Origin of the sequence: Streptosporangium sp. NPDC049046, from assembly GCF_040649155.1 — a bacterium.
GTDB lineage: Bacteria > Actinomycetota > Actinomycetes > Streptosporangiales > Streptosporangiaceae > Streptosporangium.
The window spans coordinates 57,672-113,076 of record NZ_JBEZEZ010000007.1 but is presented as its reverse complement, the minus strand read 5'-3'; the positions used below and the strand labels follow the sequence as shown (position 1 = coordinate 113,076).

Below are 55,405 nucleotides of genomic sequence, written 5' to 3'. Positions count from 1 at the left end.
TCCTCTTCATGATCTTCAACGTGATCTGGACGATGCTCCTCTTCCGCGGCGCGGCGGCGAACACCGGCAACCTGCCGTACGCCTCGGGAGCGTTCGCCTCCGAGGCGACCGCCGCCCTGCTGCGCCCGCTGGGCCCTTCGGCCAACGAGACGCTCGAACACGTCGGGCTGCTCCTGCACATCGGCGTGATGCTGGTCTTCCTCGTGATCGTGGTGAACTCCAAGCACCTGCACATCTTCACCGCGCCGCTGAACGTGGCGTTCTCCCGGCGTCCCGACGGCAACGGCCCCGCCCAGCCGATGCGGATCGACGGCAAGCTCGTCGACTTCGAGGACGAGGAGCTCGACGGCGACCGGCTCGGCCGCGGCAAGATCGAGGACACCACCTGGAAGGGCTTCCTCGACTTCTACACCTGCACCGAGTGCGGACGCTGCCAGGACCAGTGCCCGGCCTGGAACACCGACAAGCCGCTCTCGCCGAAGATGCTCATCCTTGAGCAGCGCGACCACGCCTTCAAGGTCGCCCCGTACCTGATGGCCACCGGGGAGCAGCGCGCGGGCCTGCACGAGGACGTGCTGGCCCTGCTGGACAAGCCGCTGGTGGGCGAGGAAGGCGTGATCCACCCCGACGTGCTGTGGTCCTGCACCAACTGCGGCGCCTGCGTCGAGCAGTGCCCGGTCGACATCGAGCACATCGACCACATCCTCGACATGCGCCGCTACCAGGCGATGGTGGAGTCCAACTTCCCCTCCGAGGCCGGCGTCATGGTCAAGAACCTGGAGAACAAGGGCAACCCGTGGGGGATGTCCGAGATGAAGCGGGCCGACTGGGTCGAGGAGCTGGCGAGCCGCGAGGTCGACCCCATCGAGATCACGCTCATCGATGACAAAATGGGCGAAGATGTCGAATACCTCTTCTGGGTCGGCTGTGCCGGAGCGCTGGAGGACCGGGCGAAGAAGACCACCAAGGCGGTCGCGGAACTGCTGCACGTCGCCGGGGTGAAGTTCGCGGTGCTCGGCCCGATGGAGGCGTGCACCGGCGACCCGGCGCGCCGCCTGGGCATGGAGTATCTGTTCGACATGCTGGCCAAGCAGAACATCGAGACGCTGAACGAGGCGGGGGTCAAGAAGATCGTCGCGACCTGCCCGCACTGCTTCAACACCCTCGCCAACGAATATCCCCAGCTCGGCGGCACCTACGAGGTGGTGCACCACACCCAGCTGCTCGCCAAGCTGGTGGACGAGGGCAGGCTGGTCCCGATCACGCCGATCGAGGAGAAGATCACCTACCACGACCCGTGCTTCCTGGGCCGCCACAACAAGGTCTACTCCCAGCCCCGCGACATCATGGCCAAGGTGCCCGGCGTGAAGACCCAGGAGATGCACCGCCACAAGGACCGCGGCTTCTGCTGCGGCGCCGGCGGCGCGCGGATGTGGATGGAGGAGCGGCTCGGCAAGCGCATCAACACCGAGCGGGTGGACGAGGCGCTCACCACCGAGCCGGACACCATCTCCACGGCGTGCCCGTTCTGCCTGGTCATGCTCGGCGACTCGATCAACGAGAAGAAGAACGCGGGCGAGGCCAAGGAGACGCTGGAGGTCGTCGACGTCTCCCAGCTGCTGATCAAATCGATCAAAGGCCGGCCGGTAGAGGCGCCCTGACAGCGGGTGTGTCATCCGTCAGAGGGGACATTTTCCCGATGTTCCCTCTGACATAGGGTCAAGTCATCGTGAAAAGGATGTAAGGTCCGAAAACCTTTCTCCACATAACGGGAAAATCACGGTAACCTCAACGTCGCGTAGCTCATTCAACGGGGAGGGGGCTTGACGATGCCAGCCGTCGTCAGCGATGCCGAGGTTACCCTGGCCGATGTTCTCTCACTTCGGCTGGCCGTCGACGAACCCTTGGCCGACGGCACCGAACTGGTCCTGCGTAACCGGGCCACCTCGGTCGAGAGCCGGGTGCCGCTGGGCACTCCGGACGCACGGATGCGCAAGGCGGAGCTGGCGGTCTCGCTCGCCCCGCTCGCCCTCGGTCCCGGCCGCTGGGACACCTACCTGCAACAGGGCAAGGCGCGCACGCGGCTGCGCAGCGTCGACCCCGGATTCTCCCTCGACCATCTCGAGGCGTACGCGCTGAGCCGCCGCACGCTGGCCTACCGCGCCTACCGGACCCGCAACGGCTTCCTCGCCCTGAAGATCGACGACGCCCGGCCGACGGCGGAGGTCCGTTCCGTCTGGTTCAGGGAGGGGCGCTTCGAGGTCACCGGGCTGCTCGCCTTCACCGGCCTCGACGACGACGAGGCGAGGCACGAGGCGAAGCTCGCCCTGCGCCGCAGCCGGCCCGACGCCGAGCTGACCTCCATTGCAACGGTCCAGGGCGTGCGCTTCCACGCGGCGCTCTCGCTGTGCGACGTGCTCGCCGCCGCCCCCGACCAGACCGGCACCTGGGAGCCCTCCCTGGAGGTACGCGGCGTGGCCACACCGCTGCGGCTGGGCTCCCGGCTGGACGACGTCGACGGCAAGCGCCGCCGCCTGCACTACCCCGCCGCGCAGATCGACGGGGTGCCGATCCGTCCCTGCTACACGGCGGACGACGAGCTCAGGATCGAGGTCGGCGGGTGAGGATCTGCCTGCTCACCCCATCCGTCTACGGCATGCGCGGTGACGTACGCTCGATCGTCAACCTCGCGGGAGAGCTGGCAGAACGTCACGAGGTCGAGATCATCAGCGTCCGCCGCCAGCGGGAGAAACCGTTCTTCCCCGTGGCGTCCGGTGTGAAGCTCTCCTGGGTGGTCGACGCCCAGCCGGGAGGCAGATCCCTGCTTCCCCGAGGCCAGATGCGCACCGAGGTCGCCCTCTGGCGGCGGCTGCGCGGGCTGCGGGCCGACGTGCTCGTCAGCACACGGCCGGTGCTGAGCGTCCAGGTGGCCAGGCACGCGCCGCGCGACATCACGCGGATCGCCCGGGAGTGGGGCCGGCCGCCCGTACCGGGGCCGATCAGGAAGTTCTACCCGCGCCTGGACGCGGTCGCCACCGCCACCGAGACGAGCCGGCAGGAGTGGGACCACCTCCTGGGCGGGAACGTGCCGGTCAACGTGATCCCCGACGCGCTGCCCGCGGGGCCGTGGCCGCGCTCGCGGATGGACAACCGCATCGTCGCCGCCGGAGGGCGTCTGGTGCCGGCGAAGGCACACGACCGGCTGATCCGCGCGTTCGCCGTCGTCGCGGGCAAACGCCCCGACTGGCGGCTGCGCCTGTACGGCGGGGGCCCGGAGGAGAAGCGCCTGCGCGCCCTCGTCGGTGACCTCGACCTGCACAACCACGTCTACTTCATGGGAACGACCTCCGACCTCACCGGCGAGTTCGCCAAGGCGTCGATCGTGGCGAGCACCTCCAGGACGGAGGTGCTCGGCATGGCCGTGATCGAGGCGATGGCGAGCGGGGTACCGGTGATCGCGTTCGGCGGCCCCCGTGGGCCGGGCGAGCTCGTGGCCGACGGCAGGAACGGAGTGCTGGTCGCCGAGGGGGAGGACGAGATCGAGGCGTACGCGTCCGCGATGCTCGCGCTCATCGACGACGAGCGGCGGCGCAGGGAGCTGGCCGCGGGGGCGCTGGAGGTCGCGGCGGGCCACGGCGCGTCCTCGGTGGCCGACCGCTGGGAGAAACTGATCGCGGCGACATCCCGCCGCGCCTGACACCGGTACCGTTGGGACATGCATGGGTACAGCGGTGACAAACAGGCTTATCTGACCCGGTTGCGGCGTGTCGAGGGGCAGATCAGGGGCCTGCAGCGGATGGTCGAAGAGGATGCCTACTGCATCGACGTGCTGACCCAGGTCTCGGCCGCCACGCGGGCGCTCCAGGCGGTGGCGCTCGGCCTGCTGGAGGACCACATCGGGCACTGTGTCGCCGACGCCATCAGCGCCGGGGGGCCGGAGGCGGAGGAGAAGGTCAAGGAGGCGTCGGCCGCGATCGCCCGTCTCGTCCGTTCGTGACTAGTCACATGACTATCTTTTCCGACCACGTCCCGGACCCCGTCGAAGGGTCCGGGACAAGGTCTTGGAAACGGTTCTTCCCGAGGCCTCAGCAAACAGCCGAAGCGCTCAATCCGAGCGCGTTGTCGAGCTCCACCGAGGTGAGGGGCCGTTCGCTCATCGCGACGGCGGACAGCACCTCGGCATAGAGCGCGATCTCGTCCAACGCGACACGGTCGTGGACCCTAGAGTCCAGGTCGTCGTGCCCCACCGCGTCGTCCTTCCTTCCGCAGCCCACACCCACTTCGAGGTTACGGCGGGCGGTCATCGGTGCCCATGGCCCATCGGGACCATTCCTCGCCCCGCCCGACACGTCCTCACGGAGGATCATTTCCCGTTTAGGAGATCACAATTCAGCTAATTGTCCGATGCGCAGGGGGCTAGAAGGATATAGGGGGAGTAAGGATGAAATAACTGAATTTGTGGTTTAAGCATACTGATGTGGGTCAGAAGTGGCGGGGGTAAGTCCCTGACACAGGAGGGACCGGATCGTCGCGCTCGTGCGTCAGCCGGTGCACCACCGCCGAGGCCGTCGCGAATCCCCGCTCCGGTATCTCGGTCCCGGTGAGGCGGCACCACGCGAGCCCCGTGGCGTAGGCGGCACCGAGCAGAGCCGCGGCGGCGTTACGGTCCGGCGGGTGCAGCGCGGAAGGCAGCTCGCCCGAGCGCGGCCAGCATCCCCTCAGCGGATGCGAGGCGTCGGTGAGCACCACGTGGAGGATGTGCCGCAGCTCGGGATCCAGCCACGGGTAGAGACGGTCGGCCGCCCTGGGCGCGACACCCGACAGGTCGGCGGCGAGCAGTGAGGCGGCCACCGCCCGCGGGTCGGCGCCCATCGGGGCGAGGAACCCCAGCGACTGGACCAGGTCGTAGAGCGCGTGCTGGAAGTGCTCGCCCGGCGAGTCGTCGGGCAGCGTCATGTGGGGCGGGCAGCGGGAAAGCCACGCGTTCCGCACCGCGTCGTCGCCCTGGTGCGCGATGGCGGGATCCTGGCAGGCCCGGCGGAGCAACGGCTCGATCATGGACAGCAGGGCGTCGGCCTTCGGCCTGAACCTCGGATCCGCACGCACCACGGCGGCGGTGTCGGCCATCAGCGCGACCAGCCGCAGGCCCGCCTCGGGGTGCCCGGCCCTGACCCGCTCGCCGTAGAGCGCGACCAGGTCGTCCAGCGAGGTGGGCGGCAGCCAGCGGACCCACTCGTCGCCGGGCAGCGGGCGGGCCAGGAACTCCCCGAACATCGACAGCAACACCTCGTTGCCGTCGAAGGCCGGGGCGTAGGCGCACCACATGAGCGTGCCCCAGATCGCGGCGACGGGACTGGCCACCTCCCCGGCGAAGAGTCCGGCGAACGGCCCGGTGACGGGGAAGTCCTCCCTGCGCCTGCCGCGTTGGGCGATCACCAGCTCGCGGACCCTCTCGGTGATCTCGTACGGCACGTCGGGGCCGACGAACCCCTGGACCGACCCCCGGTCGACGGCGAAGTCGGCGCCGGTCGGTATGAGGTGCTGCATGATCATCGAGGTGACGTTGACCACGTGCGCCGCGGCGCGGAAGTCCCGGTCGGCGGGGGGAGCGGTGAGGTGCCAGCGGCCGTCGGCGGGATCCTGGCGGTACCAGCGGGCGTGGGCGCCGAACAGCCAGCGCCCGCCGTCCGGGGTGGACAGCGTGCGCTGGGCGATGGCCTGGGCGCGTGCGAGCGGCGGCAGCGCCGTCCACCGTGGGTCGGTGACCATGGTCCGCACGTCGTTCTCGACGGCGTCGAACCCATCCCACTGCCACATGCCGGTCATCGGCATTCCGGGGCGAGTACCCACAGCCTGGTGCCATGGGCGGGACGCCCCTGCCTCCCTTCGGTCAAGCGGTCAAGGTCGTTGCCAGGCCCCGCGATCCCCCGATCGGGCCTCGCACGATCGTAAGGCTCTCCCCGCCACCGTGTCGGGGAGCGTGCGCCACGACCCGGGGCGGGAGTCAGGCCGGTGGCACGGGGGTCGCGGCCCGGTGGCGGGCCGCCTTGGCGACGTAGCCGGCCGGAGTACCGGCGAACAGGGCGCGGTCGTCGTCGGTGAGCTCACGGACGATCTTTCCGGGGACACCCGAGACGAGCACCCCGGCGGGGATCCGCTTCCCCGGCGCCACCAGGGCACCCGCCGCGATCAGCGATCCCGCGCCGACCCTGGCGCCGCCCAGCACGATCGCGCCGATGCCCACGAGCGCACCGGTCTCCACATGGGCTCCGTGCACCATGGCCTTGTGCCCGAGGCTCACCCGGGGCTCCAGTACGGCGGGCTGACCGGGATCGGCGTGCAGGCAGCACAGGTCCTGGATGTTGCACTCCTCCCCGACCTCGACGTCCTCGTCGTCGCCGCGCAGGACCGAGCCGTACCAGACGTTCGCGGCACGGCCCAGCCGTACCCTCCCGACGACCACCGCTCCGGGGGCGATGTAGGCGTCCGGATGGATCTGCGGGATCGCGTCGCCGTCGAGGGCCGCGATGTAGGGCGTGACGTTCATGTGAACGATGTTACGAGGAGTCGATCTGTCCGGTATTTCCGCAAGCACGTCGGGCGTTCCGGTTGCAGACTTGGGCAGTAAGCAGGAAAGTCGTCTCCTGACGTCTCCTTTTCCGCCACACAACCTCCACGGGTAGTGCTATGACAAACCAGCACGAGAGCTTTCCCGACCTGATGCATGAGGACTCGTTCGAGGTCGTCATGCGCGGCTACAGCCGTCGTCAGGTTCACGACTATATGGACCGCCACCGCCACCAGATCCGCGACCTGGAGGAGCGGCTCGGGCGCGCGATCGACCAGGCCGAACAGAGCCGGATCGAGCTGGCCGAGGCCCGCAAGAGGCTTTCCGACGCCCCGCAGGACTACGACGAGCTCGGCCAGCGGCTCAGCCAGATACTGAAACTCGGGGAGGAGGAGGCCACCTCCAAGAAGCAGGTCGCCGAGGCCGAGGCGCTCAAGCTCCGCGACGACGCGGCGATGGAGGCCGAGCGGCTGATCACCTCCGCGCAGGATCGGGCCGAGGGCATCCTGAACGCCGCGCAGCAGGAGGCCGAGCGCCGGGTGGCCGAGGCCACCGCGGCCGCCGAGCAGATGCTGTCCCAGGCGGGCAACGACGCCGAGGAGACGCTCAACGCGGCCCGCGCCGAGTCCGAGGACACCCTGCGCAGCGCCCGCACCGAGGCCGACCGGATGGTCACCTCGGCGCGGAACGAGGCCGAGCGGACGGTCCAGGAGGCCCGCGCCGAGGCCGACTCCACGCTGAGCGCCGCCCGCGCCGAGGCGGAGGCGACCGTGCTCGCCGCCAACAACGACGCGCACTCCACCCTGTCGGCGGCACAGCAGCGCGCCGCCGCCCTGGACGAGACCACCGGCCGCCGGGTCGTCTACCTCACCGACACCCACCACGAGGTCATGCGCCGTCTGCACGAGATGGGCACCGTCCTAGGCGACCTGCTCCACCGTGAGAGTTCGGCGGGACCTCTGATCGACGAGAGCTCCGTGCTGCCCCCGGCCCGCGTCCAGCCGGCGCTGGCCGCCCCCGCCACGGGGCCTGACGCCGTCTCCGGGGCCGCCTCCGAGGAGACGCCCGACGACGTCCACGGCACACCCGGCGCGGCGGACGCCGTCGCGTCCTCCGACGCGGAGGCGTCGCCGGGACAGGCCGGGCCCACCGGATCCGGGGACGCGTCCATGAGCGGGCGGAACGCCGGGTTCGACTCACCCGACCTGGAGTCCGTACGCGTGATCGTGGACGACGACACCGTCGGGGGCGCGGACGAGCGGCGTGGCAAGGACGAGGACCGTGCCGAGGAGACGCGCGTCGAGGTGTACGACGACACCGACCTCGCCGGCGACACCGACCTCGGTCCGGCCGCGGAGAAGGCCGGCAAGGACGAGGACAAGTACGCCACCCCCAGAAGAAAGTAAGAGCCCTCGCCCTCGGAGGCATGAGGGAACCCGCACGGCCGTGGAGACGTCGGCCCCGAAGACCATGAGGGGCTCGCACGGCCGTGCAGACGGGTGAGGAGACTCGCGGAAGCCTCCGTCCCGACGGGGGTGAGGATCAAGCGGAAGCCCCCGCCCCCGATCGGGTCGGGGACTTCCGCGATTGGGGGCCCGGCGCCGGGACCGCATCGGATCCGCTCATCCCGGCACCGGGCGGTCTTCAGGGGTCCGTCTCCGGCTCGGTGTCGCCGGAACGTTCCCGTTGGTCGAGTAGCTGCTCACGCAGCCCTTCCGGATCGTCCGCGTCGATGGTCATCGCGCAGCCGACATCACGCTGGGCGGAGGTCAGCGGGTGGTGGCGGGTTGCCCACCACCGACCCGCGTCGCTCCGCCAGATCGTCCAGTCGGGAAACTCCCGGGCGATCTCAGCGAGATGTCGGTCGAGAGACATCTGTGCACCTTCCCCGCGCCCAGGCCCGTCTGTGCGACGCTCCACCTCTGACGGTGAGGCACTTCTCTAGAGAAATCAATGATCGCGGGGGACAGGTCAACCTATCGGTTGACGGATGGTCTTGATCTATGAGTCGAAGTCGTATTGAAGTACGTAAGAGGCGGCGTCGAGAGTCATCTCGTTCACCTCGACGGCGACGCCGTCCACGGTGCGGGCGACCCGGGCGATCACGATGACCGGGGTGCCCGCGGGCAGGTCGAGCTGGACGGTCTCGTGGGGATGGGGCATGCGGGCCCTGATCTCCTCGGTGAAGTGCGCCGGGGCGTGGCCGAGCTCGCCGAGGCGCGCGTAGACGCCTCCGGGGCCCGTGTCCTCTCTCGTGATTGCGGTTCCGTCCACCAGGAGGGCGGGGAAGTGGGAGACCGACAGTTGCACCGGCCGCTCGTCCACCGAGTAGCGTCGCCTGCGGACCCACACCTCGGAGCTGCCCAGCACTCTGGCCACGGCGTCCTCGGCGGTCTCCCGGTCGATGTCCACCTGGTCCACGGTGTAGGGGCGCCCCCTGGTGTCGGAGTCCCAGATCGCCTCACCGCGCTCCCAATGGTCACGGGAGAGCCGCCGGGAGCCGTGCCGCCTGATGGGGCGGAACTGCCTGACGTACACCCCTGAGCCGCGCTTGGGGACGGCGAGGCCTTCGTTGATTAGTACGGACAGGGCCTGCCTGGCGGTGGCACGGGCTATGCCGTGACTGGCCATCAGGGCGTTCTCGCCCGGAAGCCGATCCCCGTCTCGGAGATCGCCGGACAGGATCGCTTCGCGAAGCCCGTCGGCGATGCGCCGATAGATCGGGGGCTCGGGAGGTACCGGGGAATGCTGCACGTTCGATCACCCTCTGTCACCAACCGGGTTTGGCGTCTCCAGAGAACTTGCCCCGCCTTGTCCACGATCGCACAGATACGGAGGTTGGTATCGTGCTTCTTTTGGGAGGATCGTGCCCGTGTGGCGATCTTAAAGAGTTTTCCCGGTCCGTTACCGTGGAACGGTCCTGACCGGTATTCGTACGGCCCACCATCGGCGCGTGACGGCCGCGGCCAGCACGGCCCCCGCCGCGTTGAGGATCACGTCGTCGACGGAGCTGACCCGCCCCAGGCGCAGGGCGTACTGGAGGACCTCCACGGTGAGCGACGCCCCGGCCGCCACGGTCGCGATCCGGGTGAGCGAGGCGAACCGCGCCGAACGGACGGGAAGCATCGCCCCGAGCGCGGCGAAGACCATGAGGTTCCCACCGACCTGCACGAACGCCGTCTGCCCCGGTCCGTGAAGTGTCGCCCACAGATCCGAGAACGGAACAAGGCTGACGCCGGAGATCCCTGCCCCGGGGGTGAGGATCATCCAGATCCAGGGCGCGGTCCCCGCCACCGCGACCACGTCGGCCAGGGCGGTGCGCGCCGGGAAGGGGTGGCCGGAGCGGGTGCGGCGGAGGGTGAGCAGGCGGACGGCGACGACGACCGCGGGAACCGCGAGCAAGGCCGCCAGAACGACATTCCCCCACTGCTGCCACGCCTGGTGCACAAGACAAATGATGGGGTGCGCGGAGTCCCCTCGGGCGGCCTTCGAGGTTACGAGAAGGTGACCTCCAGGCAAGGGGCGTTCTCATCCCCGTGAGCGGCTCCCCGAACGGCGAAAGGGTGCCCGGGCGCGAGGAGAGGTCGTCGGCGCGTTCGCGCGTACGTAGGCCCCGAGCCGAGGAGGCACCCCGGGGAAGGGAGGCCGGGGCGGCATGTGCCCGGGTGATGCGCCTCAGGGGAGGGGGCTCCCCGCGCGGTATGCGCCTCAAGGAAGGGCGGGCAACGGGAGGTTGCGTCCGAGGAAGTGCACGGCTTGGTCCCAGGCGGCCCGCGCGGCCTCCTGGTCGTAGAACTGGGGGGCCTCGTGGTTGTGGAAGGCGTGCCCGGCCTCCTCGGCGACGTACACCCTGACGTTCGGCCGGCCGGACGCGGCCTCCTCCATCACGGCGACCCGCTCCCGAGGGATGTAGGGGTCGGAACCGCCGAAGACGAGCAGCAGCGGGCAGGTGATCTTCTCCAGCATGCCCGAGGCGTCGGGGACGGCGGACCCGTAGAACGACAGGACCGCGTCCACCTCGACCGTGGCCGCGAGCAGGTAGCCGATGGAACCCCCGAGGCAGAACCCGACCACCCCGGCCCCGCCCTCGGCCTCGGGCAGTTCCCGCAGGTGCGTCAGGGCGACGGCGGAGTCGGCCACCCCCTGGGGGACGTCGAACGTGGAGACCATCTCGACCGACAGGGCCGTTCCCGCGTCGTCGTGGCCGGACACCCAGTTGGGCCGGATCCGCCAGAACAGGTCCGGCGCGCCGACGACGTAGCCGAGCGCGGCCAGGTCCTCGGCGACCTTCCTGATGTACGGTCCCACCCCGTAGATCTCCTGGACCAGCAGGATGACCGGGCCCCGGCCGCTCGGGGGAAGCCACAGGTGCAGGTCGAACGAGCCGTCGGCGACGGTGACCGTCTCGGTGCGAACTTCCACGGGATCCTCCTGCTGGCGTGTCGACCGCCGGCGTTCCGGCGTATGACGGACGAACGGTCGGCGAACCGTATACCCGCCGAACGCGGACAGATGTGCGGTATCGAATCGGCCCCTTTGCCGGAGAACGGATGGTTGGTCGCGCAGGCCCGGAAAACCCGCCGAGTATGGACGTGTTCCGCCGATAAGGTGCGCCTGTGGACACCCTGGAAAGCCTCGTCATCACCAGGCGGCTTCGAGTTCCCGTCGACGCTCCCGCCGCCTCCACCCCGGGCTGGGGAGAGGTGGCCGCACGCCAACTCGACGCCGCTCTGCTGAGCGTCGGCTTCACGTGTTCGCCGGCCCTGCTCGAACGCCTGGCCCGCCTGCCCGGGGAGACGGTGGTCGATCTCGGCGTGCGGGTCCTGGCGGCGGTACGACACCTGGTGGGCGACCATGTCCGGCACAACGCGTACTTCATCGACTTCCCGAAGAACGTGCCCGACACCGTGGAGTTCTGGGCCGGGCTGCTGCGTCAGGCCATGCTCGACCCGGTCGCCGACGCCTCCGTCCAGCACTCGCCGGCGCTCAACCTGCTCACCCTGCCCGGTTACGGCGGCTACCGGCACACCTACGCCGACCTGCTGGGCGCGCACGCCGAGCTCGTCGCGTCGGCCGGCGACCGGGTGACCGTGCTGGAGTTGGGCGCGAGCCTGGAGTCGGAGGCGCGCGAGTGGTACTTCTCGCTGGCGGGCGCGGAGGTGCCGCCGGCGGAGGAGGACCTGGCGGCGCTGCGGTCGCTGGCCGAGTTCTGCGCCGAGGAACCCGACCGTATCCCGGTGCGGGAGAACCGCGCCGTCATCAACCAGGCGCGTCTGGTCGCGGGTCGCCCGCTGCTCGTCGACACGGTGACCGACGTGCTGCGGCTCGCCTGCGGACTCTTCGGCGGCGACGTCACGCTGGCCACCCCCACCAGGTTCCTCTCGTTCCCGCGGGCTCGGCGCAGGGCTCTCCTGCAGGCCCTGGACGCGGTCGCCACCCCGGCCAGGCTCGGCGACGTCTCAAGGCACCGGGAGCAGTGGAAGCGGCTCGGCGAACGACTTCACCCCGGCGAGTATCCGCGGTTCCCGCGCGCCGCACACGTCTTCGAGGTGGCCCGAGGCGTACGCGAGGCGCCCGGTCTCGACAGCCGGGTGGAGGCGGCGCTGTCGGCAGGCCGTACCGGAGAGGCGGTCGAGCTTCTGGAGAGGGCGCCCGGCGCGTTGCTGCGCCGTCTGGACCACCTGCTGCGGTCCGGCACCTCGGTCTCGGCCGTGCTGGACGCCGCGGAAAAGGCCGTGGCGGGCGCTTCCGGCCGGGTCCTGCTGTCGTTGCGCGAACACCTGCAGAACCGGCTCGCCTCCGCGGCCGGGCGGGTCTTCGTCAACCGGAACGGCAGGGCGTGGGCGGCGTCCGACGCCCGCGCTCCGATCGAGGAGACCGTCGTGTCGCGGGCGGTGGCCATCCTGGACGAGGAGATCACCCGGCGGCTTCCCGACCTCGGCGAGCTGGTCGTCGATCCCGAGGTGCTCGACGTCGCCCTGCCGCTGTCGGGTAAGGCCGTCGCGCCCGGGCTGGGCATGTTGCCGCGGGGCTCGCTGTCGGCGGTGGACGGGGAGCTGCTGCGGTTCTTCGTCCACTGGCGGCAGGCCGAGCGGTCCACCGACTACGACCTGTCGGCCCTGATGCTGGACGCCTCCTACGGCGACGCCGAGCACATCTCGTGGACGGAGTACCGCAACAGTTTCGCCGTTTACTCCGGCGACATCACCGACGCCTCCGACGGCGCGAGCGAGTTCATCGACATCCGTCTCGCCGAGGCGAAGCGGTCGATCATCATTCCGCAGGTGAACATCTACGACGGAGAGGCGTTCGACGAGGCCGCGGAGGCGTTCTTCGGCTACATGAGCCGGGATGCCGAGCAGGAGGGCAGGCCGTTCGAGCCGCGTACCGTGCGCATGAAGTCCGACCTGCGGGGCGCGGGGCGGGTCGCGCTGCCGCTCGTCTTCCTGCGCGGCGACGACGGCGCCTGGCGGGTGAAGTGGCTGCACCTCTATCTGAGGGGGCGCGCCGGCTTCAACCAGGTCGAGGGCAACCGCGTCACGACCTCCCTGCTGGTGCGCTCGATCGTCGAACGTGACTACCTGCGCGTCCGCCATCTGGTCGACCTGCTGCGGCGGAAGGGGACGTCGGGTGGGCACACCACGTACATCGGTTTGCAGGCGCCGGCCGATCTCCCCGAGGGGTCGCGGGTGATCACGCCCGGGACGCTGCACGAGCTGATCCCCGCCTGATACGGTGGCGGTCGCGAGGCCATGGGAGGGCTTCCTTCTCACCTTATGGACAAGTCTAGTCTTCCCGCCTTCCTCGCATTCCGGGCGTGAGGCCGTTCGAGGGCTTCCTCGGCGCGGCCGACCGCCTGTCAGATGGTCCTGGCCAGGGCGCGGGAGATGCCCAGGGCGGCGGCCTTGACGGCCGGGGCGAGCCGGGTGGGCTGGAAGCGGGCCAGCGGCACCGAGACCGAGAGCGCGGCCACGGCCACGCCGTCGCCGAACACCGGGGCCGCGATGCAGGCGCCGCCCAGCTGGGCCTCCTCCCGCTCGTAGGCGAGCCCCGCCGCCTGGATCTCGCCGATCGCCTCCTCCAGGCGCCGGGGGTCGACGATCGAGTGCGGGGTCAACCGGCGCAGCGGGCGGCCGAGGACCTCGTCGATCAGGTCGGGCCCCGAGTAGGCGAGCAGGGCCTTGCCGATCCCGGTGCACGTCAGCGGGAGGCGCCCGCCGACGCGCGAGGGCAGGGCGAAGGTCTCCTGGCCGCGGATCTTCTCGACGTAGACGACGTCGAGGCCGTCGCGCACACCGAGGTGGACGGTCTCGTGGGTCGCCTCGTAAAGGTCGTGCATGAAGGGGAGCGCCGCGTGTCTCAGGTCGCGCTCCAGGGGCACGATGCTCCCGAGCTCGAAGAGGCGGCGGCCGAGATAGTAGCCGTCGGGGCGGCGGGTGATCGCGCCGATCGCGGTCAGTTCGGTGAGCAGCCGGAAGGCGGTGGTCTTGGGCAGGTGGCAGCGCTCGGCGACGTCGGCCAGCCGCAGCGGTCCTCCCGTGGGGCGGAACGCGTCGAGTACGAGCCAGGATTTCTCCAGCAGAGACAGACGGTCGGGGTTCCGTTTCACGGAACCCATTCTTGCCTACGGCCGTTTGCGGCCCTATACCCGTACGTAGTGACCTGAAGGAGTACCTTCCCGAGGAGCAGACTTGTCTGACCAGGTGAACCACTTCATCGGTGGGGTGCCGGTCGCCGAGGGCGCGACGTTCGCCACCCATGACCCGGTGACCGGCCAGCCGGTGCGCGAGGTCCGCGAGGCGGACCGGGACGTCGTCGACAGGGCGGTCGCCGCGGCCCGCGAGGCCCTGCCCGGATGGGCCGCGCTGCCGGTGGCGGAGCGCGCCACCTGGATGCGCCGCCTCGCCGACGCGATCGAGGAGCGGTTCGAGGACCTGGTGGCGGCGGAGATCGCCGACACGGGGAAGTCGATCACCCAGACCCGCACCCTGGACATCCCGCGCGGAGCCGCGAACTTCCGGTCGTTCGCCGAGATCGCGGCCCAGCACCCGGAGGACGCGTTCCACCTCACGGACGTGCTGAGCTACACCGTGCGCAAGCCACTCGGCGTGGTCGCGGTGATCGTGCCGTGGAACCTGCCGTTCCTGCTGGCGACCTGGAAGCTCGGTCCCGCGCTCGTCGCGGGCAACACCGTCGTGGTCAAGCCCTCGGAGCACACGCCGGGCTCGGTCGCGGTGCTCGCGGAGATCGCCGCCTCGATCGGTCTGCCGCCCGGTGTCCTCAACGTCGTGAACGGCTTCGGCGGTGGTTCCACCGGCCAGTTCCTGGTGGAGCATCCCGGCGTGGACGCGGTCACCTTCACCGGCGAGAGCCGTACCGGATCGACGATCATGAAGGCGGTCGCGGACCGGGTCAAGCCCGTCTCGTTCGAGCTGGGCGGCAAGAACGCCGGGCTGGTCTTCGCCGACGCCGACCTGGACGCGGCCGTCGAGGGAAGCGTGCGGTCGGTCTTCACCAACGGCGGCCAGGTCTGCCTGTGCACCGAGCGGCTCTACGTGGAGCGGCCCGTCTTCGAGGAGTTCACCGCACGGCTGGCCAGGCGCGCCGGTGACCTGCGGTTCGGCCGCCCCTCCGACGAGGACGCCACGATGATGCCGATGATCTCCGCCGAGCACCGGGACAAGGTGCTCTCCTACTACGAGCTGGCCAAGCACGAGGGCGCCGAGATCCGCGCGGGTGGCGGGGTGCCGAGTTTCGGCGACGACCGCGACGGCGGCTACTACGTCGAACCGACCGTGCTGACCGGCCTGCCGCCGGACTCCCGGGTGAACCGGGAGGAGATCTTCGGCCCCGTCTGCCACATCGCCCCGTTCGACACCGAGGCCGAGGCGGTCGGGCTCGCCAACGACAGCGAGTACGGCCTGGCGGCGACCGTCTGGACCTCCAACCTGAGCCGGGCCCACCGGGTCGCCAGGTCGCTGGAGGCCGGGCTGGTCTGGGTCAACACCTGGTACCTGCGCGACCTGCGCACCCCCTTCGGCGGGGTGAAGCTGTCCGGCATCGGCCGCGAGGGCGGCACGCGCTCGCTGGACTTCTACTCCGAGCCCACCACGATCACCATCAAGCTGGAGCCTGGACATGACTGAGTGGAGCGAGGCCACCGACGTGCGGGTGGAGGCGGCCGACCGGTTGCTCGACGCGGCCAGGAGCGGCAAGCCGTGCGCCCCGGTGCGCGAGATGCTGCCGAGCGGGAGCGCCGAGACCGGCTACGCCGTACAGGAGATCAACACCAGGCGGGCGCTGGACGAGGGCAGGAGGCTGGTCGGCAGGAAGATCGGGCTCACCTCCGCCGCGGTCCAGCGCCAGCTCGGCGTGGACCAGCCGGACTTCGGGATGCTCTTCGCCGACATGGCCTATCTCGACGGCCTGCCCGTGCCGACCGGCCGTTTCCTGCAGCCCAAGGTCGAGGCGGAGGTCGCGCTCGTCCTCGGGAGCGACCTGGAGGGTGGCCCGTTCACGGTCGCCGACGTCATCCGGGCGGTCGACTTCGCGCTGCCCGCGATCGAGATCGTCGACAGCCGCGTCGCGGGATGGGACATCGCCCTCGTCGACACGATCGCCGACAACGCCTCCAGCGGCGCGTTCGTCCTCGGCAACACCCCGGTGAGCCTGCGCGGCCTGGACCTGCGCCTCGCCGGGATGACCATGAACCGGCACGGCGAGGAGGTCTCCACCGGGGTGGGCGCGGCCTGCCTGGGGCATCCGCTCAACGCCGCGGTCTGGCTCGCCGACGCGCTGGGCGGTACGGACTTCCCGTTGCGCGCCGGGGACGTCGTGCTCACCGGCGCGCTCGGCCCGATGGTCGGCGTCGAGCCGGGCGACGTGTTCGAGGCCCACATCGAGGGCCTCGGCTCGGTCAGGACGGTCTTCTCGTGAGAGCCCACGAACCTCTCGTGAGAGCCCACGAACCTCTCGTGAGAGCCCACGAACCTCGCCCTCAGCCGGGAGTCGGCCGCCACCCCGCCGCCCACGACCTTCTCGCGAGAGCCCACGAACCGGACCGGCTCGTGAAGCCCGGGGAGCCCGGCAAGTCCTGGGGAGTCGGCAATCCCGGAGAGCTCGGGGAGTCCGGCAAGCCCTGGGAGTTCGGGGAGTTCGGAGAGCTCGAAGGACCAGGGGAACTCGTACGACGTGTGAAAGCAGGCCTGTTGTGAAGATCGCCATCATCGGTTCGGGGAACATCGGCACCGACCTGATGTTCAAGGCACTGCTGTCGAAGAAGGTCGAGGTCGTCGCGATGGCGGGCATCGACCCCGACTCCGACGGACTGGCCCGCGCCCGCCGCCGCGGGGTCGCCACCACCCACGAGGGTGTCGAAGGACTGGTCGCGCTGCCCGGGTTCGCCGAGGTGGACGTCGTTCTCGACGCGACCTCGGCCGGGGCGCACCGGCACAACGACCGGGTGCTCAGGGCGCACGGCAAGCGCGTCATCGACCTCACCCCCGCCGCGATCGGCCCCTACGTGGTGCCTCCGGTCAACCTGGAGGACCACCTCACCGAACCGAACCTCAACATGGTCACCTGCGGCGGGCAGGCCACCATCCCGATCGTCGCGGCGGTCGCCTCGCGGGTGCCCGTCCGGTACGCGGAGATCGTCGCCTCCATCTCCTCCCGGTCGGCGGGGCCCGGCACGCGGGCCAACATCGACGAGTTCACCGAGACGACCTCCCGGGCGATCGAGCGGGTCGGCGGGGCGGCGAGGGGCAAGGCGATCATCATCCTCAACCCGGCGGAGCCGCCGCTGATCATGCGGGACACGGTCTACTGCCTGGTGGACGAGTGCGACGAGGCGACCGTGGCGGAGGTGAAGGACGCCGTGCTGGAGATGGTGGCGCGGGTCAACGACTACGTGCCGGGCTACCGCCTCAAACAGGACATACAGCTTGAGACGATCCCGGCTGGGGAGCCGCTCCCCGACGGCACCCGCGACGGCGGCGTGAAGGTGACCGTCTTCCTGGAGGTGGAGGGCGCCGCCCACTACCTGCCCGCCTACGCCGGCAACCTCGACATCATGACCTCCGCCGCGCTGCGCACCGCCGAGCGGCTCGCCGAGGTGACGGAGCGGGCCGCGGACGCGGGCCGCACGCAAGACCGGGACCGCACGGACCTGGCCGCTCGTACGGACGCGGAGGTGGGCGCGTGAAGCTCTACGTGCAGGACGTGACACTGCGGGACGGCATGCACGCCATCCGGCACCGCTACACCGTCGCCCAGGCCGCCGAGATCGCCGCGGCCCTCGACGCCGCCGGGGTGGCGGCGATCGAGATCGCGCACGGTGACGGCCTCTCCGGGGGCAGTTTCAACTACGGCGCGGGCGCGCACACCGACGACGAGTGGATCGAGGCGGTCGCCGGTGCCGTACGGCGGGCGAAGCTGACCACCCTGCTGCTGCCCGGCATCGGCACCATCGACGACCTCAGGCGCGCGCACGCCCTCGGTGTCACCTCGGTCAGGGTCGCCACCCACTGCACCGAGGCCGACATCTCCGCCCAGCACATCTCCACCGCGCGTGAGCTCGGGATGGACGTGGCCGGGTTCCTGATGATGTCCCACATGACCTCCGCCGACGAACTGGCGCGGCAGGCGGCGCTCATGGAGTCGTACGGCGCCCACTGCGTCTACGTGACCGACTCCGGCGGCCGGTTGACCATGGACGGGGTGCGGGAGCGGGTCAGGGCCTACCGCTCGGTGCTCGACGAGGGTACGGAGATCGGCATCCACGCCCACCACAACCTGGGCCTCGGCGTGGCCAACTCGGTCGTCGCGGTGGAGAACGGCACCTACCGGGTGGACGCCTCCCTGGCGGGGATGGGCGCGGGGGCGGGCAACTGCCCGATCGAGGTGTTCGTCGCGGTGGCCGACCTGATGGGCTGGGAGCACGGCTGTGACCTGCACGCCCTGATGGACGCGGCCGACGATCTGGTCAGGCCGCTGCAGGACCGGCCGGTCCGGGTGGACAGGGAGACGCTGACGCTCGGCTACGCGGGGGTCTACTCCAGCTTCCTGCGGCACGCGGAGGCGGCCTCGGCGCGCTACGGGGTCGACACCCGGACCATCCTCACCGAGGTGGGCCGCCGCCGGATGGTGGGCGGCCAGGAGGACATGATCGTGGACATCGCGCTGGACCTGGCACGGACCGGGGAGCCGTCGTGACACGGGCGGTCCCCCGGCTCTCCCCGGCTCCCGCCGAGCCTTTTCGTCGAGCGTCGTAGTGGTGTCACCGTCCTCGGGCTCCCGCCGGGCCCTTTCACCGAGCGCTGTAGCGATGTCACCGTCTCGCGGCTCCCGCCGAGTCCCTTCACCGAGCGCCGCAGTGGCGGCCGCGAGAAAGATGGTGTCCCAGTGACCGACCTGCACAAGCTCGCCGCCGTCCTGGACGAGGCCGCCCGCACCGGTCGCGCGGTGCCGAGGCCCGAGCAGGACTACGGCGTGGCCGACGCCTACCGGGTCCAGGAGGAGCTGATCCGGCTCCGCCTGGAGCGCGGGGACCGGCTCGCCGGGGTGAAGCTGGGCTTCACCAGCGAGGGTAAGCGCCGCCAGATGGGGGTGCACGACGTCATCTTCGGCCGGGTGCCGGAGTCGTCGGCCATCCTCGACGGCTCGTACGCGGATATTTCTGGATTCATCCATCCGAGGGTGGAGCCGGAGGTCGTCTACCTCATCGGCCGGCGCATCGCGTCGCCGGGCGACGCGCTCGCGCCGGGCGCCGTCGCAGCCGTCGCGGCCGGTATCGAGGTGATCGACTCGCGCTACGAGGACTTCAGGTTCTCGCTGCCCGACGTGATCGCCGACAACACCTCGGCCGCCGGATACGTCGTCGGCCCCTGGCAGCCGTACGACCCGTCGCGCTGGAACCTGGGCGTCGTCCTGGAGATCGACGGGCGCGTGGTCCAGACCGGATCGACCGGCGCGATCCTGGGCGACCCGCGCAGGGCACTCGCCGAGGCCGTGCGCCTCGCCCTCCAGGCGGGGATGGTCCTGGAGCCGGGCTGGGTCCTGCTCGCCGGTGCCGCCACGCCCGCCGAGCCGCTGGTGCCCGGTGCGCGGGTGCGGGCCGAGATCCAGCACCTGGGCTCGGTCTCGTTCACCGCCTCCGTGTCGGAATCCGCCTCCGCCTCCGCCTCCGCCTCCGCCTCCGCGTCCGAATCCGCCTCCGCACCCGGTCCGACGACGCCGGGGGCCTCGGCGGAGACGCCGGGGGTTTCCGGGGTACAGGGGGCTTCGGAGAGACCGGGCACTTCTGGGGAGGAATCATGAGCGAAGGGCTCGTCGTCGAGGGAAAGGCGACGCCGCGAGGAAGGTTTCCGCACGTCAAGCGTGCGGGAGACCTCCTGTACGTGTCCGGGACCAGCTCACGCAGGCCCGACAACACGATCGTGGGAGCCGAGGTCGACGAGTTCGGCACGGTGAAGCTCGACATCGCCGAGCAGACCAGGGCGGTGATAGAGAACATCGGAGACATCCTCAAGGCGGCGGGAGCCGACCTGAGCGATCTCGTGCAGATCACCACCTACCTGGTGAACATCAATGACTTCGGCGGATACAACGCGGTCTACGCGGAGTACTTCGACGAGACCGGCCCGGCACGCACCACCGTGGCCGTCCACCAACTGCCCCACCCGCACCTGCTCATCGAGATTCAGGCCGTGGCCCATCGACCGGAGGTTCGCCCATGACCGCCCCCATCGACCTCACCAAGTGGATCGACGAGCACGCCCACCTGCTCAAGCCGCCGGTGGGCAACAAGATGGTCTTCGAGAACACCGGCGACTTCATCGTCATGGTCGTCGGAGGGCCGAACGCGCGGACCGATTTCCACATCGACCCGTACGAGGAGCTCTTCTACCAGATCCGCGGGAACATGCACGTCAACATCATGACCCCCGAGGGGCCGGAGACCGTGCACGTGCGCGAGGGCCAGATGTGGCTGCTCCCGGGGAACACGCCGCACTCGCCGCAGCGCCCCGAGGAGGGGTCGATCGGCCTGGTGGTGGAGCGGATCAGGCCGGAGGGCGTGCTGGAGAAGTTCCTCTGGTACTGCCCGCAATGCAGCGGTGTGGTCCACGAGGTGGAACTCCAGGTCCGTGACATCGTGACCGACCTGCCGCCGATCTTCCAGGCGTTCTACGACGACGAGAAGGCGCGTACCTGCGGGAACTGCGGCACCGTCCACCCCGGCAAGGGATAGTCGTTGATCATCGACGTTCACACGCACCACGTCCCCAAGGGCTGGCCCGATCTCGGCTGGCCGGGGGCGCCCCGGCTCAGGGTCGACTCCGAGCGGGAGGCCGTGATCCTGCTCGGGGATCGGGAGTTCCGCCGGATCGCCGACGACTGCTGGAGTCCCTCGGTCCGCCTGGAACGGATGGACGCCGACGGGGTGGACGTCCAGGTCGTCTCCCCGACGCCGGTCTTCTTCTCCTACGAGCGCCCGGCGGCCGAGGCCGTACGGGTCGCGAGGGTGTTCAACGACCTGGCGCTGGAGATCTGCGCGTCCGAGCGGCTGGTGCCGTTCTGCCAGGTGCCGCTCCAGGATCCCGACCTGGCCTGCGCCGAGCTGGACCGGTGCCTCGCCGCTGGTCACGCGGGCGTCGAGATCGGCAACCACGTTGGCGACCGCGACCTCGACGACGAGGGAATCGTCCAGTTCCTCCAGCACTGCGCCTCGGTGGGGGCACCTGTCTTCGTCCACCCCTGGGACATGGGGGGTGGTCCCCGGCTGGAGCGCTGGATGGCGCAGTGGCTGGTCGGCATGCCCGCCGAGACGCACCTGTCGGTGCTCGCCCTGATCCTGGGCGGCGTCCTCGACCGGGTGCCGAAGACGCTGCGCCTGTGCTTCGCGCACGGCGGCGGCTCGTTCGCCTTCTGGCTCGGCCGCTTCGAGAACGCCTGGCACCGTCGCAACGACCTGGTCGGGGTCTCGGAGTTTCCTCCGTCGCACTATCTCGACCGGTTCAGCGTGGACTCGGTCGTGTTCGACGAGCGGGCGCTGCGGCTGCTGGTCGACACGATGGGAGAGGACGGGGTGATGCTCGGCTCCGACTTCCCCTACCCGCTGGGCGAGTCACCGGTGGGCTCGCTGATCCGCCAGGCGGGGTTTCTCTCCGACACCGCCCGCGCCAAGCTGCTCGGCGGCAACGCCACCCGGTTTCTCGGACGCTGAGCGGGACCGGTCGCCGGGCCGAAGTCCGGAAGGAACGCGCCGCCGGGGGACCGGGAGGCTCAGCGCCTGCTCAGGCGGCGTCCCTTGTACATCGGGTGGTTGGTCTCCCAGTATTTCCAGCCCTCCACCCGCGCGGGGACGTTGGCCACTCCGGCGGCGATCTTGCGCACCCGGCAGGTGTAGATCTGGCGCCACGCGGAGAATCCCACCCGGTAGCCGAAAACGCGATACCACATGTTTCCGTACTTGCCGGCGGTGATCTCCTGCGAGTATTGGTGCCCGGTCTCGACGATGTATTCCTCGGCGAGCAGCGGACTGACCATGTTTCTTAACTGGCGGATCAACTCGCCCCTGTCGATCTCGCTGAGTTTTTCCCTTTCCAGCTCCATCTCGGCGTAGACACGGTGCTGCCGGGTGACGGAAACCGTCATCGTGCCGCCGGGGCCGTCGATGAAGCGCGTGCGGGGAACGAAGAAATTCCTCGGCCTGAAGGAGTGGAACCTGAAGAAGGACCTCGGCCTGCATTTCTTGCGCGCCTGATCCAGAAGCGTGTGGCGGGGACCGTCGGTGTCGTTTCCGGTTTCCGTGCCCGTCGCGGTGTTGCCGGTTCCGGTGCCGACCCCGTTGTCGGTGTCTCTGTCTCTGGAGGAGGGGGAGGCGCTGGTGGAGGTGCTGGTCGACGTGATGGACGAGTCGGAGCCGGGTGACGGGTCGCCGAGCGCGGACGAGTCGGAGGACGGGTCGCCGAGCGCGGACGAATTGGAGTCGGGTGACGGGTCGCCGAGCGTGGACGCGGCGGCGGGTGCGGGGAGGGCGGAGGGCACGGTGACCGTGAGGGCCAGACAGAGGAATCCGGTGAGGGCCGGCATCGCCGACCCTTTCTTCGGCCAGTACCCTTTCCGTCGTTTACGTATGGTTGCGGCGCTTTTTTGAGGGTGGGGAGTGAGCATGGAGACACCATTCCCTTCGAGACACGGTCTGTGGTCGCGATCAATCCACTGACCGGAATGCGGTTTTTACCGGTGCGCCGAGCCGCTTCATCGTGACAGTGACGATGCTTACAGCCTCACGTGAGGGCCATGTGATGACACGCCGAGACCAAGTCCACTGGAAAAGGAAAGGGTGCACGGAAGGGAACTACAGTGATCGATCGTCCACGGGCGACGGTTCGTCGCCGATCTGTGAGGGCGCGTCGAGCGTGGCGACGAGCCTCTTGGGAGCGACGGCGCGGTAGCTCTCCTCGACCCAGTCGAGGAGTATCTCGGTCTCCAGGAGCGCGCTCGCGTTCATCAGGGAGATCGAGACCCATCCCGTTTTGGCCAGTCCGTAGCCGGATGGTTTGACGCCGTCGAACGCCAACGCGTGGCCGCTCGACTCCGGCAGCTTCATCCCGACTCTCGGTCTCCATTTCTCGGTCGGCTCTTCGACGCCGAGGAAGAGAAAGATCTTCTTGTTGACTTTGACGACCGTGTCGTCCCAGGGGTGGTCCTCGTAGGTCTCCGGCAGGCGCAACGCGAACTCGCGCAGCGTCTCGCGGACCTCACGCCAGTTGTCCATGGCGCCCATTCTGAACCTCTGCGCCGACGATTCCACCCCGAGCCGGTGTGGATCCACCGGGATCGTCCCGGGTCGGCCAGGCTTCGGCCTCGCCTCGGGCCGGTTTCGGGTCGGTCCGGATCTCAAAACGATCGTGACCGGACGGCCGGACCCGTCGGTTTCGTCTCGGAACGATGGTGGCCGGATGTCCCGACCCGTCGGTTTCATGGACGGGGGATGTTGCGCAGGTTCGCCTTCGCCATGTCGATCATGCGTCCCACCCCGCCGTTGAGCACGATCTTGCTCGCGGCGAGGGCGAACCCCTTCACCTGCGCTCCGCTGACGCTCGGCGGCATGGCGAGCACGTCCGGGTCGGTGACCACATCCAGCAGGAAGGGGCCGGGGGTCGAGAAGGCCGTGGCGAGGGCCTCCCGTACGTCCGAGGGATTCTCCACCCGCAACGCCCCGATCCCGGCCGCGCCGGCGATCGCCGCGTAGTCGACGGGGGCGTGGTCGGTGCCGAAGTCGGGCATCCCCTCCACCATCATCTCCAGCTTCACCATGCCGAGCGAGGAGTTGTTGAACACCACCGTCTTCACCGGCAGATCGTGCTGCCGGACGGTGAGAAGCTCCCCGAGGAGCATGGCGAGCCCGCCGTCCCCGGAGAGCGAGACGACCTGGCGGCGCCGGTCCGCGAACTGGGCGCCGACGGCCTGCGGGAGCGCGTTGGCCATGCTCCCGTGCACGAACGAGCCGATCACGCGGCGGCGCCCGTTGGGGCTGAGGTAACGGGCGGCCCAGACGCAGCACATCCCGGTGTCCACGGTGAACACGGCGTCGTCCGCGGCCAGTTCGTCGATCAGGTTCGCGACGCACTCGGGGTGGATCGGCAGGTGGTGCTCGATGTCGTGGGTGTACGCCTCCACGACGTTCTCCAGCACCTTCAGGTGCTTGCGCAGCGTCTTGTCGAGATGGCGGCGGTCCGTCTTCTGGGTGACATGGGGCAGCACCGCGCGGATCGTCGCGCCGACGTCGCCGTGCACGGCCAGCTCCAGCGGGGTCCTGCGGCCCAGCCGCCCCGCGTCGTGGTCGATCTGGATCGTCCGCGCGCCCGGCAGGAAGTCGTCGTACGGGAAGTCGGTCCCGGCCAGCACCACCAGATCGGCGTCGTGCATCGCCTCGTGGCAGGCGCCGTACCCGAGCAGCCCGCTCATCCCCACGTCGTACGGGTTGTCGTACTGGATCCACTCCTTGCCGCGCAGCGCGTGCCCGACCGGTGCCAGGACGCGCCCGGCCAGCGCCATGACCTCGTCGCGGGCGTGACGTGTCCCCGCGCCGCAGAACAGCATCACCTTCTCGGCGCGGTTCAGCGCCGCCGCCAGCTCGGCCACCTGGTCGGCGGGGGGTACGACCGTGCCGGTCGTGGTCAGGAAGTCGTGCTCGCCGGTGGGGTGGGCGGCGGACAGTTCCGCCACGTCACCGGGAAGCACTACGACGGAGACGCCACCGAGGCCGAGCGCCTGCTGTACGGCGGTGCGCAGCACCCGGGGCATCTGCTCGGGTGTGCTGATCATGTCGCAGAAGTGGCTGCACTCCACGAACAGTCGTCCGGGGTGGGTCTCCTGGAAGAAGCCCGTGCCGATCTGCGCGGAGGGGATGTGCGAGGCGATCGCGAGCACCGGGGCACCGCTGCGGTGGGCGTCGTAGAGGCCCTGGAGCAGATGGGTGTTGCCGGGCCCGCAACTGCCCGCGCAGACCGCGAGGCGCCCGGTGACCTGTGCTTCGGCCGAGGCGGCGAACGCCCCGGCCTCCTCGTTCTGCACGTGGATCCACTCGATGTCACCGGCCTTCCTGATGGCGTCGACCACCGGGTTGAGGCTGTCGCCCACCACCCCGTAGATCCGTTCCACCCCGGCCTGGCGGAGAACCTCGATGAACTGCTCGGCGACGGTCGCCATGGTGCCCCCTCATGTCCGGCGTCACCGGGGTACCTCACCGTATTTCGCCGGATCACTCGGGATCGCCCGGGAAGAGTCAGGACGGCGCGTGTCGGGGGGACTTGTGTCTCACGACCCATCATCGTTCATATATCGAACAAAAGTTCTTTATGCGTACAGAGTGTAGCCGGAGGGATAGGTTCTCCAGAGAAGACGGCCAGGTCCGGCCGGATGCCTGTCACTTTCCGTGTCAACCTACTTACCATGCGGACGAGGTGACCGCTCTCGGAAGGGGCCAGATGACCGGGCAGAACTCGGCGATCGCGTCCGACTACGTCTTCGACAACGACGGGGACCACTCGTCCGACCAGCACCACTACCTCGCCCGGCTTCTCGACCCGCTCACGTTCGAGCGTCTCGCCCTGACCGGTGTCGGGCCCGGCTGGAGGTGCCTGGAGGTCGGGGCGGGCGGTGGCAGCGTGGCCCTCTGGCTGGCCGAACGGGTGACGCCGGGTGGACACGTGCTGGCGACCGACATCAAGCCCGGCCTGATCCCGTCCAGACCGGGGCTGACCGTGGCCCGCCACGACATCGTCGTCGACCCGCTGCCACAGGACGCGTTCGACCTGATCCACGCCCGGCTCGTGCTCAGCCACCTGCCGCAGCGTCGCCAGGTCCTGAGGCGCCTGCGCGCCGCGCTGCGGCCCGGCGGCCGGCTGCAGCTCGACGAGATCGACATCACCCGCTGGGTGGCGCCCCCAGCCTCCGGCGGGCGCGAAGGGGAGGTGTACGGGATCTACGTCACGGCCATGGCCCGGGTCCTGGGCGCGGCGGGTAGCGATCCGACCTGGGGGAGTGTGGCCGCGCGGGACATCGCGGCGGCGGGCCTGGTCGACATCGACCAGGTGCGCTGGACCGAGGTGTGGGAGCGCGGGTCCGCCGGGCTCGGCCTCCTGATCAGCAACAGCCACCATCTGGAGGAGCACCTGATGGCGGCGGGGATGACCTCGGGGCAGCTCAGGGAGGTCCGGGAGGTCATGTCGGCTCCGGGCTTCAGCGCCCCCTCCTTCGAGATCCACTCGATCCTCGCCCGCAGGGCCGACGACTGAGCACTCCGCGAGGGAGCGGAAGGGCGCCGGCACCGCCCCGGGAGACGACGGATCCGGTGCCGGGCGCTCCGCGAGGGTCGGCTCAGACCCGGGAGACGACGGATCCGCCGTCGCCACTGCGCGAGGGAGTGGAGGGGCCCGGCGCCTGACCGGCGGTCCGTCGGCGGATGGTGACGAAACCGTCTCGATCAGTGGTGACGGCGGAGAGTGCTCACTCGCGGTCCGCACCCGGTGTGAGCTGGGCGATCGCCAGAAACCCACTTTTTATTGATAAAAAACCGCCCTACCCACCCGGAACATTGATATTCAATCTTCGCTCTGGTGACTTGAAGCGTGATAAGTCCCATGGGCATAGTGTGTCGAATCACACACGCACCAGTCGCGGCGTGCGACCGCGGGGCCCGTTCGGCCTGCGGGCGCCGGCCAGGCGCAGGAACCGCGGATTGGAAAGTCCGAATGAGCAACCCCCCTCCGATTCGCTCGAAGATCCTCGCGATCCTGCTCCTTCCCATCCTCTCGTTGATCGTCCTGTGGGGATTCGTCGCCTACTCGACCGTCGCGCAGGTCGCCGGCATCGCCCAGACCCAGAGCCGCTGGCAGGTGATCGGAGAACCGATCCGGCAGCTGATCTTCGAGATCCAGCGGGAGCGTCAGATCTCCGCCGAGTCGGCCGGCGCCACCGCCCAGAACGAGACACTCTCCAAGCAACGGCGGGTCACGAACGTCCAACTGGACCGGGTACGCCAGGCGGTCGCGTCCGCCGAGGCATACGAGCCCGACAACGCCCCGACGGACATCCGGGCGTTGATCGCGGCGATGGAAGGGCTCAGCCAGGTCCGTACCCTCACCGACCGCGGTGCGCTCAGCCCCGTCCAGGTGACCGACGGCTACAACGAGTTCGTCGGAGCCGCCAACCGGCAGATCGGTGACGCCACCGCGATCGCGGACCTGGAGGCATTCCGTAACGTCCGCGGCATGGGCGCCTACAGCACCACCGCCGAGTTCGCGAGCAGGGAGCACGCCGTCCTCACCGCGGCGCTGAAGCGCGGCGCGATGACGCCCGCGGAACACGCGGCCTTCGTCTCGGCGATGACCAGCCGGAGAAACTACCTGGTCTACGCGGAGCGGGACATGAGCCCGGACCTGAAAGCGGATCACGAGGCCTTCCTGCAGAGCCCCGCCTACCAGCGGTTCACCGCGGGCGAGGACAGGATCTTCTCGTGGAACCTCGCCGGTAAGCCCCCGCTGGACGCCGCCGAGTGGAAGCGTGACGCCGAGGCCGTTCTGGTCGCCGTCAACAAGCAGAGCGTGCGGGAGTTCGCCCGCTCGGCGACCAGGGGCGAGGCGCTCAGGAACGACACCTACCTGCGGATCGGGCTGATCCTGGGACTGGGCCTGCTCGCGATCGTCGTCTCGATCCTCGCCTCCTACCGGTTCGGCCGCTCCCTGGTCGCCGAGCTGAAGCGGCTCCAGGCGTCCGCCGTGGAACTGGCCGAGGAGCGGTTGCCCCGGCTGGTGGAGCGGCTGCGCAGGGGCGACGACGTGAACCCGGCGATCGAGGCCCCCGAGCTCGCCCCCGCGAGGACCGCCGAGGTCGACCGCGTCGTGCACGCGTTCTCCGCCGTGCGACGCACCGCGGTGGAGGCCGCGGTCGGCCAGGCGACGCTCCGCAAGGGCGTCGGCCTGGTCTTCCTGAACCTCGCCTGGCGCAACCAGGCGCTGCTGCACCGCCAGCTCACGCTCCTCGACACGATGGAGCGTCGCGTCGAAGAACCGGAGATCCTGGAGGATCTCTTCAAGCTCGACCACCTGACCACCCGCATGCGGCGGCACGCGGAGAACCTGATCATCCTGTCCGACGCGGCTCCGTCCCGCAGGTGGCGTGACCCGGTGCCCATCTTCGACGTGGTGCGCAGCGCCATCCTGGAGGTCGAGGACTACACCCGCGTCACCGTGCTCCCCATGCCGCACGCGCCGCTGCTGGTCGGCGCCGCGGTCACCGACGTGATCCACCTGATCGCCGAGCTGGTGGAGAACGCCACCACCTTCTCGCCGCCGAACACCGCGGTCCACGTGCGGAGCATGGTCGCGGCGAACGGCTTCGCGCTGGAAGTCGAGGACCGCGGCCTGGGACTGAGCCAGGCCAACCTCGACGAGCTCAACGCCAAGCTCGCCGACCCGCCGGAGTTCGACCTGGCGGACAGCGACAGGCTCGGCCTGTTCGTCGTGGCCAGGCTCGCCGCCCGGCACGGGATCAAGGTCGTACTGCGCCCCTCGCCGTACGACGGCACCACCGCGATCGTGTTGCTGCCGCAGAGCCTGCTCGCCACCTGCGAGTCGCTCGCCGCCGAGACCATGCCGAACCGGGCGCGTCAGGACGGCGCGCACCCGGGCGGACCGGCACGGGCGCTGAGCGCGGCAGCGGAAGACTGGCCCAGGGCGCTCTCCGGCGCCCAGGACCACGGGACGACCCACACTCCCGAGACCACGTCGAGCTGGTTCCCCACCCAGGAGCGGCGCGAGGCTCCCGATGTCCCCGCCTCGATACCGGTGCGGCGGGCCGTCTTCATCCCGGACACCGACGACGACCTGGACGGGCTGCCGATGCGGGTACGGCAGGCTAATCTGGCCCCCCAGCTCCGCCAGACACGCTCCCCCGAAGCGCGCGACACCACCGCGCGAACCCCCGAGGAGCTCTCACACCTCATGTCCTCCATGCAGCGAGGCTGGCAGCAGGGCCGCAGCCATGCGGAGCAGGAAACGGACATGTGGAAGCGAAAGGACGGCCACTCCGATGCCCGACCCCAGATCTGAACTGAGCTGGTTGCTCGACGACCTGACCCAGCGGGTCACCGGTATCCGGCACGCCATCGTGCTGTCCGCCGACGGCCTGGCGATGGGCGGCTCCCGAGGGCTGACCCGGGAGGACGCCGAACACCTGTCCGCCATCTCGGCGGGAAGCCACAGCCTCGCGCTGGGTGCGGGGCGGCACTTCGGCCTCGGCGGCGTACGGCAGACCATCATCGAGATGGAGGGGGGTTTCCTGTTCGTCACCGCGGCGGGACAGGGAGCCAGGCTGGCCGTACTCGCCGCGGGCGACGCCGAACTGGGCATGGTGACCTACGAGATGGCGCTGCTGGTCAAGCGCGTCGGCGAGCACCTGTCCGCGCAGCCGAGGGGAGCCGCCCCAGCGCCCGCTTGGAACGGTACGAGGACGTGATGGGGGAGGATCCCGGGCCTCTGGTCAGGCTCTTCGGGGTGACCGGAGGCAGGGCGCGCCCGGTCGGGGAGAGCTTCGACCTGGTGGCCATCGTCACGACCGTCGAGATGCCCTTCGAGCCGGTCGGGCTGATGCCCGAACACCTCAACGTGCTGCACGCGTGCCGTCGGCCCACCACCGTGGCCGACGTCGCCGCGCATCTCAAGCTGCCACTCAACATCACCCGCGTACTCCTCAGCGAGCTGCGACGCGAGGGCCTGGTCACCATCGACAAGCCCCGGCCGATGGGGAAGACGATCGACGAACGCATCTACAGGGAAGTGCTGCATGGAATACGCGGCCTCTGAGCCGGGCATGCCCCCGGGCGACACCCCCGCGATGGCCATCAAGATCCTTGTCGCCGGTGGTTTCGGGGTCGGCAAGACGACCATGGTCGGCACGATCAGCGAGATCAGGCCTCTGCACACCGAGGAACTGCTGAGCGAGCGCGGCATCCACGTGGACGACACCGCGGGCGTGGAGTCAAAGATCACCACGACCGTCGCGCTGGACTTCGGCCGGATCACCATCCGCGACGGGCTCTGGCTCTACCTGTTCGGCACCCCGGGCCAGGACAGGTTCTGGTTCATGTGGGACGAGCTGTCCGTCGGCGCCCTCGGCGCGGTCGTCCTCGCCGACACCCGCCGCCTGCAGGACTGTTTCCCCGCCGTGGACTACTTCGAGCAGCGCGGGCTCCCGTTCGTCGTCGCGGTCAACTGCTTCGACGGCGCGCGCCGGCACGACCCGATCAAGGTGCGGCGGGCACTGGGCCTGGACGGCGTGGCACCGATCATCCTCTGTGACGTGCGCAGACGCGACTCGGTCAAGGAGGTGCTGACCACGCTGGTCACCTACGCGGCGGGAGGCGCCTTCCAGGCGGCCCACGCGGGCGCCTGAGCCCCGTCGCACCCGCGTGAACCTCCCCTGACCGTGTCGCCGAGCGTACGATCGCGGCGTACCGGAGTACGGGTTCGACCAACGCCGCCATCGGAGGGCCGCCCCTGTGAACACGGAGAACACGATCGTGGAGGTCGCGGGGACGGGGACGGGGGGCCCGGAGAAGGCGGGCGCGGGTGCGAAGGTCGGCCTCACCGGGGGCGGGCTGCTCAGTGGGCTGGGAACGGGGAGCCAGGTGAGCCCGGCGGAGGCGTTCAACGTGGTCCGCGCCGACGAGCTGGAGGGCAGGGTCGCCCTCGTCACCGGCGGCGGCAACGGCATCGGCGCGGGAGTGGCCCGGCGGCTGGCCGAGGGCGGTGCCCGCGTCGTCCTCGCCGACATCGACGACGTCGCGGGCGGCAGGCTCGCGGACGAGCTGGGAGCGACGTACGTCCACTGCGACGTGTCCCGGCTGGAGGACAACGAGACGGCGGTGGCGACCGCGGTCGAGCGGTACGGCAGGCTCGACCTCGCCTTCCTCAACGCGGGCATCGCCTCGGGCTGCGGCCTGGGGGAGGACTTCGACATCCGGCGCTACCGCCTCGCGATGGGTGTGAACCTCGACGGCGTCGTCTTCGGGGCGCACGCCGCGATCCCCGCCCTGCGGGCGTCGGGCGGCGGCACGATCGTGGCGACCGCGAGCATGGCGGGCATCGTCGGCATCCCCTCCGACCCCGTCTACGCCGCCAACAAGCACGCCGTCGTCGGACTCGTCCGCTCGCTCGGCGAGGACCTCCGGCCGCACGGCATCAGGGTGCAGGCGCTCTGCCCGTCCTTCGCCGACACCGCGATCCTCGGTGAGAGCAAGGCGGTGCTGGAGGGACTCGGCTTCCCGATCCTCGACGTCTCGTCCGTCGTCGACACCTTCTTCCGGCTGCTCGACGGCGACGGCACCGGCGAGTGCTGGTTCGTCGTCCCCGGCCGTGAGAGCCAGCCCTTCGCCTTCCGCCGAGCCCCGGGACCGCGTACCTGATCCGAACGGTCAGGGGCGGCGGGTCGCGTAGCCGGGCCGAGTGGGCCGGACCGACGACGCGCCTGTCGGCGGCGTGGATACGGCGTTCCTGTCGGCGGCGCAGCGGAGGGTGGACGGGGCGACCGGCCTCGCCCGCCGGGCCGCGACACGCTCACCGGCCACGGCGATCTCCCTTACGTCTGCGATTACCGAACGTAAGATCGCGAACGTGAAGAGTAGCCGCGGGGTGATCTCGGGCTGGGCGGCGGCATCCGGCGGGCTTCGTCGCGTCCTGCTGCTGGCCGGGCAGTTGAGAGTCGGCGGCACCGAGAAGCAGATCTTCCTCCTGGCCACGGGCCTGGCCCGCGACGGCGTGAAGGTCGACGTGGTCACCCTGCACTCGGGAGGTCCGTACGGTGACGCGCTCGAACGCGCCGGCGTCCCCGTGCACAACGCCGGGTTCACGGCGTTGTCGACGGGAATCACCGCCCTTCCCCGCAACCTGCTCGCGGCGGTACGCCTCGTCAGGTTGGTACGGCGGCTCAGGCCGGACGTGCTCCACGCCTTCCTGTACCACGCCTATGTGATCGGCACGCCGATCGCCTGGCTCGCCCGGGTCCCCGTCATCGTGGCGGGACGACGCAGCCTGAGCCTCTTCAAGAGGCTCCCGTACGGGGTCCACGCGCTGGAGCGCCTCGCCGTCCGGCTGACGCGGCACGTGGTGGCCAACGCCGTGGCCGTGGCGGAGGACGCCAGGAGGGTGGAGGGTCTCGCCCCGGAGAAGATCAGCGTGATCTACAACGGGCTCCCCGAGTCGGCCTTCCTGCCCGTCACGCCCGCGTCGGTCGCGACCGACCTGCCGGTCGTGTGCTGCGTCGCCAACCTGCTGACGTACAAGGGCCACCGCTACCTCGTCGAGGCGATGGCGCTGCTGGCGGCCCGGGGTACGCCGTGCACGTTGGTGCTCGCGGGAGAGGGACCTGAGCGCGACGCCCTGACACCGCAGGCGGAGAGCCTGGGGGTGGACCTGCGCCTCCTGGGCCTTCGCAGGGACGTCCAGGCCCTGGTGCGCCGGGCGTCGGTGGTGGTGCTCGCCTCGCTCCAGGAGGGGATGAGCAACGCGGTCATGGAGGCGATGGCGGCGGGCAGGCCGATCGTCGCCACCGCGGTGGGCGGCACCCGCGAGCTGCTGAACGGGCGCGGGCTGCTGGTCCCCCCGCAGGATCCCCGGGCACTGGCCGACGCCCTGGAGCGCGTGCTGCGCGACCCTCGCCTGGGAGCGTCCCTCGGCGCCGCCGCCCGCGCCTGGGCACTGGACAACCTCCGCGTGGACTCCATGATCGACCGACATCTGACGCTGTACCGGCGCCTTCTGGAGGAGCGATGTGCGCGATAGCCGGTGCCGTCTGCCCAGACGGGGTGGACCCGGACACGGTCCGCGACATGTGCGAGACACTCGTGCACCGCGGTCCCGACGGCAGCGGCATGCACGTGGAGCACTCGGCCGTGCTCGGGACGCGCCGTCTCGCCGTCGTCGACGTGGCCGGTGGCGACCAGCCCGTCTACAGCGAGGACGGCCACGTCGTCGCGGTGTTCAACGGCGAGATCTACAACTTCGCCGAGCTACGGGCCGAGTTGCTGGCCAAGGGACACCGCCTCGCCGCGAACGGCGACTCCGAGTGCCTGGTCCACCTGTACGAGGAACACGGCGACGCCCTCGTTCACCGCCTGCGCGGCATGTTCGCCTTCGCCCTGTGGGACGGGCGCAGGCGAAGGTTGCTGCTCGCCCGCGACCGGGTCGGCAAGAAGCCGCTCTACTGGGAGACGAGGTCGGGCTCGCTGCGTTTCGCCTCCGAGCTGAAGGCACTGGTCCGCGACCCGAGCCGGCGCGGCGAGATCGATCCGGTCGCCCTGCACCACTATCTGACGTTCCAGTACGTGCCCGCCCCCTGGTCGATCTTCGAGGGGATCGGCAAGCTCCCGCCGGGCTCGACCCTGGTGTGGCAGGAAGGCCGAGTGCGCGTCGACCGCTACTGGCGGCTGGACGCCACTCCCCGCCCGGTGGCGGCCGTCGAGGAGGAGGCCGAACGGCTCCGCGAGCTGCTGCTGGAGGCGACCCGGCTGCGGATGACCGGCGAGCGCCCGATCGGAGCCTTCCTGTCGGGGGGCGTCGACTCCTCCGCGGTCGTCGCGGCGATGGCACGGCAGTCCTCGCGGCCGGTCCGCACCTTCTGTGTCGGCTTCGAGGAGGCCGCCTTCGACGAGCGCGCGCACGCCGGGGAGGTGTCCGCCCTCTACGGCACCGACCACTCCGAGCTTGTCCTCTCCGACGCCCCGCTGGACGTGTTCCCCACCCTGGCCTGGCACTTCGACGAGCCGTTCGCCGACTCCTCGGCGATTCCCAGCCTCCTCGTCGCCCGGCTGAGCGGCCGGGAGGTGACGGTGGTGCTCAACGGGGACGGCGGGGACGAGTCCTTCGGCGGCTACCGCCGTTACACGCTGCTGCGGTGGATCTCCCGGCTGCGGATGCCGTCGGCGGCGTCACCGCTGCTGGGTGCGGCGGGCAGGAGCGTGCAGGCCCTGTCGCGCCCGGGATCGATGCTCCGCAAGGCGGGGTGGGGCATGGAACTGGCCGGACTGCCGACGGCAGGCGGATACACACGCCTGATGTCCTACTTCACCGAGGAACAGAAGCGGCAGGTCTACACCCCGTGGCAGCGTGGCCTGGTGGCGGGCGTCCACAGCGGCGACATCATCGAGCGGGCCTTCGAGGAGTCCTCGGCGGGCTGTGACCTCACCCGGGCCATGGACGTCGACGTCAACACCTACCTGCCCGGCGACCTGCTGGTGAAGACCGACATCAGCACGATGGCCTACTCGCTTGAGGCGCGTTCCCCCTTCCTGGACCACGTCCTGATGGAATGGGCCGCGGGCCTGCCGGGGGAGCTGAAGGTCCGTGGCGGTACGACGAAGTACCTCCTCAAGCACGCCCTCGCCGGCTGGTTGCCCGCCCACCTGCTGAGGCGCCCGAAAATGGGGTTCGGGGTGCCGCTCGCCTCCTGGCTCAGGAGCGGGCTGCGTCCCCTCGCCCACGACCTGCTCACCGACGCCACCGCCCGGGACCGGGGGATCTTCGATCCGAAGGTCGTCGCCCGCCTGCTCGCCGAGCACGCCGCAGGGCGGGACCACTCGAAGCGCATCTGGGCCCTGCTGCAGTTCGAGCTCTGGCACCGAACCCACCTGCCGGAACAACCCGCCGTACAACCGGTCGCACGATCGATCGAACAGTCCGTCGCGCGACCTGCCGCACGGTCGGCCGGGCAGCCGGTCGTGAGACCCGCTGTACAACCGGCCTCACGATCGACCGAACAGCCCGCCGTACCGTCAGCCGCACGATCGGCTGTGCAACCGGCCGTGCGGCCCGCCGTACAACCCACTGCACAACCGGCCGAGGACCGTCATCGGCGACCGCGGCTCACGTGAGTGCCACGGTCGCGACGGGGCGCGGCGGAGACGCGACCGCCACCCGCCTGGCCCACCTGCTCCTCACCCACCTCACGCTCACCGTCGCCGGAGGACTCACCAGCGTGATCGTGGCCCGCGCCCTGGGGCCGGGGGACCGTGGCGCCTACTGGGTGATCGTCACCATCGCGACCACGGCGGCGGCGATGGGAAACCTGTCGGTGGAGAAGTCACAGACGGCGCTGTGGACGCGGGAGGAGAATCGGCCCGCGATCGCGGCGAACTGCCCGTGGCTGGGGCTCGCCGTGGGGGCGGTGGTGGCGGGGATCGCCTTCCTCACGGTCGCGCCCCTGCCGGGCGTCGGCGCCGACCGTTCCACGCTGGTCTGGGGGCTGGCCGCGGTACCCGTCATGACGACGATCGTCTACGTCAACAACGTGCACGTCCTGCGCGCCCGCACAGGGGTCGTCAACCGGGGCTCGCTGGCCGGAGCCGCCCTGCAGTGCTTCGCCCTGGCGGCCCTGGGATTTCCCGGATGGCTCACCGTGGAGGGAGTAGTGATCGTCTGGGCCCTCTCCTTCGTGGTGAACCTGCTGCTCCTGCTGCCGCCCCTGCCCGTACGCCGCCCGCGCGAGGGGCGGCTGGCCGCCCGTACGCTGTCGTGCGGGCTGCGCTACCACCCGGGGTACGTCTGTCATTTCCTGCTGCTGCGGCTCGACGTCCTCATCCTGAACGCGATGAGCACGCCCGCCTCGGTGGGGATCTACTCCATGGCAGTGACACCGGCCGAACTCCTGCGGGCGATGACCGGCGCGGTGGTTCAGGTCGCCCTGCCCCGGCAGATGGAGTCGAGCCGGGAGGCGTCCGCCGCGTACACGGCGCGGACGATCCGGATCACCGCCGTCCTCGCCGCCTCGTCACTCGTCCTCCTCTGCCTGACGGGGCCGTTCCTGGTGGTCGCCGCGGCCGGTCCGGCCTTCGCCGGGTGCGTCGTCCCGATGCTGGTGCTCGCACCGGGCGTGGCCGTCGCCGCGGTCGCGGCCCCGGCGGCGGCCTACCTGCTCCGCCTCGACCTGCCGCTCGCCACCTCGCTGATGTACGGCGCGGCGCTGTCGGCGAACCTCGTGCTGAACGTCCTGCTCGTCCCCGAAGCGGGTGTCGCCGGGTGCGCCCTGGCGTCCACGATCGCCTACACGGCCCTCGCCGCGACCCAACTGGTCTGGTTCGCGCGATCGGCGGGAGTGCCCCTGCGGAGGTTGAGCCCGGGTGCCGCCGAGGTGCGCGAGATCGCCCACCGGGTCCGCGGACTCCTGCGCGTCGGCTGATCCGCCCGATCGGGGGCGACCCGCCTGATCAGGCTGATTCGGCTCACACGGCTGACACGGCTGATCGCGCTGGTTCGGCCGGTCGCTTGAGCAGGTACTCGTTGCAGCCGAGCCCGCCCGCGCACGTCTTGAGGAGCAGGAGACTGAGATCGTGCGCGCGGGCACGGGCGAGAACCTGCTCGGGCCTGGAGACCTCGAACGGGTACCCGCCCACCCAGTCGAGCATGTCGTGCCGGCGCGACATGCCCCGCGGCTGGGGGGCCGTGGGATCGGCCCGGCCACGGAGCAGCCGCGCGACCTTGATCAGGGGCCAGGCCCGGTAGATGTACGCCGCGCTCCCGGCGACCAGGGCGCAGCGGGTCACCGGCCCCGACCGGTTGTAGCGCCGCTTCACGGCGGTCCAGACCCGGCTCTGCCTGCCCTGGTCGTTGTAGAGCGAGACGAACAGCAGCCCGCCGGGGGCGACGAGCCCGACGGTGGCGTCGAAGGCCCGCCACATGGCCCCGGTGTGGTGCAGGACTCCCCAGACGTACACCACGTCGAAGGTCCCCAGCCCCGCGAGGTAACCGCCGTCCAGAATCGACCCCCGCTCGATCGTCCAGGAGGCATCTCTTTCCTCGGCCGTCTGGGAGGCGTCGGCCGCTTCCCGTTCGGTCATCCGCGGGGCGTCGGTCGCTCCCCCTTCAACGGCCCCGGAGCCGTCGGGAGCGAAGGCGTGCCGTAGCCGCACGGCGGACTCCACCGCCTCGGCGTCGGAGTCGAAGGAGTGCACGCGGGCACCGAGGCGATGTGCGGCGAGTGAGAACAGGCCACTGCCGCAGCCCACGTCGAGGAAGGTGCGCCCGGCGAGATCCTCGACCTCCAGGGTCGCCCGCAGCGAGTCGATCGCGCGTTGGACGCGACTCTCGTCGACAAGATCGACGAAGGCCTTCCAGTTGCGGCCGAAGGCGAATCTTTCACCCCGGCTGACCTGCAGAAGGGTCTCGTCCACCATCGTCTCCTGCCACATGCCGCACGAGGACTTCCCGAACGATGATCCGTAACCTACCGCATCCGATCGATCACAATAGGAAGACATTCCGGGGCGGCGACAGTGACGCCACGTCATACGTTCACCCGATAAATGTCATGACAAGCTCATGACGTGGTCGCACTGCCCGATGAGCGCGGCGGCTGGTGAGATCGACGCATGTCCTCGACACCGGTTATCGACGTTGAACGTCTGAATCTCGCCTACGGCGACTTCCACGCCGTGAAGGACCTCTCCCTCCAGGTACGGCAGGGAGAGCTCTACGCGCTGCTCGGCACGAACGGGGCGGGGAAGACCTCGACCCTGGAGACCGTCGAAGGCCACCGCAGGGCCACCTCGGGCACCGTGCGGGTCTTTGGGCAGAGCCCGAGCGACAGGAACGCCGTACGGCCCAGGATGGGCATCATGCTGCAGGAAAGCGGCTTCTCCCCGGACCTGACGGTGCGGGAGTCGATCCGGCTGATCGGAAAACTCACCCGGCGCACGGACACGGTCGAACGCGTCCTCGGCGTCGTGAACCTCACCCGCAAGGCCGGCACCAAGGTGGCCCAGCTCTCCGGCGGTGAGAAGCGACGCCTGGACTTCGCCACCGCCGTGTACGGAACGCCTGAGCTGATCTTCCTGGACGAGCCCACCACCGGCCTGGACATCCAGTCCAGGGACGACCTGTGGAAGACCGTCGGCCGGCTGCGCGAAGACGGCGCCACCATCGTTCTCACCACACACTACCTGGAAGAGGCGCAGCAGTACGCGGACCGCATCGGCCTCATGCACCAGGGCACCCTTCAGCGGGAGGGGACCGTCTCCGAACTGACGCGTACCCTCCCCTCCACCATCCGCTTCTCCCTGCCGGGCACCCTCCCCGAGGCGCCGCTCCCGCTGCAGGCCGCCCGCGACGCCGAAGGCACGTTCCTGATCGAGACCTTCGGCCTGCAGAAGGACCTGCACACCCTGCTCCGCTGGGCGCAGGACCACTCGGTGGAACTGCGGGACCTCCAGGCCGGCTCGACCCGGCTCGACGACGTCTTCCGCGCCCTCGGCAGCGAGTAGACCTCCGTCCCCTCAAGCGCGTGGACACCCGAGCCCTCAGCAAACCCCCGAACCTTCAAAGGAAAGAAGCTTCGCCATGCTCTCGATCGCTCGCAGCGAGCTGATCCAGATCTTCAGGAACCGGCTGGTCCTGGTCACCAGTCTCGTCATGCCCATGGTGGTCAGCGGGTTCTTCATCTACCAGCACGAGGGCTTCGCCGCCATCGGCAGCCTCGGATACATCGCGGCGATCATGATGTTCACCGTGGGGGCGTTCGGGCTCTACACCACCGTGGTGACGACCCTCGCCTCACGTCGGCAGAACCTCTTCCTCAAGCGGCTCCGCTCCACCGCGGCGAGCGACAGTGAGATCATCTCCGGGCTGATCCTCCCGGTCACCGTCATCGCGCTCGTCCAGGTGGCCGTGATCATGACCGCGTTGGCCGCCGTCACGGGCCGGCCGGACAACGTCCTCCTCCTCGCGGCGGCCGTCCTCTCGATGATGATCATGATGCTCGGCCTGGGACTGGCCACGGCGGGAGTGACGAACTCCCCCGAACACGCCCAGGTGACCACGCTGCCCGTCAGTCTCGGCGCCATCGCCGTGGCCAGCTGGGTGGGAATCACCGGCACCGAAGAACTCGCCATGCTCAAACGGCTGCTCCCCGGTGGCTCGGCCACCGAACTCGCCGTCAACGCCTGGAACGGCGGCGTTCCCTTCACCGACTCCCTGCTCCTCCTCGGGCCCACCCTGGGCTGGGTGGTCGTCGCCGTCGCGCTCGCCTCCCGGATCTTCCGCTGGGAGCCGCGCCGATGACGTCCCTCGACGTCGCCGACCGTACGAGAGTGCCTCGTGTGCTCCTGCCGCGGCGGCGGGACGCGATGGACTGGCGTGACGTTTCCGCAGGTCAATCCATTTAATCCATGAAACGGTGTCACCGGTGGTGCCCCGGAGCGAGAGGAATGCCGGGACGGACTCCGCTGTTCGACCCTGGAGAGCCGTTCTTGCGGGACCACCGCGCGATACCGCCGGCTGTGGACACGACACGGCCGATGTGTACGACCAGCGGCCCAGCGGCCCGACCGCGAGGACCGACCGTCCGGCGACCAGGTGAGGATCAGTGAGCCCGACACACGCGGTGCCCCAGGCCACCGAGTCCACGCGAGGGCGGCTGCGCAGGCTCAACCTCACCCTGTTCCTCCCGATGCTCATCGGCGTCGGGGTGCTGACGGTGGTGAAGGACGCCCGGACCTGGGGGGAGGCCCTCGTCCTGAGCGCGGGCGTGGTGGCGGCCCTGGTGGTCTTCGTACGGTGGGCGGCGGGCGACGTCCTGCGCGTCGCGATCCCCTGCCTGATCGTCACCGCGGCCGTGTGGCCCTTCTCCGTGTTCGTGGTCGGCGGCGGCATGGCGTTCTACGGCATCTCGATCGTGGCCTCCCACGTCATCCCCCAGCTACCGCGCCACCGGGTCGCGGCGGCCCTGGGAGTGGTCGCCTACGTCGCCGCGGTGGGGGCGACAAGGCTGCTGATCACCCAGGAGGTCGACTCCTCCGCCCTGATCGAGTACCTCGTCTTTCCCACGGGAGGCACGGCCGCGGTCATCGGTCTCATGTTTCCCAACAAGCGGTTCTACGGCCTCGTCGAGGAGCTGGAGGAGGCACGAGAGCGCGAAGCGGAGCTGGCCGTCATCCGCGAACGCGTCCGGTTCGCCAGCGACCTGCACGACATCCAGGGCCACACCCTGCACGTGGTGAAGCTCAAGATCGCGCTGGCACAGAGACTCGTCCGCAGCGACGCCGAACGGGCCGAGCAGGAGCTACGCGAGGTGCACGCCCTGGTCAGCGACACCATCAACCAGACCAAGGAGCTCGCCTACGCCCAGCGGCGGCTCAACCTCTCCGCGGAGCTGGAGAACGCGAAGAACCTCTTCGAGGCCGCGGGCATCCACGTACGCGTCGACCGCGAGGCCGAGGTCGACGCCCGCGCGGGCGAACTGCTCGGCCTGGTCCTGCGGGAGACGACGACCAACATCCTGCGGCACGCGCAGGCCAGGCAGGTGCGCGTCACCCTCTCGGAGTCGGGCATCGTCATCGTGAACGACGGCGTGCCGGACGCCCCGCTTCCCCCGCTCCGAGGGCTCGCCACACTCAGAGAACGGGTGGCGACCAACGGGGGCGAGCTGACGGTGGAGCAGAAGGACGGACGTTTCCTCACGGCCGCGACATTCCTCCACGGCCCTTCGAACGCCACTCCCTGACCTGTGGAAGAAAAATCGACGACCTGTGAAAATCGACGATCTGTGGAAGGAGAATCGACCGACATGACCACCGTGGTGCTCGCCGACGACGAGGCCCTCCTCCGCAAGGCGCTGGCCGCTTTGCTCCCCCTCGAAGGCGACATCACCGTACTCGCCGAAGCGGAGGACGGGGAGACGGCCGTCCAGGCCACCCTGCGACACCGGCCCGACGTGCTCGTCATCGACCTGGAGATGCCCGGTGTGGACGGCCTCGGCGCCGTCGCGGAGATCCGCCGTACCCGGCCAGAGCAGGTGATCCTCATGCTCACCCGCCACGCCAGACCCGGCGTGCTACGCAGGGCGCTCAGGCTCGGCGTCCAGGGCTTCGTCAGCAAGTCCGCCGAACCGGCACACATCGTCTCGGTCATCACCACCCTGCACGAGGGCAGGCGATGGATCGACCCGGACGTCTCCGCCCTCGCCGTGATCGACGACTGCCCGCTCACCGACCGCGAGCTCGACGTCCTGCGAGCGACCGGCGAAGGCTACTCGGCCGCCGACATCGCCACCCGGCTCCGCCTGGCCGAGGGCACGGTCCGCAACTACCTCTCGAACGCGATGCAGAAGACCCAGACCCGCACCCGCCACGAAGCGGCCAGATACGCGCGTGAACACGACTGGCTGTAACCGCCCGAGGCCGGTGACGAGGAAGGCTCCTCGATGTCATGGCGCCTGCCGGACGTCTCTCGTCTCGGCGTCACCGCGAGCCACGTCGGCGAGGGTGCCGAAGTCGAGGAAATGCGGCGCGGGAGTGACGTCAATTCGACGATGGTGGGAAGCCCTGCTCTGTGAGCTGACGGTTCACGTGTCGCATCATGCGGGCTACTCGCTCGGGATCGGCTCTGCGTGCGTGTTCCCGCAGCAGGGTGAGCGCCCGCTGGTCAGCCATGCGCTTGGCATGGCCGGCAACGCCAGGGGCGGTGTTCGTGATTCGGGCCTTCTCCTCGCTCATGCTCGGAATCCTATTTAGGTAGTGCCAACTTGGCAGGGAAACAATAGCGCTGCATCCCGGTGGAACCCCTCGTAGGGGTGATGAGGGCATACGCCGGAACGGGCACCTTAATCGGATGAAGGTCGTTGCGACCCCTCCCAGGGGGATAAGGACCTCACGGTAAAGGGCCAGTTCAGTGTATGTAATACCGGGTGCTGAAGCCGCTGTTTTGCAGTGAACCTCCGGTAATGCGAGAAACCTGAGGGGCTGCTGCAAAACGTGCGTGGCCTTCGCCCGAACTGAGCCATAGTTGAGGTTCCCGTTAGGTTAGAAGGCGTCGGCGCGGATGCCTGTCAGGAAGTCGTTCCAGCTTTTCGAGGTGAAGGTGAGTATCGGGCCGTACGGGTCCTTGCTGTCACGGACGGCGACGAGGTTCGGCAGGTTGGTGGCCACTTCCACGCAGTCATTTCCGCTAACGCTGTAGCTGCTCTTGCGGAATTCGGCGCCGGGCAGGTCAGGGGAGGTCATGATGGCTCCTCGCTGCGGCGATGAGCGCCGCAGACTTCTCGGGGGACAGGCACGCGTCAATAAGACGCTCAAAGGTCAGCATAAGGTTTCGCACCTGGCCGGCCGCCTCGATGTACACCTCTCCAGCAGGACCTTCTGTGTACCCTACGGCGGGGTCATCGGCATCGAATGACAGCACGGAAAAACCGCCCTCCATCCCTATGTGCGCTCCGGTGCTGAACGGTAGGACCTGCACTGTGACGTGGGCCCACTCCATGACTCGGAGAAGGTCGTCGAACTGGTGGGCCATGACGCCTGGAGGTCCGATGGGACGGCGTATGACCGCCTCGTCCATCAGAACATGGAGCTTGGGGGCGTTGGGGCCAACGAGGCTGACCTTGCGGACCATCCGAGCGTCCACACGGCGCTTCAACTCGGCTTCGCTCAGTTCGGGCAATGTCGCCTTGATGACTCCACGGGCGTAATCCTCGCTCTGGAGGAGGCCCGGGATGGCGCGTTGTTCCCATTTAAGGATGGTGGACGCCTCTGCCTCCATGCTGATGTAACTGCCGGTGAAAACGTCGCTGTAGGCCGTCCACCAGCCACGACGTCCGGCGTCTTTGCTGAGTTGGATCAAGCTCGCCGTCGTCGCGCTGTCCGCCCCGAAAAGGTCGCAGGCGTCGGCAAGGTCCGTCTCGGACACCATGATCCGACCGGCCTCGATGCGGTGCGCCTTGCTGACAGACCAACCGAGCCGCCGGGCTACGTCGGGCACGGACAGACCCGCGCGTTCTCGGAGTCGGCGCAGCTCACGGCCCAAGCGGCGATGGCGGACGGTAGGGGACTTCATAGGCATAGAGACATTGTGCCGTTACTGTTCGTGAAGATTCTATGTGCGTAAGGCTTGCGCACGTGCCTCACGCACGTCCATGATGACTCCGACGCCGCTACTTTGAGTGAGGTGATCGTGACAGAAGTGAATGAGTCAGGCCTCTTGGCCAGCTCAGGCGTGTGGGGGCGGGCTTTCCTCATGAGGAGAGGACTCCCAGTCGATGGGAGAACGGGCGAAGGTCCCCAATCCTCGAACGGCGTAGACCACGCCCTCTGCTCGAAGTCGCTGAAGCGCCTAGCGAGCGGAGCCCCGAGCCACGTCGAACTCTTGGACGATCTCGTGTTCGGATGCCACGGACTCATCGACGGCGTACACACCCTCACGGATGCGGTCCTTGATCAGGAAGGTCTCCCTGGCTCGTGAACGACCTCAGTGCTCCAGTCCTTGACCGGCTGATCGCGGGAGAAAACAGCTGCGGCTGTTTCGCTGAGGTCGCGCCGTTGCCGATGGGGTGTGCCGTCTGTGGGCACGCGCCGTACGCGCACGGTTGTCCCGGTCAACCCGCTGATCACGAGTACGCGCAGCCGTCCGGTGAGCTGATGGCGATGCGGTTGGATGCCCGTCGCCTCGGTCTCCCCATGCCTGTCTCCAAGTCGGCAGCCGACGAGGCCCTCGCCGAAGTGATTCCTCTGGTGCCCGTGCAACGTGGCCCCGGCCGGTCCGAGACCGGCACGGTCGCACCTACCGCGCGCACACCGCTTCCCCGGCGAGTGCACCGATCTCAGGGGACAGGTCCCGCAATCATGCTGCCCCGGCGTGGAGGCACTCGATGCCTGGCCGGTAGAGGACATCCGGACACCCGACGTTCTCGCCTGAGGACCGTTTCACCCAGGCCGCCGTACGGCGGCGCATGTCAGACCCCTCCTGCCCATATAAGCCGGACCCGCCCGGCGCTCGCGACGTCCGGGCGGGTCCTTGATCGGATGGAGGTCCGATCCATGGACGATGGTAAGTCAACGACTCCTGAGCCGGTGATTTCCGGTTGGCGGGTCATTCTCAGTGACAAGGGGCGGTTGTGGGCGTCTCGTGTCGTTCCGTTCACCGATGCGGAGTTCGATGCCGGGGCGGCGCGTACGGTCGACGCCGACACTCTCGACGAGTTGCGGGAGGAGGTCGAGCGGCAGGAGAGTGCCGCTCGGCAGGTGAGCGGGCAGGCGGTCTCGTGATCCGGCGCAGACCCGCGTCCGGGGGAGGGCGGCATCGTGACGGTATGGCGCCCGCCCTCGTTCCCCGGCGTACGTGGGATCACCGTGCCCGTGGTGAGGCGGAGCGACTGGATCGCGAGTGGAAGGACTGGACCGTCTTCTACGGCGCGCACTCGCGGCTGTTCTACGCGATCGCTGCCTGGCCGGTGCCCGGCCCGGTGATCCTCCAGGGGGCCACGGTTGATGATCTCGAAGCCCAGATGTACGGGATCGTGATGGCTCTGGCCGTCCGCCCCGAGGTGGAGGGCTCTGGTGCGTCTCCCGAACGGGTGCGGCGGCGGTCTCGTGATCGTCGTGCCGATGACTCCCGCGAGCGCGAGCGGTGGTGCGAACCTTCCGGGATCGCTCGCGGGGCCGGGGGCGACCGGGACTCATGACCCCGGTCGCCGTGGCGGTGCCCTTGTCAGGGGTGGCGAGGGCACCGCTGCCGGTCGTTCCCGGCAAGAGCCGCGCTCCGGAGGAGATCCGGCGATCGGCCCGACGTGGGGGCGCCGCTTTCCAAGGGTGGTGCCCTGCCCCCGGCGAGGGCACCACCACGGGACGGTCCGGTGGACGCGGGACGAGGCGTTCACCGGCACCTCGTCAGGCGGGCAGGCCGAGCTTGCCGGCAAGGGCCTCCAGCAGTTCGATCTGATCGTCCGGGGAGACGGGCTTGAGGTTGAGGGTGAGGTGCATCTCGTCCGCACCGGCTTTCGCGGCGCGTTCGAGATCGTTCAGCGTGGCGTCCGTGAACGTGGCGGGGGTGATCGGGGCGTCGGGGTAGGCCTGGATCGTGTTCACCACGACCGTGCCGGTGCCGCCCGCCTCCCGGTACCACTGGATCTTGGTCCGGGTCTCCTCCCAGTCCAGGGCCACGACGATGAAGCCGTCACCGACGCGCGCCGCCCGTTCGATGGTGTGCCGGGTGAGCGCGCCGATGAACAGCGGGATGGTGTCCCCGAACGGTTTCGGCCCGACCAGGGACGACGGGATGCGGTAGTACCGGCCGTGATGCGTGACGGGATCCGGCCCCCAGCAGGCCCGCATCGCGGCGATGTGCTCGACGAACCCGGCGCCCCTGCGCGAGGCCGGCACTCCCGCCGCGACGAACTCCTCGGGAATGTAGTACGGCGGTTCCATCGTGCCGCCCCCCTGGCCGATACCGGCGTCGAGACGGCCACCGGACAGCCGGTCGAGGGTGGCCAGCCTGCGGGCGAGGATGACGGGCGACTGGAAGATCGAGTTGACGATTCCGGTGCTCACCCGGATCCGCTCCGTGTGGGCGGCGGCCCAGGTCAGGATCTCCAGCGAGTCCCAGACATGGGACTCGGGCAGGCCGGCGTCGTTGGTCCAGTCCGGTGTGGCGGGCATGAGCAGCCGTTCGCTGACGGACACGGCGTGGAACCCGAGCCGCTCCGTCGCCCGCGCCACGGCGACGACGGCGTCCGGGCCCGCGTACGGCCCGAAGTGCGGCAGGCTGACGCCGATACGGGGATGGTCCATCTCGTTCTCCGATGATCGTTGAGGTGTGTCCTTTCGATGAGTAGTCGGAGCGGCCATGAGATTTTTGCGCTCTCCCCGGGAGGGATGTCGAAATCTCCGTACGGATTCGGCCGGGCGGCGGAGGAGGGCCGTCCTGCCTGGTGAAACGGGTGACCCGACCGGTCAGGATCGGAGAAGCGACCACCCCCGAGCCGCACCTAGCGTGAACGTCATGGACATCACCATTCACGCGAGCTTCCTCCCGCATGACGACCCGGACGCCTCCCTCGCCTTCTACCGCGACACCCTCGGCTTCGAGGTCCGCAACGACGCCGGATACGCCGGGATGCGCTGGATCACGGTCGGTCCTCCAGGGCAGCCGGACACCTCCATCGTGCTGCAACCGCCGGTCGCCGACCCCGGAGTCACCGACGACGAGCGCCGTACCATCGTGGAAATGATGGCGAAGGGCACCTACGCCGGTATTGTCCTCTCCACCGACGATCTCGATAGTATTTTCGAACGGTTGCGTGCCGGTGGCGCCGAGATCAGTCAGGAGCCGACCGAGCAGCCGTACGGCGTTCGAGACTGCGCCGTCCGCGACCCCGCGGGCAACCTGATCCGAATCCAGGAACTGCGCTGATCCCCCAGGGAAAGCGCAGCCAAGAAGAACTCGCACAGCCGCCCCCGCAGACAGTTGGAGAGCCGATGAGCATGACCGAGAGGTCGCCCGAGCCGCACGCCGCCGACAGCCACGATCTGATCCGCGTGCTCGGCGCGCGGGTGAACAACCTCAAGGACGTGAGCGTCGAGATCCCGAAGCGACGGCTCACGGTGTTCACCGGTGTCTCCGGCTCGGGCAAGAGCTCCCTGGTCTTCGGTACGATCGCCGCCGAGTCGCAGCGGATGATCAACGAGACCTACAGCGCCTTCGTGCAGGGTTTCATGCCGACGCAGGCGCGGCCCGAGGTCGACGTCCTCGAAGGGCTGACGACCGCGATCATCGTGGACCAGCAGCGGCTGGGCGCCGACCCCCGCTCCACGGTCGGCACCGCCACCGACGCGAACGCGATGCTGCGCATCCTCTTCAGCCGGCTCGGGCAGCCGCACATCGGTTCGCCCCAGGCGTTCTCCTTCAACGTCGCCACGGTCCGGGCGAGCGGTGCGATCACGGTCGAGCGCGGTGCCCGCAAGGCCGAGAAGGCGACCTTCACCCGTATCGGCGGCATGTGCGTGCGCTGCGAGGGCCGGGGAGCGGTCTCCGACATCGACCTCACCCAGCTGTACGACGACTCCAAGTCGCTCGCCGAGGGGGCGTTCACCATCCCCGGCTGGAAGTCGGACAGCTTCTGGACCGTACGGGTCTACGCCGAGTCGGGGTTCGTCGACCCGGACAAGCCGATCCGCGACTACACCAAGAAGGAGCTGCACGACTTCCTCTACGGGGAGCCGGTCAAGGTGAAGGTCGACGGCGTCAACCTCACCTACGAGGGACTGATCCCGAAGATCCAGAAGTCGTTCCTGTCGAAGGACCGGGAGGGGATGCAGCCGCACATCCGGGCGTTCGTGGACCGGGCGGTCACCTTCACCACCTGCCCGGAGTGCGACGGCACCCGGCTCAGCGAGGCGGCGAGGTCCTCACGCATCGGCGGGGTCAGCATCGCCGACGCGTGCGCGATGCAGATCAGCGACCTGGCCGGATGGGTACGCGGCCTGGACGAGCCCTCGGTGGCTCCGCTGCTCGGCACGCTGGCGCACACCCTCGACTCGTTCGTGGAGATCGGGCTGGGTTACCTCTCGCTCGACCGGCCCGCGGGCACGCTGTCGGGTGGCGAGGCGCAGCGCGTGAAGATGATCCGGCACCTCGGCTCCTCGCTCACCGACGTCACCTACGTCTTCGACGAGCCGACCATCGGCCTGCACCCCCACGACATCCAGCGGATGAACAACCTGCTGCTGCGGCTGCGGGACAAGGGCAACACGGTGCTCGTCGTGGAGCACAAGCCGGAGACGATCGTGATCGCCGACCACGTCGTCGACCTCGGCCCCGGAGCCGGTACGGAGGGAGGCACCGTCTGCTTCGAGGGCACCGTCGAGGGGCTGCGTTCCGGTGGCACGATCACCGGCCGTCACTTCGACGACCGGTCCACGCTCAAGGAGACGGTGCGGACGCCCAAGGGCACGCTGGAGATTCGCGGCGCCGACCGCCACAACCTCCAGAACGTCGACGTCGACATCCCGCTCGGGGTGCTCGTCGTCGTCACCGGCGTCGCGGGGTCCGGCAAGAGCTCGCTCATCCACGGGTCGATCCCCCGACGCGCGGGGGTGGTCTCGGTCGACCAGAGCGCGATCCGCGGCTCGCGGCGCAGCAACCCGGCGACGTACACCGGCCTGCTCGAACCGATCCGCAAGGCGTTCGCGAAGGCGAACGGCGTGAAGCCGGCGCTGTTCAGCGCGAACTCCGAGGGTGCCTGCCCCGAGTGCAACGGCGCGGGCGTCATCTACACCGACCTGGCGATGATGGCGGGCGTCGCCACCGTCTGTGAGGAGTGCGAGGGGAAGCGGTTCCAGGCGTCGGTGCTGGAGTACCGCTTCGGCGGTCGCGACATCAGCGAGGTGCTCGCGATGTCGGTGGTCGAGGCCGAGGAGTTCTTCGGAGCGGGCGAGGCGCGCACCCCGGCCGCGCACGCCATTCTCGGCAGGCTCGCCGACGTCGGGCTCGGCTACCTCAGCCTCGGTCAGCCGCTCACCACGCTGTCCGGCGGCGAGCGGCAGCGGCTCAAGCTCGCCACCCACATGGCCGAGAAGGGCGGTGTCTACGTCCTCGACGAGCCGACCACCGGCCTGCACCTCGCCGACGTCGAGCAGCTGCTCGGCCTGCTGGACCGGCTCGTCGACTCCGGCAAGTCGGTCATCGTCATCGAGCACCACCAGGCGGTGATGGCGCACGCCGACTGGATCATCGACCTCGGCCCGGGGGCCGGCCACGACGGCGGCCGGGTCGTCTTCGAGGGCACCCCCGCCGACCTCGTCGCCGCTCGCCCCACCCTCACCGGCGAACACCTCGCGGCCTACGTCGGCACCTGACCGGGAGAACGCGGGCACCTGATCAAGGGGAACGTCGAGCGCCGGGAATTCGGGGCGCTCGGGTCAGGTGCCCGCGGTCACCGCTCTGAGTCCTTCGAACGACTCCTTGACGAACCGGGAGAGGTCCCCCTGGCCTGACTGCTCGACCCAGAGGCGGGTCGCGATCTTGAAGACGGCGATGCCCGCCTCGGCGGCGAGGTTCGCGCAGGCGTCCTCGACTCCGCGTTGCCGCAGCGCGTCGGCGAGTGTGGCCGACAGTGAGGCGAGTTTGATCAGCTCGCGTTCCTGCAGCTCGGCGCTGGCGGCGATGACGGTCTGGCGCCGGAGGGTGTACTCCCGGCGTTCCTGGAGCACGGCCGCGGTGGCCTCGATGGCCGCCGCCACGGCTTCTATCGGGGTGGCGGACTCGGGGGCCTGGGTGACCGCGTCCGTGAAAAGCTGCTGCAGCAGGCTCGGACACGAGAACAGCACTTCGCGCTTGTCCGCGTAGTGGCGGAAGAACGTCCGCTCGGTCAGCCCCGCCCGCTGGGCGATCTCCGCGACCGAGGTGCGTTCGAAGCCGCGCTCAAGGTAGAGATCCAGCGCAGCCTGTTCGAGCCGAGATCGTGCGTTCGGCTCCCATCTCCCCATGCCGGGCAGTGTACCCGATGGCAGTGGCTGACATCGGTCGGCGTCGCGCGATGACAGTTACTGACATTGTTCGCCGTCATGTGATGACAGCGACTGACATCGGTTGCTACGGTGTGATGACAGCAACTGACATTACTTGGTCGCCCGACGCGCCTTCTCCGCGCGAGGGCGACCGACCGGGCTGGAGGCATGACTCATGCGCGTTTTCGTCACCGGAGCATCCGGATGGATCGGCTCCGCACTCGTCCCCGAACTTATCGACGCGGGTCACCGGGTCGTGGGGCTCGCCCGTTCCGACGCCTCGGCCGCCGCCCTCACCGAGGCCGGGGTCGAGGTGGTCCGCGGCACGCTCGACGATCTCGACGTCCTGCGCGACGCGGCCGCCGCCTCGGACGGGGTGATCCACCTCGCGTTCAAGCACGAGAGCGCCTTCACGGGAGACTTCCAGGGCGCCGCCGACGCGGACCGCCGCGTCGTCGAGACGTTCGGTGAGGTGCTCGCCGGGTCCGCCCGGCCGTTCCTGCTCGCCTCCGGGGTGCTCGGGCTCAGCCCGGGCCATATGGCCACGGAAGAGGACGTGCTCACCCCCGAGGCGTTGCCCGCGGGCCTGGAGAGCGGCCCGCGGACCCGGCTGAGCACCGCGCACGTCACCCTCGCCCTCGCCGACCGGAACATCCGCTCGTCCGTCGTACGACTTCCGCCGACCGTGCACGGCGAGGGCGACAACGGGTTCATGACGGCCCTGGTCGGCGTCGCCCTCGACAAGGGCTTCTCCGGCTACGTCGGCGACGGCTCCCAGCGCTGGCCGGCCACGCACCGCCTCGACGCCGCGCACCTGTTCCGGCTCGCCCTGGAGGGGGCGCCGCCCGGATCGGTCCTGCACGCGGTCGCCGAAGAGGGCGTGCCGATCCGCTCGATCGCCGAGGTCATCGGCCGTCACCTCGATCTGCCGACCCGTTCCGTCCCCGTCGACGAAGCGGCCGGGCACTTCGGGTGGCTGTCATGGTTCCTCGCCACCGACAACCCCGCCTCCGGCGAACTCACCCGCGAACTGCTGGGATGGCAGCCGACCCAGCCGGGCCTGATCGAGGACCTGGAGAAGGGCCACTACTTCAGGACCGGCGGGCCCGCGTAGCCTCGGCCCTCCCGGTCAGGACCGGCAGGCCCGTGTAATCTCGACCCTCCCGTTCAGAGTAGGCGGGCCCGCCGGCCTCGGCTCTCCCGTTCAGGACCGGCAGGCCCGCCGGCCTCAGTCCTCCTGTTCAGGGCCGACCGGTCCGTTTACCTCAGCCCTCCGGATCGCTCACCGAGATCGCGCCAGAGGGGCAGAGCTGCACGGCCCGGCGGACGGCGGCGTGCAACTCGGGCGGGGGCGTCTCGTCGAGGAGCACGACGGTGCCCTCGTCCTCGCTCTGGTCGAAGACCTCGGGCGCGGTGAGCACGCACATGCCCGCTCCGATGCACCGCGCCACGTCCGTGGTGACCTTCATCTCGCCTCCTACCATCTGACCGGCAGCTCCCGTACACCGTAGATGGACATCTTCTCGCGCATGGGGACCTCCTCCGCCGGTACGGCGAGGCGCAGGCCGGGGAAGCGGTCGAACAGCATCGGGAACGCGGTGCGCATCTCCACGCGGGCGAGCTGCTGGCCGAGACACTGGTGCAGTCCGTGGCCGAACGTGAGGTGCCCGGCCGCGGGGTTGGTGATGTCCAGGTGCTCGGGGTCGGCGAAGCGGGCGGGGTCGCGGTTGGCGGCCATGAGCGAGAGGGTCACCGGGTCTCCCGCCTTGATGAGCCGCCCCTCGACCTCGACGTCCTCCAGGGCCGCGCGGAGCGGGCCGACGTGGATGATCGTGAGATGGCGCAGCAGCTCCTCGACCGTGTTGTCGATCAGCGAGGGGTCGGCGCGCAGCGCTGCGAGCTGGTCGGGGTGCTGGAGCAGGGCGAACGTGCCCAGGCCGAGCATGTTCGCCGTCGTCTCGTGTCCGGCGACGAGCAGCAGGAACCCGACGTTGCCCAGTTCCTCGTCGGTCAGCTCGCCGCCCTCGATCAGCCCGCTGAGCAGGTCGTCGGCGGGGTCGGCCCGCTTGGCCTCGATGAGCCGGGCGAAGAACGCGCTGAAGCCGGCGATCGTCGCGCGGATGTCCTCGACGGAGGACTCCAGGTTCAGCAACACCGCGGTGGACCGCTGGAACTCGTCGCGGTCGGCGTACGGGACGCCGAGCAGCTCACAGATCACCAGGGAGGGGATGGGCAGCGCGAACTCCTTCACCAGGTCCTGGGGAGGCCCGGCCTTCTCCATCGCGTCGAGCCGCTCCTCGGTGATCTCGCGGATCCTCGGCTCCAGCTGCTTCATCCGCCGCACCGTGAACTGCGCGGTGAGCGGCTTGCGGTAGCGGGTGTGGTCGGGTGGGTCCATCCGGATGAACATGCCGGGGTCGGCCGGCCGGCGCATCTCCTGCATCAGCGGGAAGGGCACGGGGATGTGCAGCAACTCGCGCCGGGAGCTGAAGCGGGGGTCGGCCAGGATCGACCGTACGGCGGAGTAGCCGGTCACGAGCCAGCCCGTCGCACCGTCCGGGTAGACCATCGGGGTGATGGGTCCCTCCTCGCGCAGCGAGGTGAGTCGCTCGGGCGGTTCGAAGGGGCTGGGACGTCCGAAGGGGAAGGTGACGGCTTCCTGGTGGGCCTGGGCTTCCGGTTGGGACTGTGCCATCTCACGCTCCTTTGCGGTGACGTGCTTCGTCCCATCCAGAAAACTACATCAAATGCAAAGTTTCAATAGATGCAAAGTATGGTCTGATGTACTAAACTGCCCGCATGTGTGAGGTTCTGGGCTTGCGCGAACGCAAGAAACTGCGCACCCGGCACGCGCTCATCGCCGCCGCGCTGAAGCTCTTCATGGACAAGGGCTACGAGCAGACCACCGTCTCGGAGATCGCCGCGGCCGCCGACGTCTCGACGCGCACCTTCTTCAGCTACTTCGCGAGCAAGGAGGACGTGATCTTCTGCAACTCGCGCGACGGCATCGAGCGCGTGCTACGGGTGATCGCGGAGCCCCGTCCTGGAGACCGGGCGATCGACCTCCTCACCCGCGCCGTCGAGTCCGGCTTCTCCGCGATCACCCTCGACGAGCAGCTCCAGGGCGAGATAGGCCCGATCAACCACCTCGTCATGACCGTCCCCTCACTGCGGGCACGCGGCCTGCTGCTCCTCTTCGAGAGCCAGCGGGAGCTCGCCGAGGCCCTGCACCAGGCATTTCCGGAGGAGCTGAGCCTCATCGAGGCGTCGGCGGTCGTCGGCGCGGTGATCGGCGGGGGCAAGCTCGCCGCCGTCGTCAGCTTGAGCAACGGCGCCTCGGCGGAGGAGATGCTGAAGGCCGGCCGCGAGGCGACCCAACTCGTCCTCTCCGCCCTCCGCACCGCCTCCACGCCGCCGCTCTGACCACGCCTCCGCCTTCGGCCCCCGACGATGACCCGTACACCTCGGACCGGCCGGTCTTCCCCGGGTTCCTTCAGGGGGAGAGGTCGGCTGTTCTCGCGGTGAGGAGCGTTCCCCGAAGGTGCCGGGGTGGGCATGAGTCCCGGCATCTTCGCTATTCGATGGCAGCCAGGTCCACGACGTACATCTCCTTGCCGACCTGATAGGCCATCAGCCGGTCGAAGCCGCCGTCGGGGGTGGATATTCCCCCCTGTTTGTCCTGCCGTACGCCCAGGTCGGCGGAGGTGCCGGTAAGCGCGTCGTGGAGGACGACGCCTTTCATGAGCGCCCCCTTGTAGAACCGCTCCAGGCCAGGATCGTCACCTACCTCGATCACGGAGGGCAGCGTCTGCTCCCGGGAGCCGTCGCGGTCGCGGGCGAAGACGCGCGGGCCGGGCCCGCCGGACGAGCTGTGGCCATAGCATCGGTTGACGCCGCACCTGACGAACTTCTCGCCGGGCCTGACGACGGCGTCGCGCCGCTCCCGCGTCTTGATATTGAACAGCTTGGCGAAGACGGCCTGTTTGCTGTGGGAGCCGACCCAGGGCCACCGCAGGAGGTGCTGTCCTTCGGTGCCCGGCACCAGGTGCGGAGTGCCGCCGCGTAGCGGTGCCGTGTACACCCCGCCGCTCTCGCGGGAGAAGACCACGTCCGAGCCCACCACTTCCAATGCCCGGATGTGACCCTTCTTCATGACGTCCTCCAGCGGGACGTCGGTCACCTTACGGGGAGTGCCGCCGCCGACGGGCACCGTCCAGATCCGCGCGACCCGCTGCTTGCCCGGCTCCTTGTACGACGCCCACCAGGCGATGTTTCCGCCGTTCACGGTGACGTTTTCGGCGATGAGCGTCGAATTCCGGCTCGGGAACTCGGCGATCCGCCGGAGCTTGCCGCTCACCAGGTCGTAGCTCCACAGGAGCCGCCTTTTCTCGGCGCCTACTCTCGTTATGACGAGCAGCGTCCGATCGTCGAGAAGCAACTGCGGATGGTAGACACGGCCATCGGGCAGCCTGGCCGGGATCTTGTGCAGGGCCTGCGGCCATACCCGCTCGATGTGCGGTGGCAGGTCGTCGTCCCATCCCGGGATCGGCGGTGGCGTGGATTTCTGCGCACCCGTGGCGTTCACCGCGGGCTGGGGTACGGCCGACGCGCCCAGGGTTCGCACCGCCGTACCCGCCCCACCGGCCACCACGACCACGGCCACCGCCGCGAGTAGCGCGGCGGGCGCCCGCCGAGGCCGACGGCGTTCCCTGACCGCCGCGGACAACGTGATCCGCGCCTGCTCGGGCACCTGCTCCGCGGCTGCGGACAGGACGCGGCTCAGCTTGTCTTCGATCTCGGTCATCGCGTGCCCCCCGTAGGCCTTCGGTGAGGTGGAGACGGCGGATCGCAGCTTGTCCAGGCCCCGGGAGACCTGGCTGCGCACGGTCCCCTGGGAGATGCGGAGCACCTCGGCGATCTCGGCGTCGGTCAGCTGTTCGTAGTAGCGGAGCACCAGCACGGCGCGCTGTCTGCGGGGCAGCGCGGCCAGTTCTTTCCAGAGCCCCCGGTCCTCGTCGGACGGGAAGACCACCTCCCAGGTCTGCTCGGGCGGCTCCCCGGTGAGATGCTCGCGCCTGCGCCGGCGCCAGATGCTGATGTGCAGCCGAGCCATCGTCGTCCGGGCGTAACCGAGCGCGTCGGTCTTGCGCCGCACCCTCGGCCAGGCGGCGCGTAATCGGGTCAGCGCCTCCTGCGTGAGGTCGGCGGCGTCGTGCGGGTTGCCGGTCAGGACGTACGCGTAGCGGAGCAGCGCCTCGCCTCGCTCGGCCACGAAGTCGTCAAAGCCGGGTTCGTCGTCCAACTGTCGCCCTTTCTGCGTCGTTACGGCCTAGACGGCGCAGGGACCGGAATTGTTGCAGCGCCGTCGAGACGTACGGGCCGCGCTGGCTGTCGGCGGAGGGCTCGGCTACGTTCGTTCACGTGACGAGCACTTCGGCGGTTACGGCCGGGGACGACCCGACGACCTCCCTCGACGACCTGGTGGTCAGGGCGCGCTCCCTCGTACGGGAGGGGCACCGCGCGCTGCTCGGCGTCACCGGGAGCCCGGGGGCGGGCAAGACCACCCTCGCCGAGCACCTGGTCGGCCTGCTGCGATCGGTGCCTCCGGAGGGACTGCCGGAGCGGGAGTGGGTGGCGTACGTGCCGATGGACGGCTTCCACCTCGCCGACGTCGAGCTCGACCGGCTCGGGCGCCGCGAGCGTAAGGGCGCGCCCGACACCTTCGACGCCGCCGGATACGCGGCGCTCCTGCGCCGCCTGCGCGAGGACGAGGACGACATGGTCTACGCGCCCGCGTTCGAACGTGACCTGGAGCAGCCGATCGCGGGAAGCATTCCGGTCCCTCGGGCCGCCCGGCTCGTCGTCACCGAGGGAAACTACCTGCTGCTCGACCGGGGCGACTGGGCACGCGTGCGATCGTGGCTCCACGAGGTCTGGTACTGCGACCTCGACCCGGACGAGCGCGTACGCCGCCTCGTCGCCCGGCACGAGCGCTTCGGCAAGGACCC

Annotated in this window: 56 protein-coding genes (2 of these 56 only partly in view); 35 read left to right on the top strand and 21 right to left on the bottom strand. The window is 69.6% G+C overall.

Going from position 1 to position 55,405, the window contains the following annotated elements; genetic code table 11:
- The 4 genes from AB0B96_RS11840 to AB0B96_RS11825 form a co-directional block, all read left to right on the top strand.
- Positions 1-1,661, top strand: the 3' portion of a protein-coding gene (locus AB0B96_RS11840; protein WP_362897953.1) for a heterodisulfide reductase-related iron-sulfur binding cluster. The gene continues 490 nt to the left of window position 1, outside the view; 1,661 of the gene's 2,151 nt are visible here — the last part of the coding sequence; the start codon falls outside the window, past its left edge; its stop codon occupies positions 1,659-1,661.
- Positions 1,662-1,829: 168 nt separating this feature from the next.
- The gene (locus AB0B96_RS11835) at positions 1,830-2,624 is read left to right on the top strand and encodes a hypothetical protein (protein WP_350943515.1); all 795 of its coding nucleotides are present in this window, start codon (positions 1,830-1,832) and stop codon (positions 2,622-2,624) included.
- On the top strand, positions 2,621-3,697 hold the full coding sequence (locus AB0B96_RS11830; RefSeq protein ID WP_350941510.1) for a glycosyltransferase: 1,077 nt from the start codon (positions 2,621-2,623) through the stop codon (positions 3,695-3,697). The genes AB0B96_RS11835 and AB0B96_RS11830 overlap by 4 nt, the downstream gene beginning before the upstream one ends.
- An 18-nt stretch (positions 3,698-3,715) precedes the next feature.
- Complete coding sequence (locus tag AB0B96_RS11825; protein WP_350941509.1) at positions 3,716-3,997, top strand: metal-sensitive transcriptional regulator; 282 nt, start codon at positions 3,716-3,718, stop codon at positions 3,995-3,997.
- A gap of 88 nt (positions 3,998-4,085) precedes the next feature.
- Here the strand turns inward: AB0B96_RS11825 and AB0B96_RS11820 are convergent, their stop codons facing one another.
- The 3 genes from AB0B96_RS11820 to AB0B96_RS11810 all read right to left on the bottom strand — a co-directional run bounded on the left by AB0B96_RS11820 (position 4,086) and on the right by AB0B96_RS11810 (position 6,547).
- Complete coding sequence (locus tag AB0B96_RS11820) at positions 4,086-4,304, bottom strand: hypothetical protein (RefSeq protein ID WP_362764670.1); 219 nt, start codon at positions 4,302-4,304, stop codon at positions 4,086-4,088.
- A gap of 178 nt (positions 4,305-4,482) precedes the next feature.
- Entirely contained in the window at positions 4,483-5,826 is a 1,344-nt protein-coding gene (locus tag AB0B96_RS11815; protein ID WP_362897950.1) for a hypothetical protein, read from the bottom strand.
- A gap of 178 nt (positions 5,827-6,004) precedes the next feature.
- Positions 6,005-6,547 carry a gamma carbonic anhydrase family protein gene (locus AB0B96_RS11810; protein WP_350941505.1) on the bottom strand — a complete coding sequence of 181 codons (543 nt, stop codon included), beginning with the start codon at positions 6,545-6,547 and terminating at the stop codon, positions 6,005-6,007.
- Positions 6,548-6,687: 140 nt separating this feature from the next.
- On the opposite strand from AB0B96_RS11810, the gene AB0B96_RS11805 reads away from it, so the two are divergent.
- The gene (locus AB0B96_RS11805; RefSeq protein WP_362897948.1) at positions 6,688-7,974 is read left to right on the top strand and encodes a hypothetical protein; all 1,287 of its coding nucleotides are present in this window, start codon (positions 6,688-6,690) and stop codon (positions 7,972-7,974) included.
- A gap of 238 nt (positions 7,975-8,212) precedes the next feature.
- Here the strand turns inward: AB0B96_RS11805 and AB0B96_RS11800 are convergent, their stop codons facing one another.
- The 4 genes from AB0B96_RS11800 to AB0B96_RS11785 form a co-directional block, all read right to left on the bottom strand.
- Positions 8,213-8,443, bottom strand: a complete 231-nt coding sequence (locus AB0B96_RS11800) for a hypothetical protein (protein WP_350941501.1) — start codon at positions 8,441-8,443, stop codon at positions 8,213-8,215.
- A 126-nt stretch (positions 8,444-8,569) separates the two neighbouring features.
- Positions 8,570-9,322, bottom strand: coding sequence for a GntR family transcriptional regulator (locus AB0B96_RS11795; protein ID WP_350941500.1), 753 nt, complete (start codon positions 9,320-9,322; stop codon positions 8,570-8,572).
- 150 nt (positions 9,323-9,472) lie between these two features.
- The gene (locus AB0B96_RS11790; protein WP_362897945.1) at positions 9,473-10,015 is read right to left on the bottom strand and encodes a VanZ family protein; all 543 of its coding nucleotides are present in this window, start codon (positions 10,013-10,015) and stop codon (positions 9,473-9,475) included.
- Between the two features lie 261 nt (positions 10,016-10,276).
- On the bottom strand, positions 10,277-10,990 hold the full coding sequence (locus tag AB0B96_RS11785; protein WP_362897943.1) for a dienelactone hydrolase family protein: 714 nt from the start codon (positions 10,988-10,990) through the stop codon (positions 10,277-10,279).
- A 194-nt stretch (positions 10,991-11,184) separates the two neighbouring features.
- Here AB0B96_RS11785 and AB0B96_RS11780 point away from each other — a divergent pair, with 194 nt between their 5' ends.
- Positions 11,185-13,299 carry a TerD family protein gene (locus AB0B96_RS11780; RefSeq protein WP_362897941.1) on the top strand — a complete coding sequence of 705 codons (2,115 nt, stop codon included), beginning with the start codon at positions 11,185-11,187 and terminating at the stop codon, positions 13,297-13,299.
- A 128-nt stretch (positions 13,300-13,427) separates the two neighbouring features.
- On the opposite strand, the gene AB0B96_RS11775 is transcribed toward AB0B96_RS11780, so the two are convergent.
- Positions 13,428-14,186: an IclR family transcriptional regulator gene (locus AB0B96_RS11775; RefSeq protein ID WP_362897939.1), complete on the bottom strand. Its 759-nt coding sequence runs from the start codon at positions 14,184-14,186 to the stop codon at positions 13,428-13,430.
- A gap of 73 nt (positions 14,187-14,259) precedes the next feature.
- Between AB0B96_RS11775 and AB0B96_RS11770 the strand changes: the two genes are divergently transcribed.
- The 9 genes from AB0B96_RS11770 (at position 14,260) to AB0B96_RS11730 (ending at position 21,791) form a co-directional block, all read left to right on the top strand.
- Positions 14,260-15,714 (top strand): 2-hydroxymuconic semialdehyde dehydrogenase, encoded by a 1,455-nt coding sequence (locus AB0B96_RS11770; protein ID WP_362897937.1) that lies wholly within the window; start codon positions 14,260-14,262, stop codon positions 15,712-15,714.
- Positions 15,707-16,504, top strand: a complete 798-nt coding sequence (locus AB0B96_RS11765; protein WP_350941492.1) for a fumarylacetoacetate hydrolase family protein — start codon at positions 15,707-15,709, stop codon at positions 16,502-16,504. Before AB0B96_RS11770 ends, AB0B96_RS11765 begins: the two co-directional genes overlap by 8 nt.
- A 38-nt stretch (positions 16,505-16,542) precedes the next feature.
- Positions 16,543-16,782 (top strand): hypothetical protein, encoded by a 240-nt coding sequence (locus AB0B96_RS11760; protein WP_362897934.1) that lies wholly within the window; start codon positions 16,543-16,545, stop codon positions 16,780-16,782.
- Complete coding sequence (locus tag AB0B96_RS11755) at positions 16,779-17,771, top strand: acetaldehyde dehydrogenase (acetylating) (protein ID WP_362897932.1); 993 nt, start codon at positions 16,779-16,781, stop codon at positions 17,769-17,771. Before AB0B96_RS11760 ends, AB0B96_RS11755 begins: the two co-directional genes overlap by 4 nt.
- Complete coding sequence (gene dmpG / locus AB0B96_RS11750; protein WP_350941487.1) at positions 17,768-18,781, top strand: 4-hydroxy-2-oxovalerate aldolase; 1,014 nt, start codon at positions 17,768-17,770, stop codon at positions 18,779-18,781. Before AB0B96_RS11755 ends, dmpG begins: the two co-directional genes overlap by 4 nt.
- Before the next feature lie 189 nt (positions 18,782-18,970).
- Positions 18,971-19,885, top strand: a complete 915-nt coding sequence (locus AB0B96_RS11745) for a fumarylacetoacetate hydrolase family protein (protein ID WP_362897929.1) — start codon at positions 18,971-18,973, stop codon at positions 19,883-19,885.
- Positions 19,882-20,304, top strand: a complete 423-nt coding sequence (locus AB0B96_RS11740) for a RidA family protein (protein ID WP_350941483.1) — start codon at positions 19,882-19,884, stop codon at positions 20,302-20,304. Before AB0B96_RS11745 ends, AB0B96_RS11740 begins: the two co-directional genes overlap by 4 nt.
- Positions 20,301-20,816: a 3-hydroxyanthranilate 3,4-dioxygenase gene (locus tag AB0B96_RS11735; protein ID WP_362897926.1), complete on the top strand. Its 516-nt coding sequence runs from the start codon at positions 20,301-20,303 to the stop codon at positions 20,814-20,816. The genes AB0B96_RS11740 and AB0B96_RS11735 overlap by 4 nt, the downstream gene beginning before the upstream one ends.
- Before the next feature lie 3 nt (positions 20,817-20,819).
- A complete protein-coding gene (locus AB0B96_RS11730) occupies positions 20,820-21,791 on the top strand; it encodes an amidohydrolase family protein (protein WP_362897924.1) in 972 nt (323 codons plus the stop codon).
- 59 nt (positions 21,792-21,850) lie between these two features.
- On the opposite strand, the gene AB0B96_RS11725 is transcribed toward AB0B96_RS11730, so the two are convergent.
- The 3 genes from AB0B96_RS11725 to AB0B96_RS11715 form a co-directional block, all read right to left on the bottom strand.
- On the bottom strand, positions 21,851-22,660 hold the full coding sequence (locus tag AB0B96_RS11725; protein ID WP_362897922.1) for a hypothetical protein: 810 nt from the start codon (positions 22,658-22,660) through the stop codon (positions 21,851-21,853).
- Positions 22,661-22,928: 268 nt separating this feature from the next.
- Positions 22,929-23,348: an MmcQ/YjbR family DNA-binding protein gene (locus AB0B96_RS11720; protein WP_362897920.1), complete on the bottom strand. Its 420-nt coding sequence runs from the start codon at positions 23,346-23,348 to the stop codon at positions 22,929-22,931.
- A gap of 203 nt (positions 23,349-23,551) precedes the next feature.
- Positions 23,552-25,285, bottom strand: a complete 1,734-nt coding sequence (locus tag AB0B96_RS11715; protein ID WP_362897918.1) for a pyruvate dehydrogenase — start codon at positions 25,283-25,285, stop codon at positions 23,552-23,554.
- A gap of 254 nt (positions 25,286-25,539) precedes the next feature.
- Between AB0B96_RS11715 and AB0B96_RS11710 the strand changes: the two genes are divergently transcribed.
- The 6 genes from AB0B96_RS11710 to AB0B96_RS11685 all read left to right on the top strand — a co-directional run bounded on the left by AB0B96_RS11710 (position 25,540) and on the right by AB0B96_RS11685 (position 31,541).
- The gene (locus AB0B96_RS11710) at positions 25,540-26,373 is read left to right on the top strand and encodes a class I SAM-dependent methyltransferase (RefSeq protein ID WP_362897916.1); all 834 of its coding nucleotides are present in this window, start codon (positions 25,540-25,542) and stop codon (positions 26,371-26,373) included.
- Between the two features lie 456 nt (positions 26,374-26,829).
- Complete coding sequence (locus AB0B96_RS11705) at positions 26,830-29,187, top strand: nitrate- and nitrite sensing domain-containing protein (protein WP_362897914.1); 2,358 nt, start codon at positions 26,830-26,832, stop codon at positions 29,185-29,187.
- The gene (locus AB0B96_RS11700; RefSeq protein ID WP_350941470.1) at positions 29,168-29,593 is read left to right on the top strand and encodes a roadblock/LC7 domain-containing protein; all 426 of its coding nucleotides are present in this window, start codon (positions 29,168-29,170) and stop codon (positions 29,591-29,593) included. The genes AB0B96_RS11705 and AB0B96_RS11700 overlap by 20 nt, the downstream gene beginning before the upstream one ends.
- On the top strand, positions 29,593-29,940 hold the full coding sequence (locus tag AB0B96_RS11695) for a DUF742 domain-containing protein (protein WP_350941469.1): 348 nt from the start codon (positions 29,593-29,595) through the stop codon (positions 29,938-29,940). Before AB0B96_RS11700 ends, AB0B96_RS11695 begins: the two co-directional genes overlap by 1 nt.
- Positions 29,921-30,529 (top strand): ATP/GTP-binding protein, encoded by a 609-nt coding sequence (locus AB0B96_RS11690; RefSeq protein WP_350941467.1) that lies wholly within the window; start codon positions 29,921-29,923, stop codon positions 30,527-30,529. The genes AB0B96_RS11695 and AB0B96_RS11690 overlap by 20 nt, the downstream gene beginning before the upstream one ends.
- A gap of 106 nt (positions 30,530-30,635) precedes the next feature.
- Positions 30,636-31,541 carry an SDR family NAD(P)-dependent oxidoreductase gene (locus tag AB0B96_RS11685; RefSeq protein WP_362897911.1) on the top strand — a complete coding sequence of 302 codons (906 nt, stop codon included), beginning with the start codon at positions 30,636-30,638 and terminating at the stop codon, positions 31,539-31,541.
- Between the two features lie 9 nt (positions 31,542-31,550).
- Here the strand turns inward: AB0B96_RS11685 and AB0B96_RS11680 are convergent, their stop codons facing one another.
- Positions 31,551-31,703, bottom strand: a complete 153-nt coding sequence (locus AB0B96_RS11680; RefSeq protein WP_362897909.1) for a hypothetical protein — start codon at positions 31,701-31,703, stop codon at positions 31,551-31,553.
- Positions 31,704-31,749: 46 nt separating this feature from the next.
- On the opposite strand from AB0B96_RS11680, the gene AB0B96_RS11675 reads away from it, so the two are divergent.
- Genes AB0B96_RS11675 through AB0B96_RS11665 form a run of 3 tightly spaced genes read left to right on the top strand, consistent with a single transcriptional unit; the run spans position 31,750 to position 36,307 of the window.
- A complete protein-coding gene (locus tag AB0B96_RS11675) occupies positions 31,750-32,916 on the top strand; it encodes a glycosyltransferase (RefSeq protein WP_362897907.1) in 1,167 nt (388 codons plus the stop codon).
- The gene (gene asnB, locus AB0B96_RS11670) at positions 32,904-35,003 is read left to right on the top strand and encodes an asparagine synthase (glutamine-hydrolyzing) (protein ID WP_362897905.1); all 2,100 of its coding nucleotides are present in this window, start codon (positions 32,904-32,906) and stop codon (positions 35,001-35,003) included. Before AB0B96_RS11675 ends, asnB begins: the two co-directional genes overlap by 13 nt.
- Positions 35,000-36,307 (top strand): polysaccharide biosynthesis C-terminal domain-containing protein, encoded by a 1,308-nt coding sequence (locus AB0B96_RS11665; protein ID WP_362897903.1) that lies wholly within the window; start codon positions 35,000-35,002, stop codon positions 36,305-36,307. The genes asnB and AB0B96_RS11665 overlap by 4 nt, the downstream gene beginning before the upstream one ends.
- A gap of 43 nt (positions 36,308-36,350) precedes the next feature.
- On the opposite strand, the gene AB0B96_RS11660 is transcribed toward AB0B96_RS11665, so the two are convergent.
- Positions 36,351-37,298: a methyltransferase domain-containing protein gene (locus AB0B96_RS11660; protein ID WP_362897901.1), complete on the bottom strand. Its 948-nt coding sequence runs from the start codon at positions 37,296-37,298 to the stop codon at positions 36,351-36,353.
- A 198-nt stretch (positions 37,299-37,496) separates the two neighbouring features.
- Between AB0B96_RS11660 and AB0B96_RS11655 the strand changes: the two genes are divergently transcribed.
- The 4 genes from AB0B96_RS11655 to AB0B96_RS11640 all read left to right on the top strand — a co-directional run bounded on the left by AB0B96_RS11655 (position 37,497) and on the right by AB0B96_RS11640 (position 41,290).
- Positions 37,497-38,387, top strand: coding sequence for an ABC transporter ATP-binding protein (locus tag AB0B96_RS11655; protein ID WP_362897899.1), 891 nt, complete (start codon positions 37,497-37,499; stop codon positions 38,385-38,387).
- Between the two features lie 76 nt (positions 38,388-38,463).
- Positions 38,464-39,183, top strand: a complete 720-nt coding sequence (locus AB0B96_RS11650; RefSeq protein ID WP_362897897.1) for an ABC transporter permease — start codon at positions 38,464-38,466, stop codon at positions 39,181-39,183.
- Positions 39,184-39,487: 304 nt separating this feature from the next.
- Positions 39,488-40,624, top strand: a complete 1,137-nt coding sequence (locus tag AB0B96_RS11645; protein WP_362897895.1) for a histidine kinase — start codon at positions 39,488-39,490, stop codon at positions 40,622-40,624.
- Positions 40,625-40,687: 63 nt separating this feature from the next.
- Positions 40,688-41,290: a response regulator transcription factor gene (locus tag AB0B96_RS11640; RefSeq protein WP_362897893.1), complete on the top strand. Its 603-nt coding sequence runs from the start codon at positions 40,688-40,690 to the stop codon at positions 41,288-41,290.
- A 130-nt stretch (positions 41,291-41,420) separates the two neighbouring features.
- On the opposite strand, the gene AB0B96_RS11635 is transcribed toward AB0B96_RS11640, so the two are convergent.
- The 3 genes from AB0B96_RS11635 to AB0B96_RS11625 form a co-directional block, all read right to left on the bottom strand.
- Positions 41,421-41,615, bottom strand: coding sequence for a hypothetical protein (locus tag AB0B96_RS11635; protein ID WP_362897891.1), 195 nt, complete (start codon positions 41,613-41,615; stop codon positions 41,421-41,423).
- Between the two features lie 306 nt (positions 41,616-41,921).
- Positions 41,922-42,122, bottom strand: coding sequence for a DUF397 domain-containing protein (locus tag AB0B96_RS11630; RefSeq protein WP_362897889.1), 201 nt, complete (start codon positions 42,120-42,122; stop codon positions 41,922-41,924).
- Entirely contained in the window at positions 42,109-42,951 is an 843-nt protein-coding gene (locus AB0B96_RS11625) for a helix-turn-helix transcriptional regulator (protein ID WP_362898292.1), read from the bottom strand. Before AB0B96_RS11625 ends, AB0B96_RS11630 begins: the two co-directional genes overlap by 14 nt.
- 980 nt (positions 42,952-43,931) lie before the next feature.
- Here AB0B96_RS11625 and AB0B96_RS11620 point away from each other — a divergent pair.
- Both AB0B96_RS11620 and AB0B96_RS11615 read left to right on the top strand, forming a co-directional pair.
- A complete protein-coding gene (locus tag AB0B96_RS11620; protein WP_362764622.1) occupies positions 43,932-44,159 on the top strand; it encodes a hypothetical protein in 228 nt (75 codons plus the stop codon).
- A gap of 44 nt (positions 44,160-44,203) precedes the next feature.
- Complete coding sequence (locus AB0B96_RS11615; protein ID WP_362897887.1) at positions 44,204-44,575, top strand: hypothetical protein; 372 nt, start codon at positions 44,204-44,206, stop codon at positions 44,573-44,575.
- Between the two features lie 205 nt (positions 44,576-44,780).
- On the opposite strand, the gene AB0B96_RS11610 is transcribed toward AB0B96_RS11615, so the two are convergent.
- Positions 44,781-45,680, bottom strand: coding sequence for a TIGR03619 family F420-dependent LLM class oxidoreductase (locus AB0B96_RS11610; protein WP_362897885.1), 900 nt, complete (start codon positions 45,678-45,680; stop codon positions 44,781-44,783).
- Between the two features lie 211 nt (positions 45,681-45,891).
- Here AB0B96_RS11610 and AB0B96_RS11605 point away from each other — a divergent pair, with 211 nt between their 5' ends.
- Complete coding sequence (locus tag AB0B96_RS11605; protein WP_362897883.1) at positions 45,892-46,302, top strand: VOC family protein; 411 nt, start codon at positions 45,892-45,894, stop codon at positions 46,300-46,302.
- Between the two features lie 71 nt (positions 46,303-46,373).
- The gene (locus AB0B96_RS11600) at positions 46,374-48,746 is read left to right on the top strand and encodes an excinuclease ABC subunit UvrA (RefSeq protein WP_362898290.1); all 2,373 of its coding nucleotides are present in this window, start codon (positions 46,374-46,376) and stop codon (positions 48,744-48,746) included.
- A gap of 63 nt (positions 48,747-48,809) precedes the next feature.
- Here the strand turns inward: AB0B96_RS11600 and AB0B96_RS11595 are convergent, their stop codons facing one another.
- A complete protein-coding gene (locus tag AB0B96_RS11595; protein ID WP_362897881.1) occupies positions 48,810-49,376 on the bottom strand; it encodes a TetR family transcriptional regulator in 567 nt (188 codons plus the stop codon).
- Positions 49,377-49,572: 196 nt separating this feature from the next.
- On the opposite strand from AB0B96_RS11595, the gene AB0B96_RS11590 reads away from it, so the two are divergent.
- Positions 49,573-50,511, top strand: a complete 939-nt coding sequence (locus AB0B96_RS11590; protein ID WP_362897879.1) for an SDR family oxidoreductase — start codon at positions 49,573-49,575, stop codon at positions 50,509-50,511.
- Positions 50,512-50,662: 151 nt separating this feature from the next.
- On the opposite strand, the gene AB0B96_RS11585 is transcribed toward AB0B96_RS11590, so the two are convergent.
- Together AB0B96_RS11585 and AB0B96_RS11580 are read right to left on the bottom strand one after the other, a co-directional pair.
- The gene (locus tag AB0B96_RS11585) at positions 50,663-50,866 is read right to left on the bottom strand and encodes a ferredoxin (protein WP_362897877.1); all 204 of its coding nucleotides are present in this window, start codon (positions 50,864-50,866) and stop codon (positions 50,663-50,665) included.
- 8 nt (positions 50,867-50,874) lie between these two features.
- On the bottom strand, positions 50,875-52,092 hold the full coding sequence (locus tag AB0B96_RS11580) for a cytochrome P450 (RefSeq protein ID WP_362897875.1): 1,218 nt from the start codon (positions 52,090-52,092) through the stop codon (positions 50,875-50,877).
- A gap of 104 nt (positions 52,093-52,196) precedes the next feature.
- Here AB0B96_RS11580 and AB0B96_RS11575 point away from each other — a divergent pair, with 104 nt between their 5' ends.
- The gene (locus tag AB0B96_RS11575; protein ID WP_362897873.1) at positions 52,197-52,820 is read left to right on the top strand and encodes a TetR/AcrR family transcriptional regulator; all 624 of its coding nucleotides are present in this window, start codon (positions 52,197-52,199) and stop codon (positions 52,818-52,820) included.
- 151 nt (positions 52,821-52,971) lie between these two features.
- On the opposite strand, the gene AB0B96_RS11570 is transcribed toward AB0B96_RS11575, so the two are convergent.
- The gene (locus AB0B96_RS11570) at positions 52,972-54,699 is read right to left on the bottom strand and encodes a SigE family RNA polymerase sigma factor (RefSeq protein ID WP_362897871.1); all 1,728 of its coding nucleotides are present in this window, start codon (positions 54,697-54,699) and stop codon (positions 52,972-52,974) included.
- A 119-nt stretch (positions 54,700-54,818) separates the two neighbouring features.
- On the opposite strand from AB0B96_RS11570, the gene AB0B96_RS11565 reads away from it, so the two are divergent.
- A protein-coding gene (locus AB0B96_RS11565; RefSeq protein WP_362897869.1) for a nucleoside/nucleotide kinase family protein crosses the window boundary here: on the top strand, positions 54,819-55,405 show its 5' portion. The gene runs 160 nt beyond the window's last position; 587 of the gene's 747 nt are visible here — the first part of the coding sequence; it begins with the start codon at positions 54,819-54,821; its stop codon lies beyond the right edge, outside the window.

What these genes read in the sequence shown, in the direction of transcription:
- AB0B96_RS11835 (WP_350943515.1), top strand. Translation starts at nt 1,830, where the DNA reads ATGCCAGCCGTCGTCAGCGATGCCGAGGTTACCCTGGCCGATGTTCTC.
- AB0B96_RS11825 (WP_350941509.1), top strand. Translation starts at nt 3,716, where the DNA reads ATGCATGGGTACAGCGGTGACAAACAGGCTTATCTGACCCGGTTGCGG.
- AB0B96_RS11820 (WP_362764670.1), bottom strand. Translation starts at nt 4,304, where the DNA reads ATGACCGCCCGCCGTAACCTCGAAGTGGGTGTGGGCTGCGGAAGGAAG.
- AB0B96_RS11815 (WP_362897950.1), bottom strand. Translation starts at nt 5,826, where the DNA reads ATGACCGGCATGTGGCAGTGGGATGGGTTCGACGCCGTCGAGAACGAC.
- AB0B96_RS11810 (WP_350941505.1), bottom strand. Translation starts at nt 6,547, where the DNA reads ATGAACGTCACGCCCTACATCGCGGCCCTCGACGGCGACGCGATCCCG.
- AB0B96_RS11805 (WP_362897948.1), top strand. Translation starts at nt 6,688, where the DNA reads ATGACAAACCAGCACGAGAGCTTTCCCGACCTGATGCATGAGGACTCG.
- AB0B96_RS11800 (WP_350941501.1), bottom strand. Translation starts at nt 8,443, where the DNA reads ATGTCTCTCGACCGACATCTCGCTGAGATCGCCCGGGAGTTTCCCGAC.
- AB0B96_RS11775 (WP_362897939.1), bottom strand. Translation starts at nt 14,186, where the DNA reads ATGGGTTCCGTGAAACGGAACCCCGACCGTCTGTCTCTGCTGGAGAAA.
- AB0B96_RS11765 (WP_350941492.1), top strand. Translation starts at nt 15,707, where the DNA reads ATGACTGAGTGGAGCGAGGCCACCGACGTGCGGGTGGAGGCGGCCGAC.
- AB0B96_RS11740 (WP_350941483.1), top strand. Translation starts at nt 19,882, where the DNA reads ATGAGCGAAGGGCTCGTCGTCGAGGGAAAGGCGACGCCGCGAGGAAGG.
- AB0B96_RS11735 (WP_362897926.1), top strand. Translation starts at nt 20,301, where the DNA reads ATGACCGCCCCCATCGACCTCACCAAGTGGATCGACGAGCACGCCCAC.
- AB0B96_RS11725 (WP_362897922.1), bottom strand. Translation starts at nt 22,660, where the DNA reads ATGCCGGCCCTCACCGGATTCCTCTGTCTGGCCCTCACGGTCACCGTG.
- AB0B96_RS11720 (WP_362897920.1), bottom strand. Translation starts at nt 23,348, where the DNA reads ATGGACAACTGGCGTGAGGTCCGCGAGACGCTGCGCGAGTTCGCGTTG.
- AB0B96_RS11715 (WP_362897918.1), bottom strand. Translation starts at nt 25,285, where the DNA reads ATGGCGACCGTCGCCGAGCAGTTCATCGAGGTTCTCCGCCAGGCCGGG.
- AB0B96_RS11705 (WP_362897914.1), top strand. Translation starts at nt 26,830, where the DNA reads ATGAGCAACCCCCCTCCGATTCGCTCGAAGATCCTCGCGATCCTGCTC.
- AB0B96_RS11700 (WP_350941470.1), top strand. Translation starts at nt 29,168, where the DNA reads ATGCCCGACCCCAGATCTGAACTGAGCTGGTTGCTCGACGACCTGACC.
- AB0B96_RS11695 (WP_350941469.1), top strand. Translation starts at nt 29,593, where the DNA reads ATGGGGGAGGATCCCGGGCCTCTGGTCAGGCTCTTCGGGGTGACCGGA.
- AB0B96_RS11690 (WP_350941467.1), top strand. Translation starts at nt 29,921, where the DNA reads ATGGAATACGCGGCCTCTGAGCCGGGCATGCCCCCGGGCGACACCCCC.
- asnB (WP_362897905.1), top strand. Translation starts at nt 32,904, where the DNA reads ATGTGCGCGATAGCCGGTGCCGTCTGCCCAGACGGGGTGGACCCGGAC.
- AB0B96_RS11655 (WP_362897899.1), top strand. Translation starts at nt 37,497, where the DNA reads ATGTCCTCGACACCGGTTATCGACGTTGAACGTCTGAATCTCGCCTAC.
- AB0B96_RS11650 (WP_362897897.1), top strand. Translation starts at nt 38,464, where the DNA reads ATGCTCTCGATCGCTCGCAGCGAGCTGATCCAGATCTTCAGGAACCGG.
- AB0B96_RS11640 (WP_362897893.1), top strand. Translation starts at nt 40,688, where the DNA reads ATGACCACCGTGGTGCTCGCCGACGACGAGGCCCTCCTCCGCAAGGCG.
- AB0B96_RS11635 (WP_362897891.1), bottom strand. Translation starts at nt 41,615, where the DNA reads ATGAGCGAGGAGAAGGCCCGAATCACGAACACCGCCCCTGGCGTTGCC.
- AB0B96_RS11630 (WP_362897889.1), bottom strand. Translation starts at nt 42,122, where the DNA reads ATGACCTCCCCTGACCTGCCCGGCGCCGAATTCCGCAAGAGCAGCTAC.
- AB0B96_RS11625 (WP_362898292.1), bottom strand. Translation starts at nt 42,951, where the DNA reads ATGAAGTCCCCTACCGTCCGCCATCGCCGCTTGGGCCGTGAGCTGCGC.
- AB0B96_RS11620 (WP_362764622.1), top strand. Translation starts at nt 43,932, where the DNA reads ATGGACGATGGTAAGTCAACGACTCCTGAGCCGGTGATTTCCGGTTGG.
- AB0B96_RS11615 (WP_362897887.1), top strand. Translation starts at nt 44,204, where the DNA reads ATGGCGCCCGCCCTCGTTCCCCGGCGTACGTGGGATCACCGTGCCCGT.
- AB0B96_RS11610 (WP_362897885.1), bottom strand. Translation starts at nt 45,680, where the DNA reads ATGGACCATCCCCGTATCGGCGTCAGCCTGCCGCACTTCGGGCCGTAC.
- AB0B96_RS11605 (WP_362897883.1), top strand. Translation starts at nt 45,892, where the DNA reads ATGGACATCACCATTCACGCGAGCTTCCTCCCGCATGACGACCCGGAC.
- AB0B96_RS11600 (WP_362898290.1), top strand. Translation starts at nt 46,374, where the DNA reads ATGACCGAGAGGTCGCCCGAGCCGCACGCCGCCGACAGCCACGATCTG.
- AB0B96_RS11595 (WP_362897881.1), bottom strand. Translation starts at nt 49,376, where the DNA reads ATGGGGAGATGGGAGCCGAACGCACGATCTCGGCTCGAACAGGCTGCG.
- AB0B96_RS11590 (WP_362897879.1), top strand. Translation starts at nt 49,573, where the DNA reads ATGCGCGTTTTCGTCACCGGAGCATCCGGATGGATCGGCTCCGCACTC.
- AB0B96_RS11585 (WP_362897877.1), bottom strand. Translation starts at nt 50,866, where the DNA reads ATGAAGGTCACCACGGACGTGGCGCGGTGCATCGGAGCGGGCATGTGC.
- AB0B96_RS11580 (WP_362897875.1), bottom strand. Translation starts at nt 52,092, where the DNA reads ATGGCACAGTCCCAACCGGAAGCCCAGGCCCACCAGGAAGCCGTCACC.
- AB0B96_RS11575 (WP_362897873.1), top strand. Translation starts at nt 52,197, where the DNA reads ATGTGTGAGGTTCTGGGCTTGCGCGAACGCAAGAAACTGCGCACCCGG.